Genomic DNA, 56315 nt, shown 5'->3' with positions numbered 1-56315 from the left:
CGCCTCCTTCAGTTCGCGCAGCGCCCGTGCGAGGTTCGTCACGGTGATGTACGGCACGGTGTCGGCGGCGCCGCTTGCGACCTTCGCCGCGGTGGCGTTCAGACCCACTGCGCGATCGCGCGGCGCGATCACCGCGTGCGCGCCGGCGGCATCGGCAACCCGCAGGCAGGCGCCGAGGTTGTGCGGATCGGTCACGCCGTCCAGCACCAGCAGCAGCGGCGAGCCGTTGATTCCATCGAGTAGCTCAGCGAGGTTCTGCGCGAGCGGCAGGTCGCCCGCGCGAGCCACCACGCCCTGATGACGCTCGGTGCGCGCAAGCCCCCACAGACGAGTTTCGTCGGCGGCGATCAGGCGCACGCCTGCCTCTTTCGCCGTGTGCAGAAACTCCGTCATGCGGCGGTCCTTGCGCGTGGCGTCGTAATAGACATCTTCTACGCTCGACGCATCGTGCCGAATGCGCGCGGTGACTGCATGAAAACCGTATAGAACCTTGTGACGTGCCATGACTGATACAACCTTTGATTGCGCGCGGCACCGAAAGCCGCGCTGCTGTGATGAATACCGATGCGTGTGCGTGCCGGGTTCGACGTGGCGAGCTTGCTGGTGCGAGGCGCCTGCGAGCCCCACCCCGCACGTGTGAAACGAACACCGCGCGCAACCGCCACGCTGCTGCGTGACCGTTTGCGCGCGGTTCAAGCACCCTGGCGCCTTCGCCCCGAAGGGCGCTTAGCGCTTCTTGCGTGCCGTCTGCTTCGAAGCCGCCTTGGCCGCCGCGCCGCCGTGTTTCTTCGCGGCGCCGCGCGAGGCGCGGGCTTCCTTGACCGCGGCGCTTTGCGCGGGCGCCGCCTTCTTGCGGCGTGCACCGGGCGCAGCGCTGCCGCCTTCGGCCGGCAACAACGCCCGCACGCGCGCGCCGCCGCTTTCCGCCGCTGAAGGCTTGTCGCTCGCCGCCACGCCGCGAGCCGGGTGCGGTTTGATCGGCGTATCCCGCACGAGACGGAAGTCGATCTTGCGCGCGTCCAGGTCGACGCGGCTCACCTGCACGCGCACGCGGTCCGACAAACGGTAACGGATGCCCGTGCGCTCGCCGCGCAGCTCGTTCTTGATCTCGTCGTACTGGAAGTAGTCGGAGCCTAGCTCGGTGACGTGCACGAGCCCTTCGATAAAGAGCGAATCGAGTTGCACGAAGATGCCGAACGACGTGACGCCGTTCACCATGCCGCCATACTCTTCGCCGAGCTTGTCGCGCATGAAGTAGCACTTGAGCCACGCTTCCACGTCGCGCGAGGCTTCGTCGGCGCGGCGCTCGTTGGCCGAGCAATGCAGACCGAGCTCTTCCCAGATCGCAACGTTGTTCGCCCGCGAGCGGCCGCTCTTTTCCTCGTCGGCCTGCTGCATCGCGCGGGCGCGCGGCGACAGCGCCGTGTTCAACACGACGCCCTGCGGCGGCTCCGGCTGATACTTGCGCCCCTGCAAAATCGCGTAGATCGCGCGGTGCGTGAGCAGATCAGGATAGCGGCGAATCGGGCTCGTGAAGTGCGCATACGCTTCGTACGCAAGACCGAAGTGGCCGATGTTGTCCGGGCTGTAGACCGCCTGCTGCATGGAGCGCAGCAGCATGGTCTGCAGCATCTGCGCGTCGGGCCGGTCGCGAATCTGCGCCATCAGCGCGGCGTAGTCGCTCGCATGCGGCTTGTCGTTGCCGCCGAGCGTAAGGCCCATGCCGCGCAGGAAGGTGCGCAGATTCTCGAGCTTTTCCGCAGTCGGGCCGGCATGCACGCGAAATAGGCCAGGGTGCTTGTTGCGCTTGAGGAAGTCGGCAGCGCACACGTTCGCGGCCAGCATGCACTCCTCGATCAGCTTGTGTGCGTCGTTGCGGGTGCGCGGCACGATCTGTTCGATCTTGCCCTGGGCGTTGCAGACGATGTACGTCTCGGTCGTGTCGAAGTCAATTGCACCGCGCTTCTGACGCGCGGCGAAAAGCGCCTTGTAGACGCCGTACAGATTCTGCAATTGCGGCAGCAGCGCGGCACGGCGCGCGGCCTCGGGACCCTTGGTGTTTTTCAGCACCGCGGCGACTTCCGTATACGTGAGACGCGCGGCCGAATGCATCACGCCCGGATAGAACTGATACGCCTTCACTTCGCCGCGCGCGGTGACGATCATGTCGCACACGAGCACGCAGCGGTCGACGTTCGGGTTCAGCGAACACAGACCGTTCGAGAGCTTTTCCGGCAGCATCGGAATCACGCGGCGCGGGAAATAGACAGAAGTGCTGCGCTCGATGGCGTCGGCGTCCAGCCCGCTTTTCGGATGCACGTAATGCGAAACGTCGGCAATCGCGACGATCAGGCGGAAGCCCTCGCCGCGGCCGACCTTGACCGGCTCGCAATACACCGCGTCGTCGAAATCGCGCGCGTCTTCGCCGTCGATCGTGACGAGCGGCACGTCGCGCAAATCGATGCGGTGACGCACGTCAGCAGGCCGCACCTCGTCGGGCAGCTGCGCCGCTTCGTCGAGCGCGCTCTGACTGAATTCGTGCGGCACGCCATATTTGCGCACCGCAATTTCGATTTCCATGCCGGGGTCGTCGATATCGCCCAGCACTTCCACCACCCGGCCAAGCGGCTGCGAATGGCGGCTTGGAAAATCGGTCAGCTCGACCACCACCACCTGGCCGACCTTGGCCTTCTTGGTGTTTTGCGTGATCAGAATGTCGTGGCCGATGCGCTTGTCTTCGGGCGCGACGATGAGCGCGCCGTTTTCGCTCAAGAGGCGCCCGATCACGCGCTTGTTGGCGCGGTCCGTGACCTCGACGATGTGCCCTTCCGGCCGCCCGCGCCGGTCATAGCCGACGATGCGCGCGAGCACGCGGTCATTGTGCATGACCTTCTGCATCTCGGCCGTGGGCAGGAACAGATCGTCCTGACCGTCGTCGCGAATCAGGAAGCCGTAACCGTCGCGATGACCCTGAACGCGGCCGGCGACGAAGTTCGACGGATGGGTCAACTGATAGAGATTGCGCTGATCGAGCCGGATCTGGCCGTCGCGCTCCATCGCACCCAGCCGCTTGAAAAACCCTTCGCGCTCCTGGCGCTTGATCGACAGGGCTTCGGCGATCTCGTTGGCGGCGAGCGGCGTTTCGCTCGTACGCAGGACGCCGAGGATTTCCTCGCGGCTCGGAATCGGATACGGAAATTTGCTCAAGGGCTTGTCGATGATTTTTTCTCGTTGCATGGACGTCGGTCGGCGATCTGGCTCGGCTTGGAAGCGTTTGCATGGCGCCTGCATGGCACTTGCTGCTGCACTGGAAAGACCTGCCTCGGTCCGGCTCGTTCAAGGCTGGGTCCGACGGGCTCGTGCACCGTGCCAACGAACTACTGCGAGGCATTCTAACACCCGTCTTGCGCGCCACGCGGGCCGCCGATAGTCGCGAGGAGGCGCGCGCAGCCTGGCTCGCCGCCCGTTTAAGCAAGTTTTGAGAAACGCTTGACAGCCGCCATTCTGTCGCTATAATGGCGGTCTTTGCTGTTCATCACCTGCCCAGGTGGCGAAATTGGTAGACGCACTAGGTTCAGGTCCTAGCGGTGGCAACACTGTGGAGGTTCGAGTCCTCTCTTGGGCACCAGATTCAAGACTGAAGCCGCCGGGTTGTATAGGCGGCTTCGGTTTTTTGTAGCGCGGTTGTCTGCAGTACGTTTGTGTTTCAAGGCGGCAGTTGCGGTGGGGTTGACACACTGCATTAGCCCGCTAAAATAGCGGTCTAGCTTCAAGACGTGCCCAGGTGGCGGAATTGGTAGACGCACTAGGTTCAGGTCCTAGCGGTGGCAACACCGTGGAGGTTCGAGTCCTCTCCTGGGCACCAACGGTTGTTCCGGCGTAAGCCGAAAAAGTTCGAGAAACCCCGTAAGATCAAGGTCTTACGGGGTTTTTTGTTTCCGCCGACGACTGTCAGGTACCGAGGGCATGGACGATTTTTGCGTGTACGCGAAAGTGGTCTTTATTGTCGCCAAGCCGCGCGGGCGTCCCTACTTGCTCGCGGATGGCAACCGGATCGGTTACAGCGATGCACCCGTTAAATTGTTGAAAGCTGCGGAGTGCGTCGCAGAGCTAACGCTGATGTGGGCTTACGAACGCGTGAGATTGATGGCTTGGTCCTTGAACGCATAGTCGGTTTGCACGTTCACAAAGATCCCACGCTTGACGACGCCCAATAGCGGGCCGCCCCGCTGCATCCGCCCGAGAACGCAGAACGTCGCTCACTCACTTTCCTACACGGACCCGCGCGCTTGCCGATTCCCGCTCCCGCGGACCGAAGAGAAAGTCGCAATGCCGCTCCATTGACGCGCAAAGTTGGCATCGCGGCCCACGGGACTCGCGCGTCGAAACACGCACCCTGGCAGTCTGCAAGCAGCGCGGAAGTCGCGCTCCCCCGGAAATTTATCCTCGTGCTGACGGGCAGGAACCGACCCGGAGCGGCCGGTGGCATGTGGCACGCGCCATTGGCACTTAGCAACCCCAAACGGTCATTCGTCAGATTTGCGTCTACGGGGCAAACTTGGCAATCGGCGATCTGCGCGCATCGGCCCCTATAGAACAAGCCCACAGCTCGGCCTCTTTGATCTTGGCCTCAATCGTCAAGTAAGATTCCAGACTGTTCTCGACGAGCGCGCAGACCATGTCTTTCTCCCCACAGCAGCACCAACTTTGGGTCACGAACTTCTTTTCGGGAAAAATCCGGGAGTTTTTTTATCACCTCCGATGGGTCGTGCGATGCTGCGACGAATCGATGGTCGACTTTCGTGCCCAACGTCCCACGGCGGGCCCCTCCCATGAAGAAGTGCTTTACGCCTATTCGGCCCTGACCAATACGGTCATGACGCTCAAGGATGGTGGCTCCACGTTTCTGGAGCCGAAGATCGACTGGAGCGACATCGACCAGCTCAGGCACGGTCTTTTCATGCACGAGTGCCGTAATGCCGCGACGCATGACGGTCATCCGGTCATTTCCGGCTGGGCTGACGGCAAGTTCTTCGTCCCAAGCAACATCAAGCGGTACGACAACAAAAGCCGCTTTGTCCAGATTGCTGTGCCGTCAGCCGACGTTCGTACCTTTTGCCTGGAGTTTGCCAAGGACTTCGCCGAACTTCTTGAACGGAGGTTGCGTCCTTTGCAAGGGACAGTGGGCGCCACAAATGCCTTGGCCGATCTGGACGAAATCCTTCAGTCGAACCTCATTCCGCAAGAGGTGCGGAACTCCCTTCAGGAAAACAAAAACGCGCTCGCGGCGCAATTGGCGCAGGCAAAGACCTATCCGATCGACGCAGCGATCGCACTGCTGATCGAAATCCAGCACTACTGCGACGCGCAGCTCGCTGTAACGCCCAGCTGATTCCAGGCGTTGTTGGCGGCCTGCCGCAATTGCCGCCGGCCTGGTCACATTGGCTGGAAAGGAAAGTTAGATTTTCGTAAACGAATGGCCGTTTGCTGAGTGGAGCCGACGTTCCAACGTCCAGCGACGTCGCGAGCGAATGTCGCTTGATGGCCCGAGTCCTGCCCCACGGCGAACAATGACGCGTCGACCCCGTTCGCACGGCATTGGCGACATGCTTAGCCAGCGCATGGGTAAAAATTTGAAGGCTATCGGAAAGCTAAAGGTTCTCTACAGGTCGAATCAAACGTCGATTGTCGGACGAAGCAAAGCCTGGTCTTCATACAAGAATCGGAGGTGCCGCTCGCCGGGCTACTCGTTCATTTGTGGCGTTGCCCGTAACCACCGGGCGGTTGCATCATCACCGCTCACCAACGTCATCGAGGGCGCAACATGATCAGCGGTACGACGGAACTCCTGGCCATCGTCCGCATCGCAATAAGTGGCGCTTGCCGCGGTCATTGCGATGGTCGCCACCATCTTCGGCGCAGCCTACGCAGTGCAACCATCCTACGGAATCGGCTTTCACGCGAACACGTATCTGGTGATTCCGTTCGTCGGCAACATCGTCGCGGTAATCGTGATCCCATTCGTCGGAAAGCTGTCAGACAGGATCGGGCGACGCATTCCCGTGGTCGTCGGTTCAGTAGGCGCAGGCCTGCTTTCCTACGCTTGTCTGTGCGCGATCAGAGCGCCGTGCAGACGGGCAAGCGGACAGCGGCTGTCACTCGCGCCCGTTGAACGCTCGCGATTCTTGCGCTAGACGATAGGCTCCTTATAGCGGCCATCCCGCGATTGCGCGCCCTCTAAGTTCTGGTACGGCCCTCGGATCACCAAAACTTTCAGCCGGCTCACCGAGCCGGCTCTTTTTTGAAAAGCGCAGCGGGCGCTCCAGGCCGTCACTGTTGGCTGGCTGGAACTGGAACATAGATCGACGAGTCGCATGTACCCAGCCTCATCTTCGCATTTTCGATAGCTGTTCAGACTGCGGCAATCACAAGGTGACCGCCGCAGAATCGTCTCCCGTCACACGAGTGGGATATAGATGTCGGTTTGCCACTGCTCCTGCGGCGTTTCCGGAAAGACGCTCAGGTAGTGAAAGAACAGTGGATGGTCCCGAAGTTCTTCTCCACTTGCGGGAAGCCAGTCGCGATAGATCGGATAGATTGTCTCGCCGACGTGGTCGGTGGATCCGAAATGTCGAACGACAGCACATCGACCGCCCGGAATAACAAGTTCGCGAATACCGTAGCTGTTGGACGCAATGGGCCCGTCGATTTCTCCGCAAATGTCAAAGCGGAATGCATCTGCCGGCGCGGTGTCAGGGTTATTGCGCGGGATACCAAAAGTTCTGCTCGACGCAATAGGGGATTGCCCACTTTGCTTGCGCCAGTCAACGAACTTGCGCACGCTCTCGTTGACGAGCCCAGTAGGTCCGCAGTGCTCAAGCGCGGCGACGCGCGTTTCTGAGAAATCGACAATTTGTACTTGCATGGTGAGTTTCCTCGAAAGATAGGGGATGACAAAAGCCGCACTCCAGATCTGCCAGTTCGGATGCTGTCTAAACGAACTCGGCGCCATGCCGAATGCCCGCTTGAAAGCACGACTGAACGCTTCGGGGCTGTCGAAGCCCGCGTCGAACGCGGCATCGAGCACTGAACAGAACTCACGTGAAGCCAAACGGTGTGCAGCTTTGCGCAATCGCATCAGTTGTACAAAGCGCGCGACTGGCACTCCCACATAAGCGGCAAACTGCCGATGAAAATGAAACTTCGAGAAGTTCGCGACGCGACTTAGCGCTTCCACTGACAGGTCGCCATCGAGGTTCATTTCGATGTACGCAAGTACGGCATCGAAGCGCTTCGTGTAAGCGTGAGTGGTATCAACATGAGCTTGCATGGTCTGGATATTGAATCGTGCGACTGGCGTTATGGTCGCTCATGGTGAAGACATCGCACCTAGCCGCTCTTGCTCATCTTCAGATGGTCTGTTCGTTCATGCCCCTACTCACCAGGCCCGCCTTGCAGGAGTCGAGTAGCCAGATTGGCTCGCATTTTCATGGCTGGCGCAACAGTCCAATCGATTGTCAACGATCTGGCAGGAGTGTCGAACACCTGTTTCTGGCCGCCCTCGGCCTGACTGGTCATCGGCACGCGACTGCGGATTGAACCGGTCGATGTAACGGATTGGCGAAATCGTTCGCCTGATATATCGAAGTCTGGTGTTTTTCGGCGCGTTCACTGAGCCACATTGCCACGCCATTGAGATTCGCCTGAATAACCAGAGAGATCGGTACCTTTAGGGAAGTACTGTCTCGGAAGCGCATTTGTGTTTTCGTTCCGGCCACGTTGCGAGAGTTGCTGTGTATCGCAGAAGTACACCTTGATGCCGGCCGCCACGCACCGGTACGACTGAATACGGCCGCATCACTTCAATGAAGGACTGGCGCCGGCTGCGGCGCAAGAAAAACTTAACGCCGTGTCCGGGATGGGTTGACCGCTACACTTCCACAATCAGTCAGCGGAGCTGCGCGGCAAACACACAAGGCCTCACCACGTCAAACCGACATCTGCGGGTTCATCCGGCTCGAACCAGTCCGGGTTGAGCTTCGCGACCGGCGTCAGCGACACCAGAATCTCGCGCAAATGCGCGCGCATCGCACTCTCCGCCGCGTCGGGATCGTGCGCCCTCAGCCCGTTCACGATCAGCGCATGCTGCTTTATCAGAAGATCGAGCGGCGAAACTTCATTCAGGCTCAGATAGCGCACCCGATCCATCTGCGCCTTGATGTCCTGAATCGTCTCCCATGCCGCGACGCAATCGATGGACTGTGCGATAAGAAAGTGAAACTGCTCATCGCAGGCGAGAAACGCGGCAGTGTCGTTCAGCCTGGACGCGGCCTTCTGCTCACGCAGATTCGCGGCAAGTTCAGCAAGTTGCTTATCCGTGATCACGTCGGCCGCCTTGCGTACCACTGCAGCCTCGATCGCCTCGCGAATGAAACGCCCTTCGCGCACCCTTCGCGGCGAAATCCGCTTTACGAACGTTCCGCGTTGCGGCAACACCTGCAGCACGCCCGCCTCGACAAGCTTGATGAACGCCTCCCGAACCGGCTGTCGCGAAACCTGGAACAGTTCCGATACCTCCTTTTCAGAAAGCGGAGCGCCGGGCGCAAGCAAGCCGGTGAAGATCGCCTCGCGCAACGAGCGGAAAATCTGCTTGCCGATCGGCTCGTGCGATTCGAGCGACAAGCCCGTCAGCGCGCCGCGCAGCGACGTCTTCGCGTCGCCCGGCGCCGTGCGTGCGCGGCTCGCGGCGGGCGACACCACAGTGAGCGCGGCGGTTCCTTTTTCGCGCCGCGATGCGGCCTTCGGGCTTGCTGTCTTCGTGTCCATACCGGGTCAATCAGAAATAATCGTGCGAACCTACCATACTAGCTTACGCTCTCCCGATTCTTTTTGCGACCTGGGCTCACGGATGAACGCAAACGCAACGGCGGCGCCGATCACCGCGATCGCTCCTGCGAGGATGAACGCGCTCCCGTAAGCGCCGTGCGTCGCCTGAACGATGAAGCCGGTCACGGCCGGTCCGATCACACCCGCAAGATTGGCAATCAGATGCACGAATCCCCCGACGCCGCCCACGTTTTCGCGGCGCACTGTATCCTGAATCACCGCCCAGTAGACAGAACCGGTAACGTACAGGAAGAAGATCGACACCGACATCAGTCCGACTGCGCCCTGCATGCTCTGCACGCGTCCCGCGAAGCCGACGCACACGGCAGCAACGCCGAGACAAACCGTCAGTACTATGCGCCGCGACAGCAACGGCTTGCTGGTCAACCGCAAGACGTAATCGGTGATGAAGCCGCCTGCTGCGAGGCCGATGCTGCCGAGCAACCAGGGAATCACCGTCGCGATACTCATGTCGTGCAACGACATGTGGTGCGCTTCGGTCAGGTAGGTCGGAAACCACGACAGAAAAAAGAACAGCACGTAGTTATAGGAGAAGAATGCGAGAGCGGTTGCCAGAATGACCGGCTGCTTCAGATAGAAGCCGAGTCCCGGCTGCTTGCCACCGGGCGCGCGCTCCATCGACGGCGCCTGCTGCTGGCCGGCCTGGATCAGTTCGAGTTCGGCTGGCTTCACACGCCGGTTTTGCTGCGGGTGCTCCGTTGTCGTCATCGACCAGAGCACGAGCCACGCAAGCCCGAACATCATGATCACAACAAATGCCCAGCGCCAGCCGAACTGGATGGCCATGTAGCCGACGACGGGCCCCGCGAGCGCGCCGCCGAGCGGCGTCCCCGCACTGATCACGCCAATCGCGCTCGCAACCTCGCGACGCGGGAACCAGTTGTTCACCATCTTGCTGTTCGACGAACTGAAGGGCCCCTCGCCCATGCCGAACAACAAGCGCAGCACGATCAATGAGACGATGCCACTCGCGAGCGCAGTCGCGCCGCAGAAGATCGACCAGACGCCCATTGCGCCGCCGAACACCTTTTTTGCGCCGAACCTGTCGGACGCCACGCCGCCGATGAAGTTAAACAACGCGTAGCCGATGAAAAAGCTGCTGAACACAATGCCCATTTCCGCATGCGAGAAATTCAGGTCTTTCTGGATCAGCGGCGCGGCAATTGAAAGCGCCGCGCGATCGAGATAGTTGATGACGCCCGCGAGAAACAGCAGGCCGACGACGAACCATCGCTGGCTCTTGATCATGGTGTGTGTCTCCAGTTGATCCGCCTCTTCTCTGTGCGGGCGGTTCATGCGAGAAAGTGAACGTAATGCGGTTAGTCGAAATGCAAATGCACCTTCATAGACTGCGTGCGGTCGTGCGCCACTTCGAACGCGCGGTTGGCGTCTTCTAGCGGGAAAGAGTGGGTCATTAGCGGGCGCAGATCGATCTTGTGCGCACCCAGCTCTTCAGCGCCAACGGCGTATTCGTCGGTGAAGCGAAACGAGCCTTGATAGCGCAGTTCCTTCGACATCACGAGATTCGCCGCCACCGGCGACTGTCCCGCCGGCAGATTGCCCACCTGAATGACGGTGCCGCCCGCACGCGCGGCCCGCAGTGCAGTGTCGAGGCCGGCCGTGCTGCCCGAGGCTTCAAGCACGACATCGAAAGCGCCGCGCTGCTGCGCCCACTGATCGATGCGAGCCTGATCCGTCGCCAGCACGGTTTCGTCGGCACCGAGTGTCTGCGCCATTTGCAACGCCTTTCGCGCGAGATCGAGCGCCACGATGCGATGTGCTCCCGCGCGTTTGGCCACCGCAAGCAGGATGCAGCCGATGGGTCCGCAGCCGACTAACAGCACCTTGGCGCCCACCAGCGAACCCGCGAGCCGCAGCGCATGCAGGGCCACCGCCAGTGGCTCCGCCATCGACGCCTGCGCAAAGTCGAGCGCGTCCGGGACCGGCACACACTGACGAGCATTCACCGCGATGAACTGTCGGAACATGCCCTGCATGTGCGGAAACGTCGATGCGCTGCCCATGAAGCGCATGTTCAGGCAATGGTTCTGCATGCCCTTCACGCAGTATCGGCAGACGCCGCAGTTGAGCCCGGGATTCACTGCGACGCGCTGACCGACAGTGAAACCGCTCACGCCCTCACCAAGCGCCGCGATTTCACCCGCCACTTCATGCCCAAGCACGAACGGCTCGCGTACCGCGAAATCACCGCTCTTTCCTTTGAAGTAGTACGACAGATCGGAGCCGCAAATGCCGCCGGCCCGCACGCGTATCTGCACCTCGCCAGCTTGTGGCTGCGGCGCATCGAGTTCGTCGATAAGAAGTCTTTTCGGTTCGTGGAGAACGGCTGCAAACATGGTCGTGATCCCGTATCAAGGTGCTGCGTGCGTACTTGCACGCATATTGGCGCAGTTCGCCGTGCCTACTGGCGCGCAGCGAAAGCGGTAGCGGTCAGTGCTTCGTGCGATGCCGGCTCGTGCCGCGTCGTGCCCCAGTCGTGAAGATCACCGCCGCGCCGCGCGGGGGCCGTCTCCGGGAGAAGAAACATGCACACGGCAGAAATGACGCCGAGCAAGACGACATAGATAATTAAACCGATCGAGTTTCCGTGCGTCGCCTGGATCAGCTTGACCGCGACGAGCCCCAGCACGCCGCTGCCGATCAGCGATCCGATCTGCCAGATGAGCGCTATGCCGCTGCATCGAACGCGCGCTGGGAAGAGTTCGGGAAACAGCGACGCCTGAGGTGCATAGCAGAGCCTGTGGCCCACGGAAATCGCGAGAATCATCGCCGCCTGAATTGCGATGCGGTTGCCGCTGTCGATCGCATGAAAGACCGGCACGACGAGCAGCACTTGCAGCACTGCGCCCGCGATGAAAGTCGTGCGCCGGCCAATGCGGTCCGATAACGCGCCTGCCAGCGGAATCGCGATCAACTCGAGCAGGACTGCGACGATGATCGTCTGCAAAAGCAAACTCTCGCTGATGTTATGCGCGCGGCCATAGGCGAGAACGATCATCGTGTACATCGCGAACGTGCACGCCTCGATCAACTTCGCGCCGACGCCTTTCGCGATCGTCGGGCCGAATTGCCTGACCACTTCGACCACTGGCCGCGACTCGACGGCCTTCGTCTCGCGGATGGTGGCGAAGATCGGCGATTCTTCCGTGCGAAGCCGGATATACAGGCCGACCACGACCAGTACGATGCTGCCGAGAAACGGCAAGCGCCAGCCCCAGTCAAGCAGTTGCTCATGTGTGAGAGTCGCGCTCAGCAGCGCGAAGAGGCCCGATGGAATCAGAAAACCAGCCGGCGCGCCAAGCTGCACGAGACTTGCAAAGAAGCCGCGTTCGCTAGGCGGCGCATATTCCGCCGTCAGCAACACTGCGCCCGCCTGCTCGCCGCCCACGCCAAAGCCTTGCAGCACGCGAATCAGAATGAGCGACGCAGGCGCCCAGACGCCTATCTGCGAATAGTCCGGCAACAGACCGATGGCAAACGTCCCCAGCCCAACAATAAGAATCGTAACGATCAGTGCCTTCTTGCGTCCGATACGATCGCCGAAATGCCCGAACACGATGCCGCCGAGCGGTCGCGCCACGAAGCCCACCGCATAGGTCGCGAATGCCGCGAGCGTGCCGATCAGCGGATCGCCCGACGGAAAGAATTTTGCGCCGAACACGAGCACGGCGGCCGTGCCGTACACGAAGAAGTCGTAGTACTCGGCGGCGGTGCCGATCGTCGATGCCGCGGCGACGCGCCGCAACATCGCACTGGTTTGCCTGTCTGCCATGCCTGTCTCCTCGCCGTCGTTTTATCTGTCGATGCAGCTTGCGAATTGCCTTACCAGTTCCACAGCGTGCCGTCTTCGAGCCGCGCGACGGGCAGATACGCCGGATCGTACGGATAGCGCGCGGCGGCTTCTTCGTCGATATCGACACCGTGCCCCGGCGCCTCGCCGGGGTGCATCATGCCGCGCTCGAAAGTCCACGCATGCGGGAACACGTCGAGCGCCTCCTTCGGGAAACCCATGTATTCCTGCACGCCGAAATTCGGCACCCACAGGTCGAAATGCAGCGCCGCGCCCATGCAGACCGGCGACAGATCAGAAGGTCCGTGACAACCCGTGCGCACTTGATAGAGCGAAGCGAAGTCAGCGATGCGCTTGAGGTGCGTGATGCCGCCCGCGTGCGTCAACGTCGCGCGGATGTAGTCGATCAACTGCTCTTCGATTAGCTGCTTGCAGTCCCAGATGCTGTTGAACACCTCCCCTACTGCGATTGGCGTCACCGTGTGTTCGCGAATGAGACGAAAGCCCGCCTGGTTTTCCGCAGGCGTCGGGTCCTCCATCCAGAAGAGTCGATACGGTTCGACCGATTTGCCGAGGCGTGCCGCTTCGATCGGCGTGAGGCGGTGATGCACGTCATGCAGCAGATGCGTGTCAAAGCCAAACTTGCCTCGCACTGCTTCAAATAGCTTCGGCACGAAATCCAGATACTTTTCCGTCGACCAGCTTTGTTCTTCGACAGCGCCTTTCGTGGCCGGCTCATATGTGCCGTTGCCCTTCGAAACGCCGTAGACCGATCGCATGTTCGGCACGCCGCACTGAATGCGGATCGCCTTGTAACCCTGCTCGATATGTTCTCCGTAGCGATCCAGCGCTTCGGGAATGTCGCGGCCTGTTGCGTGCCCATAGACCATCACGCTTTCTCGCGACGCGCCGCCGAGCAACCTGTATAGCGGCAGATTCGCTACCTTGCCGAGGATGTCCCACAAGGCCATGTCGACAGCCGCGATCGCCGTCATCGTGACCGGGCCGCGGCGCCAGTACGCGCCTTTGTAGAGGAATTGCCAGATGTCTTCGATGCGCCCCGGATCGCGCCCAATCAGTAGCGGACACACGTGGTCCTTCAGATACGAGGCTACCGCGAGTTCGCGGCCGTTCAGCGTGGCGTCGCCAATACCGTGAACGCCCTCGTCGGTCACCACTTTCAGCGTGACGAAGTTGCGGCCCGGACACGTGACGATCACATCGGCACGGACAATCTTCATGGGGGAATTCCTTCAGTCGCATTCGGTTGAACCGATGCTACCATACAAGTATATTCAATCGTCAACGACGGGTTTCCCGCATCCAGGACCTGAAACATGACCACGCGCCCTTTGCTCCGCCGCAGTGCCCTCGCCTCCTTGAGCAACCACCTACTGCAGCCGGCGTGGCGCGATCCGCGCATCGGCATCGTTCATCTTGGGATCGGTAATTTTCATCGCGCACATGAGGCGGTTTATACAGAAGAAGCGATGCTCAGCGCGGGCGGCGACTGGGGCATTTGCGGCGTGACGTTGCAGGGCGACGTCGCCAAGCGCGATGCGTTGATGGCGCAGGACGGCTTGTATAGCGTGGTCGAACGCGGTCCAGACGGCCTGCGTGTCACCGTCATTCGCGCGCTGAAGGAAGTGCTCGCTATGCCGCATGACCGCGCGCGCCTTTTCGAACTGTTCGCCGACGCGAATGTGCGGATCGTCTCGCTCACCGTCACAGAAAAGGGCTACTGCCGCGACATGCGAACGGGCGATGTGGATATGAATCACGCCGGTGTCGCTTACGACCTGGCAAATCCGGACGATGCGTCGACGGTACCGGGCATTCTCACCGCCGCGTTAAAACAGCGGCGCGACGCCGGCACGCCGCCGTTCACCGTCCTATCGTGCGATAACCTCTCGCACAACGGCGCGGCGTTGAAGCAGGCAGTCGTGTCGTTCGCGCGCGCGGTCGATGCTGAGCTCGCCGCGTGGATCGACACCCATGTCGCTTTCCCTTCAACGATGGTGGACCGCATCGTGCCGTCCACGACCGATGACGATCGGGAAGCGGCACACGCGGCGTTGAACGCCGACGATGCGGTGCCTGTGCCATGTGAGCCGTTCCGCCAATGGGTAATCGAGGACCGCTTCCCGACAGGACGTCCGGCATGGGAGCGAGTAGGCGCACAACTCGTCGGCGACGTCATGCCGTTCGAGCTCGCAAAGCTGCGCATGCTGAACGGAACACACTCGACCATTGCCTACCTTTCGATGCTGGCAGGATTTTCAACGATCGATGAAGCCATCGCCCATCCGCCTCTGAAAGCGTTTATTCACGCGATGATGACCGACGAAATCGCGCCGACGCTCGACATGCCGTCCTCCTTTGACGTGCTCGCTTACCGCGATGCGTTGCTCGAACGCTATGCGAACACCGCGCTCAAGCATCGCACGGCGCAGATCGCGATGGACGGCAGCCAGAAGATTCCGCCACGGTTGCTCGCAACTATCGAGGGGCGCCTGAGCGCGGGACAATCGATCAGGAGGCTGACGCTAGCCGTGGCGGCGTGGCTGGCGTTTCTGCGCGGCCACGCCGATGACGGCACGCCTTACGACATCATCGATCCGTTGGCTGCGCGGCTGACTTCCGATGTTCCTGCCGACCCGGCGCAACTTGTCCAGAGAATGCTTGCTATCGAGGAAGTGTTCCCGCCAACGCTGACGAACCATGAGTCGTTAAGGCGGCAACTCGTTGAGGCCGTCGAACTCATTCAGCAAGGCGCATTGCGAGCGATTGAACTCCAGCGCGGCTAACGGGGAACCACATGGCCGCGATTTCCGCGTGAAGTGTCGGATGAGCGACTGATGAGTCCTTCGTTCGGAAAGGTCATCGTAGCGTCGATCTTCGCCGGGGTAGACAACGCGTATCGGACGAGTCCAGACCTTCGCCCCCGTGACCTCGTCGAGCGCCACCGGATAGGGATCCAGACGACGTCACAACACCGTCGGCGAACTCGGCAGCTCGTCCCCCTGAAAGCGGGTAGCAGGAAAGTGTCGCGCCAGGAGCTCTGTCACCGTCCGCACACCTCCGACAGCACCGGCTTCGAATCGGCCTCGCCTGAACTCGCTTTCCATCTCCTGGCAGATCTTCTCCCACTCGCACGCGCTGACTCTCGCATGAATGCCCCGGTCCGCCACGATCTCCACGTCGCGGTCGGCCAGCAGTAGATAGATGAGGACGCCGTTGTTGTGCTCCGTGTCCCAGACCCGTAGGTCCGAAAATACCTCTATCGCCCGTTCTCGCGCGGACTTGCCTCGCAGCAAGGCGGCGCTGTGCAGCGCGCCCTCGACGGCGAACCGCACCTGGCCGACGTGGCTCTGATGGCTTTCACGAACCGCCTGCGCGATTGCAAGAAGTGACCGTCGCGGGAAAGCGGCATTCAGACGCCAGCGGGTCATGAAAAGGTGTCTGACGAGTCGTGCGAGGTCCATGGCTACCACCTGCCTGACGCGCCGCCGCCACCGAAACCGCCCCCGCCGCCGCGGAAGATGTCGCGATTCGAGCCGCTGCCGAATCCGCCGGACCGGCCCCCGATAAACCGCCCACCCACGTACGCGCCCATTCCGCTACCCAGCAGCGTGAAGACGAGCGCGATTGCGCCGGCAACCACGGCGACCAGAATCGCACCGGACAGCAGCCACGCCAATACACCAATCGCGCCACCCGTCACGACCGCTCCAGCAAATCTGCCAAGTATCGAGCGCAGCACACCGCCGGCTACCACGGTCAGCACGAACAGCACGGGCAGCAGTTGCCCGACGCCGCGATGTTCGTCGCGCCGCTCCCGGGCAGCCGGCAAAGGCTCGCCGTTGACAACACGCATGATGCTGTCCACGCCCGCAGTAATGCCGCCATAGAAGTCGCCCTGCCTGAACCTGGGAACAATCGTCTCGTTGATGATGCGGTTGCTCGTTGCGTCGTTGAGCGCGCCCTCGAGGCCATATCCAACCTCGATGCGAAGTGAGCGGTCGTTCTTCGCGACAATCAGCAGCACGCCATCGTCGACGCTCTTGCGCCCGAGTTTCCATTGCTCGACAACGCGCATCGAATATTGCTCGATGGTTTCGGGCTGGGTCGTGGGAACGATGAGAACCGAGATCTGACTGCCCTTTTGCGCCTCGAAGGCCTTTAGACGCTGCTCAAGATTGGCTCGTTGCTCGGCAGTGAGCGTGCCTGTTTCGTCGGTGACGCGCGCAGTCAGCTCCGGCACTGGTGCATCGGCGGCGGCGCCCGTTCCGACTAACGTGAGCGCCGCCGCTATTACTACGATCATAGCGCGAAGAATGTTCAATTGGCGGCTCCGCTCGCGGCTACCGAAGGCGCGGCAAAATCCACGCGGGGCGGCTTCGCCAGTTCGGCTTCGTTAGTGACGGAGAAGTTTGGCCTCTCCTGGTAGCCGAGGACCTTCGCGGTCAGATTGTTCGGAAACGACCTGACCAAGACGTTGTAGTCCTGCACGGCCCGGATATAGCGATTTCGGGCAACGGCAATCCGGTTCTCCGTTCCCTCAAGCTGTGCTTGCAGGTCCCTGAAGTTCGCGTCGGACTTCAGCTGAGGATAGTTTTCGGAGACCACCAGCAGCCTCGATAACGACGAGGTGAGCTGTCCCTGAGCCGCCTCGAACCGGGCAAACGCCTGCGGGTCCGCCAGCAGCTCGGGCGTTGCGCGTATGGAGCCGACCTGAGCACGGGCTTCAGTGACGCGCGTCAGGACGTCCTGTTCCTGCTTTGCGTATGCCTTCACCGTGGCCACAAGGTTGGGCACGAGATCGGCACGCCGCTGATACTGGTTCAGCACCTCCGACCAGCTTGCCTTCACCTGCTCGTCCTGTGCCTGGATGCTGTTGTAGCCACACCCGGACAGGGCGGCCACGAGGGTCATCATCATTGAAACCAGTAATGCCCGCATCTCTATTCTCCGCGTCAGGATCACAACTCGTACATCTGCGCTCGTCGCTGATCTGCAGTGGCGTGAGCGTCCGGAAAAACTGAAAGGATTCCTGATAAACAGTACGCCACGCTGAGCCCGCCCGCTTGACTCATGTCAATCGCGCGCCGCGACGCCGGAGTTCACGGCTCAGATCACCGGTTTTGACGAAGCTCAACACCTTGAGTTAAGTCAAGACTATCGGTCGTTGCGAAAATAGACTGGTATTGCATTCGTTGCACAACACACGCTCAGAGGAAACGTATGACTTTTATCAAGCGATCGGTATGGCTGGCCTTGCTGGCCATTTCAATCGCCAGATGGTCAGCGTTTTCCGAGCAATCGTCGCACCACCGACCACCGGCGCAAGGAGCACTGCAATGAACGACATCCCCCAAGGCTCACGCCCGTTCTGGAAATCGCGCCCGGCCATCGTGTTTGTCGGGTTTGGCAGTATCGCCCTCTTCCTGCTTCTGTCCGAACATCGCGCACACTTTCTCGGGGTCCTGCCGTACCTGCTGCTGCTTTCGTGCCCATGGATGCACGTGTTCATGCATCGCGGACATCACGGACATCGCGGCCACGGCAGCCACATGCACGCACAGCACGCCGAGCGGAACGAACGAGGAGACAGCCATGAACGGGACAGGTAGCGGATACGGGCTGTGGGGCCTTGTAATCGTCAACTCACTCGTCTTCATCATCTTTGCGTTCAGCTTTTTCAAGCCGGCGACAAAGCGCGACTGGCGAACCTTCGGCGGATTTTCTGCGTTCGTCGTTGCGCTGTTCGCGGAGATGTATGGCTTTCCTCTGACCATCTTTCTGCTGTCGGGATGGCTGCAAACCCGTTTTCCGCAGGCCGACCTGTTGGCACACGACTCAGGGCATCTATGGTGGATGATGACGGGCCAACGCGGAAATCCTCACTTCGGCCTCCCGCACCTGGTGAGCTTCGCCCTGTTATTCGGCGGCTTCGCTCTATTGTCGAGCGCGTGGCACGTTCTGTATGACGCGCAGCGTAAGAACCGGCTCGCGACGACGGGGCCCTACGCGAAGATCCGGCACCCGCAATACGTCGCCTTCGTCGTTATCATGTTCGGGTTTCTGCTTCAATGGCCCACTCTCATTACACTGCTCATGTTCCCGATACTTGTGTTCATGTACGTAAGACTCGCGAAGTACGAAGAGCGCGAATCGGAACAACGGTTTGGTCAAGCGTGGCTCGATTACGCGGCGCGCACGCCTCGCTTCATACCGAAGCTCCCGGGTAATCACCGGCTGCGCGCCCACTGAAAACCGGCAGGCGATGCAATGTCAGAGTCCGAGGTTCACCTTCACAATGCCGGCGGCGACGCACACCGGCACAACGCCGTCCGACACGACGCGACCGAGGTCGTGGACCCGGTATGCGGGATGACCATCACGACGGACTCCAGGCATCGGTATTCTCATCGAAACAGGACGTTCTACTTCTGTAGCAGCAAGTGTCTGGAATCTTTCCGCAGTACACCGGACAAGTACATAGGCATGGTCGCGAACGCCGCTACCGCGCCTGCTCCCACAGGAGTCGTCTACACGTGCCCGATGCATCCGCAGATACGGGCTTCCGCTCCCGGCGCCTGCCCTATCTGCGGTATGGCTCTGGAGCCTCTCGCACCGCTCGCGGAAGAAGGCCCCAACGCCGAACTGGAGTCGATGACGCGACGCTTCTGGGTCGCGCTCGTGCTGTCCGTTCCACTACTTTTCATGACCATGGGGCGCATGGTGCTGCCCTTCGACCTGGACGCGCAACTGGAGCGCCTGTTCGCTGCTTGGCCGCTGCCTCACTGGATGCGCGCGTCGTGGTCGCAATGCGTGCAGTTGGTGCTTGCATCGCCCGTCGTGCTGTGGGCGGGATGGCCGTTTCTCGAGCGCGGGTGGAAATCCTTCGTGACCTGGCAGTTGAACATGTTCAGCCTGATTGGCCTGGGTGTTGCTGCCGCTTACGGGTTCAGTGTGTTCGCGCTGTTCTTTCCCGAGGCGCTGCCCGAGGCGTTCGGCAGCGGTCATGAGCTGCCGCTATATTTCGAGGCCGCAGCTGTCATCGTGGCGCTTGTGCTGCTGGGTCAGGTGCTGGAGCTGCGCGCGCGCACGCGCACGTCCAGCGCCATTCGCGATTTGCTGCATCTTGCGCCTCACACGGCGGTACGCGTCAGACCGGACGGCACGGAAGAGACCGTGCCGCTGGAAGACGTTGTGGCCGGCGAAACCCTTCGGGTCAAACCGGGTTCGAAGGTACCGGTCGACGGCGTTGTCCTCGAGGGCACGTCGAGCGTCGACGAATCGATGATTACGGGCGAATCGATTCCAGCCGAAAAAATCGCGGGCAGCAAGGTAACTGGCGCGACGGTCAATCAGACGGGAACGTTCCTGATGCGAGCCGAGAAAATCGGCTCAGACACGCTGCTCGCGAGAATCGTACAGATGGTGGCAGAGGCCGGGCGCACGCGTGCGCCTATCCAGAAGCTCGCCGACCAGGTCGCGGGCTGGTTCGTGCTTGCCGTCATCGGTATTGCGGCTGCTTCCTTCGTCATCTGGGCAGTGGTGGGCCCGGCGCCTGCTCTCGCGAATGCATTGGTGGTCGCGATCAGCGTTCTCATCATCGCCTGTCCGTGTGCTCTTGGACTTGCTACACCGGTGTCCATCATTGTCGGCGTCGGCCGGGGCGCCAAAGAAGGCGTGCTCATCAAGGACGCGGAAGCGCTTGAACTGATGGAAAAAGTCGATACGGTGGTGGTCGACAAAACCGGTACGCTCACGGAGGGCAAGCCACGCGTGCAGACGGTGGTCGCGCTGCACGGTCAACCGGAATCCGTTGTACTCAGCCATGCGGCCAGTCTGGAGGGCGCGAGCGAACATCCTCTCGCCCAGGCCATTATCACGCGCGCCAAAGAATTGGCCGTCGCGACGAGCCCAGTCGATTCGTTCGATTCGATTCCTGGCAAAGGTGTGACGGGAAAAATCGCTGGTCACGTAGTGGCACTCGGTAATGCACGGCTGATGAACGACGCGGCTGTCGACTGCTCGTCGGTCGCGGTCGACTCGGACAAGCTGCGCGAGGCCGGGCAGACGGTCATGTATCTCGCGATAGACGGCGAACTAGCCGGCTACGTCGGTGTCGCAGACCCCGTGAAGGAAACAACGCCCGACGCGGTCCGTCAGTTGAGAGCGTCCGGCATCAAAATCATTATGCTGACCGGCGACAACGCGGTCACGGCGAACGCGGTCGCGAAGGCTTTGACGCTCGATGGCGTCAAAGCCGGCGTTCTCCCCGAGGACAAGTACCGGCACGTCCAGGAACTTCAGCAACGGGGGCACGTGGTTGCGATGGCTGGGGACGGCGTGAACGACGCACCGGCCCTCGCGCAGGCCAACGTCGGCATTGCGATGGGAACGGGAACTGACGTGGCCATGAACAGCGCGCGCGTGGTGCTGGTGAAAGGCGACTTGCGCGGCATTGCCCGGGCACAGGCATTGAGCGTCGCCACGATGAAGAATATCCGGCAGAACCTTTTCTTCGCGTTCGCCTACAACGCCGTGGGAATTCCGGTCGCGGCCGGTGTGCTCTACCCATGGCTCGGCGTTGTACTAAGCCCGATTATCGCGAGTGCGGCGATGGCATTGAGTTCGGTTTCCGTCATCGGCAATGCTCTACGGCTGAGAACGGTGCGCACGTGAGATGCAGTCGTAAACGATATTCTTTCGGGCGCATGGCGACGCTCGCGCCTCGCCAGAACACTCGACGATCCGGCATTCGTTGTCGCGCGACTGAAAAAGGCGCAGCAGATAGTCGCCTCGTGCTGACGTGAAAGTGAGCGTCAGGCCGCTGCAGTTTCCCGCTGATACCGCGAAACGGGCCGCCGCAAACCGAGATTCTCGCGCAACGTGCGCCCCTCGTATTCGGTGCGAAAAAGCCCTCTGCGTTGCAACTGCGGCAGCACCAGTCTGATAAAGTCGTCGAGGCCCTCGGGCAGCAACGCCGGCATCACGTTGTAGCCGTCCGCGCCGTAGTTGACGAAGCGCTCCTCCAGCGCATCGGCAATCTGCGCGGGCGTGCCGATCAGTTGCCAATGCCCGCGCGCGCCTGCGACCCGCAGATACAGTTCGCGGATGGTCAGCTTCTCGCGCCGCGCGAGCTCCAGCGTCAGCGACTGCCGGCTCCTGCTCGCGTTGGTCTCGGGCAACTCGGGAATCGGACCGTCCAGCGGAAAGCCGGACAGATCGAAGCCGCCCGTGAGCCCGGAGACGAGCGAAAGCCCGACTGCTGGATCGATCAGCGCCTGCAACGCGCCGAATTTGTCGTGCGCCTCCTGCTCCGTGCTGCCGACAATCGGCATGACGCCCGGCATGATTTTCAGGTCGTCGGGCTCGCGTCCGTACTGCGCGAGGCGCCCCTTCACGTCCGAGTAGAACGCGACCGCATCTTCCAGCCTCTGCTGCGCGGTAAAAACGACTTCGGCGGTACGCGCGGCGAGCGCCTTGCCCGCCTCCGACGAACCCGCCTGCACGACGACCGGTCTGCCTTGCGGCGAGCGCTCCACATTCAGCGGACCGCGCACCTTGAAAAACTCGCCGCGATGCTCGAGCACATGGCGCTTTGCCGGATCGAAGTAGCGCCCGCCTGCCTTGTCGCGCACGAAGGCGCCTTCGTCCCAGCTGTCCCACAGGCCCTCGACCACCTCCGCGAATTCGACCGCGCGCTCGTAGCGCCGCGCATGCGCAAGGTGTTCGTCGAAGCCGAAGTTTTTGGCCTCGTGGGCATTCGACGAAGTGACGAGATTCCAGCCGGCTCGCCCGCCGCTGATGTGATCAAGCGACGCGAATTTGCGTGCGATGTGATACGGCTCGTTAAACGTCGTCGACGCAGTCCCGACGAGACCGATATGTTCGGTGACGGCGGCCAGCGCCGACAGCAAGGTGAGCGGCTCGAACTGCGCCACGTAGCTGTGCGCGGTGCGGCTCAGAAAGTCCACGTTGTCGCCCCGCGTGCCCGAGCCGTCCGCGAGAAACACCAGGTCGAACTTCGCGGCCTCGGCGCTCTGCGCAAGCCTTACGTAGTGGCGAAAATCGCGGCCCGCCTCTGCGTGGGCGGCCGGATGACGCCACGCGGCGATGTGGTGCCCGGTTGGATAGAGAAACGCGCCGAGGTGAAGATGTCCTGTACGTTGGCTCATGATGGGTGCAATATGGTTGCGGTTTCAACGAATGCGCGCCGCGCTCACGCGCGCTCGCCAACGCTGCGGATTGACCGGACGCGCAAGGCCCAGGTGGTCGCGCAGAGTCGTGCCCTCGTAGTCGGTGCGGAAAATCCCGCGCTTTTGCAGTATCGGCACCACGCCTTCGACGAAATCGCGCAGGCCGTGAGGCAGTGCGTCGGGCATCAGGTTGAAACCGTCGGCCGCCTCGCCATCGAACCAGTGCTGGATATCGTCCGCAATCTGCTCCGGTGTGCCTACCACTACACGGTGCCCTGTGCCGCCCGCCAGCGCGCGTATCAGCTCGCGCACCGTATGGCCGTGACGACGCGCCTGCGCGAGCGTCGCATGGAAGAACGTATGGTTGCCGTTGCCGCCGCCGGGCAACGCGAGATCGTCGGGCAAACGCGCGTCCAGTGCTAGCCGCTCGACCTCCACGCCGAGCGTGCCGGCGAGCCGCCTCAGGCTATAGTCCCACGGGATCTGTTCGACGAGTTCGTCGCGCCGGCGCAGCGCCTCGCGCTCTGTCGCGCCGATGATGGTGGTCAGTCCCGCGAGCACCTTGACGCCCGCGCGCCCGTATGCGGCCGCGCGCTGATTCAGCTCGCGCCGGTATGCGGCCGATTCCTCGAACGATTGCGACGCCGAAAACACCGCCTCGGCGTGGCGCGCCGCAAGCTCGCGACCGTCAGGCGAGCCGCCCGCCTGCACGACCACGGGATGACCTTGCGGCGGGCGCGGCAGGTTCAATGCGCCCTGCACGTCGAAATGCCGGCCGCGATGTTCGATGGGATGCACCTTGGCGACGTCGACGAAACGGCCCTGTGCCTTGTTGCCGACGAACGCGTCGTCTGCCCAGCTGTCCCATAGCGCCTTCACGACCTCGGTGAATTCGGCGGCGCGCTCATAGCGCTCTGCGTGATCCGGCACCGCGGCGCGACCGAAGTTGCGCGCCGACGGCAGATCGGCGGTCGTCACGACGTTCCAGCCTGCGCGTCCTCTGCTCACGTGATCGAGCGTCGCAAAACGACGTGCGATGTTGTACGGCTCGTTGTAGCTCGTCGACGCGGTGCCGATCACGCCGATATGCGTGGTTGCCGCCGCGATGCTTGCGAGCACAACGGTCGGCTCGAGCGCCGTGATCGGGCGGAAATCGATCTGATCGACAATTGCGGCGTTATCGGCGAGAAAGACCGCATCGAGCTTTCCAGCCTCGGCTATGCGCGCGACGTTCACGTAGTGGTCGACGTCGACGAAGGCGAGTGGATCGGCTTCGTCGAGCCGCCATGCGGACGGCACGAACCCCGAGTGCAGAATGTTGACGTTCAGATGCAGACGGCGCGCAACAGCGCGTGAAGGCGGGCGATTCATCAGCGGCTCCTGTGGGTCGCTCAATGAACTTTTGGAAAGCCGTGCCGCTCGGCAAGCAGATCCAGAATGCGCCGCGGGTTCGTGACGAAGCGCCGCTCGCCGAGCGTTTGCGCATCGGCAGGAGCGGGCTGCGCGTCGCCGAGCACGAGCACAGGCAGGCCCTGATGCGCTTCGTCCAGCACCTCGATCACCGCCTTGCGCGGGCGCTCGAACGGCACGCGCAGCACGTCGAGTCGCGCGACGCGCGCAGGGTCGCTCGCAAGCAGGCCTTCTATCGGCGCGCCGTCCGGGCAGATGAAACGCTCGCCGGGATGTTGCGGGTCGGTGAATGCGGGTTCCAGCAGGATCAGAAGATCGCGGCTCATTTCGTCATTTCCTGTTTGATTCAGTGGCGCTCAGCGAGCGTGGGAAAGCGGCGCTCGTGCACTTCAGCGCTCGATATACAAGTCGGCGAAATTGCCGCGTATGCCCTCGCCGCCCGGCGCATAGTTCTTCACCTTCTTCGACGAGATCGTGATGTTCGGATTCGCGCCGAACTCGATGGACGGAATATCGTCGTGCACGATCTGCTGGAACTGCAGAAAGAGCTGGCGGCGTTGCTTGTCGTCGGTCGCGACAGAAGCGGCCTCGAGCAGACGGTCGACCTCGGGGTTCGAATAGTGCGCCGCGTTCGAGAACGGCAGACCGATCCTGAAGTTCTTCGACCAGAACACCCGCTGCACGCCCACGGTCGGGTCGAACGTGTTGGACAGCGCTTCGAGCGTAATGTCGAACCCGCGATCGGTGTAGGCCTTCTTCACGTAGGTGGCGAAGTCGTAACTTTCAATCTCGCCGTCGATCCCGATGCGCGCGAGCGACTGGCGCACGAAGTCTGCCGCACGCGGGTCCTGGAACGGATTGAAGAGCAGCCGCAGTCTGAAGCGTTTGCCGTCCGCGCCGCGCCTGTAACCCGCAGCGTCCAGCGCGGCGTTCGCCTGTGCGACGTCGTACGGAAAGTAATGGATGTCCGCGTTGTGATACTTCGCGTTGGCGGTGCCTATCGCGGCCGCCGACACCTGACCGTAGCCGTACCAGACAACCCGGTTCAGCGCATAGACGTCGAGCGCCTGCGAGATCGCCTTGCGCACCGTTTTGTCTTTCAGAACCGGCGTGTCGAGATTGAATATCAACTGCTGATGGTTGCTGTTGTATGCCCAGTTAGTTGTATCCACATTGAAGTTGGGCAACGCGCCGAAGCGCTTCACGTCCGACAGCGGGATAGCCTGGTCGCCCAGGTTGGCGGCGCCCGATTCAAGTGCGGCGGCACGCGCCGCACCGTCCGGCAAAAAGCGTACGACGATCTTGTCGATGTACGGTTTTGGCTTGTCCCAATAGTCCGGGTTGCGTTCGAGCACGATGTTGCTGCCGTGCGCGAAGGACCTGAACACGAACGGACCGGTACCGACAGGTGCGCTGTTGTACGGATTCGCCGCGACGTCGGTGCCTTCGTAGAGGTGTTTCGGAATGATCGGCGACTCGGTGCCTGCGAGCGCGGTGAGCAGAAACGGCGCGGGACGCGAAAGCTCGATAATCGCGGTGTACGGGTCCGGCGTCTTCACGTCGGTTACGTTGGCAAACGTGCTGCGCCCACGCGGATGCACCTGCTTCAGCGTCAGGATCGAAAACGCCACGTCGGGGGATGTGAAGGGCTTGCCGTCATGCCACTTCACCCCATGACGCAGATTGAAGCGGTATTGCAGACCGTCTGCGCTGACCACCCATGACGTTGCGAGCAAGGGCTTCGGGTTCAGGTTCGCGTCGTAGGTCAGAAGACCTTCCACTATTTTCGGGCCGATTTCGGCATTGCCGCCGGCGGTCGTGGTGAGCGGAACAATGGAAGCGGGCTCCGGCGTGACGAGCCAGGTGAGCGTTCCGCCGTGCTCCGGCGCCGCATGAACGCCCGCAGCCGCAATGGCAAGCCATGTGCTCGCCAGCAGCGCGGCAAGCCTCGCTGCGTGTGCCCCATGAGTCGATTTCATTGTTGTCCTTGATCGTTGCGCGCGGCTTCGCGTTTGGCAAGCCAGGCGGCGCGCTTCTGCACCAGATATTCGTTGAGCGTGGTCATGTGCAAGTCGTCGGATTGATCGACGGAGCGGATGAGTCCAATACGCTGCACAGCATAGCCAGCCGCCGCGCGTGAGCGAACCAAGCGATTCTGCTTTGCTTACGCCGCTGCGTCATTTCCAGAGCAGCGTTGCGGCCCGCAAATAAGGATAGAAATTATTGTTCGTTGTCCGACATGACGCTATGCCGGTAAGTTTTCCGGGCTTGCGGCGCACTCTCCTGAATGCGACGCAGGACCCTGAACTTTGTCTATCGCAACGTCGGATATGTCCGCCAGAACCGTTTTTTCGCGCCTTCGGTGCGCATTCCTGAATCGTTGCGGCAGCGCCGGCTGCGCTCACGACTGCCGATCATGGTTCGACCGTGACCCGCGCGATGTTCGCCCGACCACCACGTTAGAACATTGAGCGACCGACCAGAGGCCATCACCCGAGCCATGACCGAAGCCATGACCGAAGCCACTCCTGCTATTCACCGCGAGGCGTCAGCACAGTCGCCCGATGCAACGCCTTTCGTGCCGGTGCCCACGCCTGCCGGGTTCCCCGCCAGTCCGGTCGCGCGCGCGCTCCAGCAGCCTCTGCTGCTCGGGCTCTTCCTGCCGATTCAGGCCGGCGGTTGGAGCGCGTCCACGCTGCCGCGCACGACCGACTGGAACTTCGACTACAACCTCGCACTCGTGCAGAAAGCGGAAAGCCTCGGCTTCGACCTGGTGTTCGCGCTTTCGCAGTGGCTGCCGAAGGGCGGCTACGGTGGCGTGTTCAACGGCGAGGCGCTCGACTCCTTCATGTCGCTCGCTGCAATGACCGCGTGCACCGAAAGAATCATTCTTGTCGCGACGAGCCATGTGCTCTACGGACCGTGGCATCCGCTGCACTTCGCGAAGTTTTCGGCCACGCTCGATCACATTTCGAAAGGCCGCTGGGGCATCAATGTCGTGACAGGGCATCGCGCTATCGAACATGAGATGTTCGGCTGGCATCGCATCGAACACGACCGCCGCTATGAACTGGCGGGCGAGTTTCTCGACGCCGTCCAGCAGTTGTGGGCGCAACGGGAGAACTTCAGTTTCGCGCCGCTGCTCTCCAGCTGGAAGCTCAACAAGGCTTTCGTCACGCCGAAGCCGCAATTCGGCCGCCCGCTGCTGGTTAACGCAACCGGCTCGGACGCAGGAATCGAATTCGCTGCGCGTTATTCGGACGTGGTGTTCATCACGAGTCCCGCCGGTCCGGAAATAGAAGCCGCGCTTGCCGCGTTGCCCGCGCATACGGCGCGTGTGAAAGCGGCTGCCGCAAAGTACGGCCGCAAGATACGCACGCTCATCAACCCCATGGTGATCTGCCGCGAAACGGCGGCCGAAGCACTGGCCTATCGCGACGCGATCGTCGCGCATGGCGACGAGGGAAGCTTTCATCGCTTCGATAGCGACGCCCACGCGTGGCGAGGTAACGCCGAGCAACGCAATCAGGCGGCCGCGCGCGCGGTGGGCGGCAACATTTCGATTGTCGGCTCGCCCCAGCAGATTGCCGATTACATCGTGCGGCTTCATCGAGCCGGAGTGGACGGTGTGCAGTTGAGCTTTTTCGATTTCCAGCCGGACCTCGAGTTTTTCGGCGCACGCGTGCTGCCCTTGTTGCGCGAAGCCGGCCTGCGCGCCTAGTCGCGACCACGTTCTCGCGCCGTCCGCCTAGTCCCATCCCGATGCCGATGCCGATGCCGATGGTGAAACACATGAGCCGACTCTGGCACACCCGCAGCCCCGCAACGTAAAAATAGCTTCGTACTCCAATCTTGCTGAAACTGAACTCACATGGAATGCAGACAACTCGGCCGCAGCGGCATCAAGGCCTCGACTCTGACGCTCGGCGCGATGATGTTCGGCGGCCCGACGACCGGGCATCCGTCCACGCCGGGTTTTATCGACCTGGGGCATCCGTTCTTCAGACGCCTCGTACGCTCGACCCCAGCGCAGCACGACGAGACCCCGCTGCAACAGCGTTAGCCTCCTCCACTCTTTTGAACGCCACCGCCATGATGAAATCCATCCCTCCTACTCCCGTGCGCCTGCGGCTCGCGCGTGCAGCGCTCGTCGCGCTCGTGCTTGCCGGCTTGAGCAGCGCGCCCGCTCTCGATGCCACGGCCGCAGACAACAACGCCGCGGCGCGCGAACTGCGGGTAGGTTTCGTTCCGGGGCCCTACGCCGAAGAATTCAAGGCCGGGGTCGAGCCGCAACTGCGCAGGAAAGGCTACACCGTCCGATACGTCGAGTTCAGCACCGGTCTCGAAGCAAACCAGGCGGTCTATCGCGGGGACATCGTCGCCGACGTGATGCAGCACGAGGTCTACCTGAAGTCTTACAACGACCGCAATGGCACCGACCTCGTCGGCGTGGTGCAGGTGCCGACGCCGCCGATGGGGCTGTACTCGACGCGCCACCGCTCGCTTGCGGAAGTGAAGCCGGGCTCCCGCGTCGCGGTGCCGAACGATCCCGTCAATCTCGAACGCGCGCTCAAGATCCTGCAGCGAATCGGCTGGATCAAGATCAGGCCGAACCCCAATCCGGTCGACGTGACCGAGCACGACGTGATCGCCAATCCGGCCGGTATCAAGATCGTTCCGCTCGAATCGGCGCAGGCGCCCCGCGCACTCGAGGATGTCGATTACGCGGCGATCCAGGGCAACTTTGCGATTTTCAGCGGCCACAAGCTGACCGATGCGCTTGCGCTCGAACAGATGACGCCGCCTTACATCAACCAGGTCGTGGTCAAAGCCGCGAACCGCGATGCCAGGCAGACGCGGGACATCGTCGAGGCCTATCGGTCAGCCGAGTTTCAACGGGCGATACGCGGCAATCATTTCTACGACGGCTTCCGCTTGCCGGCGTATTTCGGCAACGAGTAAGGCCTCTGTCGAAAACGGCGCGCGAAGCGGCCGCTTCACGCCGCTTGCGCGTTCCCGAAGGTACGGCCCGGAATAGCGTCGAGCAACGTGCGCGTGTAGGGATGCTGCGGCGCGCGCCAGATATCGCGGTGATCGCCGCTTTCGACGATCCGTCCGGCCTGCATCACGTGCACGCGGTCGGCGATATAGCGCACCACAGAGAGATCGTGCGAGATGAAAAGATAAGCCAGCCCGAGGTCGCGTTTCAGGTCGACAAGAAGGTTCAGGATTTGCGCCTGAATCGATACGTCGAGCGCCGACACCGGTTCGTCGCAGATCAGCAGATCGGGCTCCAGCACGAGTGCGCGCGCAATGCCGATGCGCTGGCGCTGTCCGCCGGAGAACTCGTGCGGATAGCGGCCCAGTGCGCTGGCCGGCAAGCCCACTCGGTCGAGCATCGCGGCAATCCGCGCGCGGCGCTGTTGTGCGGTGCCGATCCGGTTGACTACCAGTACGGTATCGAGTATTTCGGCCACCGTGCGGCGCGGATTGAGCGACGCATACGGGTCCTGAAACACCATTTGCACGTGTCGCCGCAACGGCCGCAGCTCGCGTTCGCCGAGGGGGGCGAGGTCGGTGCCGCGCAGACGAATCTCGCCCGCGGCTGCGGGAACGAGTCGCACAATCGCTTTGGACAACGAAGACTTGCCGCAACCCGACTCGCCGACGAGACCCACGGTTTCGCCCCGCGCGATGGAAAACGAGACGCCGGCCACCGCCGGCAAGGCGGCGTGGCCGCGCCGCCGCGGGTATTCCACCCGGAGGTCGCGCACTTCGAGCAGCGGTGCCCCCAAGCCGCCATCGGACGGCGCCGCACGTGGCTCGGCGGGCACCGAGCGCGGCACCACCGTGAACGAGGGCTTGCCGTCCTCGCCGCGACCATGGCGGATTTCCGGCAGTTTCCAGCCGCGATAGTGCAGATCCTCCGCGAGGTTCAGCGACGCGCCGAGCAGCCCCCGCGTATAAGCATGCTGCGGTTGCGTGAAGAGCCGGGCGACCGGCGCGTCCTCGACCTTCTCGCCGGCCAGCATGACCGCAACGCGGTCCGCATGCTGCGCGACCACGCCGAGATCATGCGTGATGAGCAGCAAGGACATCGCCAGTTCGCGCCGCAAGCCGTCGAGCAGTTCGAGAATATGCGCCTGGATGGTCACGTCGAGCGCGGTAGTCGGCTCGTCGGCAATCAGCAGACGCGGACGGCAAGCCACGGCCATCGCGATCATCACGCGCTGACGCTGGCCGCCCGACAATTCGTGGGGATAGTCGAACACGCGCCGTTGCGGCTCTGGAATCTGCACGAGTTCGAGCAGTTCGACCGCGCGCCGCCATGCCGCCTGTTTCGACAGACGCTCGTGACGACGCAACGTCTCGACAATCTGCGCGCCCACTGCAAGCACCGGATTGAGCGATGTCATCGGCTCCTGAAAGATCATCGACATATGCTGCCCGCGCATTTCGCGCACTTGCCGCGGCGTCAGATCCAGCAGCTCCCGCCCGTCGAAGCGCACACTTCCGCTCACGCGTCCCGGCGCGGCGACAAGACGCATGAGCGCGAGAGCCGTCGCAGACTTACCGCAGCCCGATTCGCCGACGAGCGCGAGGGTCTCGCCTTGCGCGATATCGAAACTCAGTCCGCGCACCGCCTGGTGCGCGCCGAAACTCACGCGCAGATCGCGTACTTCGAGCAGATTGGCCACCGTGGTTTCCTCGCTTGGTTGCTTGCAGCGCAGGTTGCGCGCTCAGGTCAGGCTCGTTCGCGCAGGCGCGGGTTGAGGGCGTCGTTCAGGCCGTCGCCGAGAAGGTTCAGCGCAAGCACGGCCAGCACGATCGCCGCGCCGGGCACGGCGGTCAGATACCAGGCCGTGCGCAGAGAATCGCGCCCTGCCCCGATCATCGCGCCCCAGCTCACCACGTTGGGATCGCCCATGCCGAGGAACGACAGCGACGATTCGATCAGGATCGCGCTCGCCACCATCACCGACGCAGTGACGATAACCGGCGGCAATGCGTTCGGCAGGATCTCGCCGAAAATGATGCGCGCGTTGCCGAAGCCCAGACTGCGCGCTGCCTGCACGAAGTCGGACTGGCGCAGGCTGCGGAACTCCGCGCGCACGATGCGCGCGACCGTGGGCCACGACGCGATGCCGATGGCCAGCGCAATCGTGGTCACGCTGGGATGACCAATGGCGACGATCACGATCACGAGCAGGAAAGCCGGCACCGTCTGGAAAAGTTCGGTGATCCGCACGAGCACGTCGTCGACCACGCCGCCGAAATAGCCGCCCACTGCGCCGACCAGTGTGCCGATCACGAGACCGATGCAGGCCGCGCTCGCGCCGATCAGCAGGGACACGCGCGCACCGTGCGCGATGCCCGCCGCAACGTCGCGTCCCAACGAGTCGGTGCCGAGCCGGTATTGCGCATCGGTGCCGGGCCATTCGAACGGCGTCGCCACCATGTCGAGCGGATCTCCGGGGAACAGGTGCCCCGCGGCAAGCGCGAGCGCGATGAAGGCTGCGAGCAGCACCAGCCCGGCCACGGCAGACGGATTGCGCAGCAACGTGCGCCACGCGCCGCGTCCGGCGAGGCGCGCTGAAGCATCGGCCGCGGCACGCGCGGTGCTGTTGCGGCGTGCGCCGAACAGCGTGCTGCCCAACTGGCGCCGCCACGCGGACGTGCGCGGCTCACGGGGCGGCGAAATCAGATTCGAAGAGTCGGAAGCCATGTCATTCTCTTTGAAGAAACCTGCACGAACACTCAGCCAATGCGCGGATCGAGCCACGCCTGCAGCAGATCGACCAGCAGATTCGCAAGGATCACCAGCATCGACGACAGCAACAGTACGCCGAGCAGTACGCTGAAGTCGCGCGCCATCACCGCGTCGAGTGCGAGCCGGCCGAGCCCTGGCCAGCTGAACACCGTTTCGGTAACGGCCGCGCCGCCGAGAAGCGTGCCGAAGTGAATGCCGACGATGGTCGTGAACGGAATCAGCGCATTGCGCAGCACGTGACGCACCGTGACCTGCAACGGATGCAGGCCTTTTGCCTGCGCGGTGCGCACGAAGTCCTGGCGCTGCACCTCCAGCATCGCCGCACGCGTGAGCCGTGCGTAGATCGCCACAAAAAAGGTCGACAGTGTGGCGGCCGGCAGCAGCACATGTCTGAATGCGTCGGCGAAATACGCGAAGCCGTGCAGTTGCACGCCGAGCGTGACATTGCCGCCGCTTGGCAGCCAGCCGAGGTGCACCGAAAACAGCACGATTGCGAGCAGGCCGATCCAGAAGCCCGGCGTCGAATAGAACAGCAGCGCGAGCACGGAAAACACCCGGTCGGGCCACTTGCCGGCCCAATGCGCCATCACCGCGCCCAGCACGACACCCAGCACGATCGCGAACGACAGCGCGGTGCCCATCAGCAGCAACGTATTGGGCAGGCGCGACAAGATCAGTTGCATGACCGGCATGTCGTAACGCGGCGAATAGCCGAGGCTGAAGTGCGACAGGTGCACGAGGTAGGACCAAAGCTGGTGCAGCACCGGCTGATCGAGACCGAACTTCGCGCGCAGCACCTGCATGGTCTCCACCGTGGCGGAGCCCGCTTCGCCGGCAAGCACGTCGGCCGCATCGCCGGGCATCAGCTTGAGCAGCAGGAAGTTCAGTACCACGATGCCGAGCACCGTGGGCAGCGCCTGCCAGGCCGTGCGCCGCGCGATCGCGGCAAATCGCAAACCTCGGCTCATGGTTCTCTCCGTTACGCGCTCAGATAGACATCCGCCAGATTGCCTTCGAGGCCTTGCGCAGACACCGTGTGATTGTTCACCCGCCGGTTCGCGAGCGTGACCATGCGCGGTGCGACGAGATTGAGAATCGGCAGATCGCGATAGACGATCTGCTGGAACTGCTGATACAACGCCACGCGCCTGTTCTCGTCGGTTTCGATAGCGGCGCTCTCGAGCAGCCGGTCGACCTCTGCGTTGCTGTAATGCGGCGCGTTGGAAAACGGCACGCCGGGACGAATGTTGCGTGACCAGTAAAGGCGCTGCACGCCGACGCCCGGATCGAACAGCGTATTCACGCCGATGCTCGTGAAGTCGAACTGGCGGTCGGCGTACACGCGCTTCAGAAACGCGGGCAAGTCCTGCGAGCGGACCGTTACGTCGATGCCCACGCGTGCCAGCGCAGACTTCACATACTCGGCCTGGCGGCGGTACATGTCGCCGTAGGGCAGAAAGTCGTGCGTGAGATTCATACGCACGCCGCCCGCTTTGCGCGGATAACCCGCTGCGTCCAGCAGCTGTTCGGCCGTGGCAAGGTCGAACGCATACGGTGCGAGCTTCGCGTCGTGGTACGGCGAGGCCGGTGTGATTGGAGTCGGCGACAGCTCCGCATAGCCATACGCGACCGTGCGCAACACCACCTGAGGGTTGATCGCATGCGCGATTGCCTGACGCACCCGCAGGTCATTCAGGATCGGATGCTGGAGATTGAAATCGATCTCCGCGAGCGGCTCCAGAAAGCGGTAGCCGCGCGTTTCGACGGCCAGTTGCGGCAATTGCGTGAGGCGCGGCAGATCTGTCAGCGGTACGGGATTTTCCCCGCCCAGATCGAGTGCGCCGGTTTCGAACGCGGCCGAGCGCGCGGCGGCGTCCGGAATCACTTTCAACACCAGAGTGTCGATATACGGCTTGCCGTTATCCCAGTAGTCCGGATTGCGCTCATAGACTATATTCGCACCGCGCGTCCACGACTTGAAGCGAAACGGGCCAGTGCCGATGGGTGCATTGTTATGCGGGTTGCCAAGCGGATCGCCCGACGCGTACAGGTGCTTCGGCACGATGGGCGATTCGCCCGCTGACAGCGCCTTCGGCAGATACGGCGCCGGTTTGGACAACTCGATGATTGCGGTGTGCGCGTCGGGCGTCGACACTCGCGTGACGTTGGCGAAGGTGCTGCGCCCGCGCGGGTGAATCGACTTCAGAAGCTCGATCGAGAACGCCACGTCGGCCGATGTGAAGGGCTGCCCGTCGTGCCATCTGACGTTGCGGCGCAACGTGAAGCTGTACTTCAGGCCATCGGGACTGACCGTCCACGCGGTCGCCAGTTGCGGCTTCGGCCGCATATCGAAGTCATAGGCAAGGAGCCCTTCGAGCACTTTCGAACTGGCGACCAGTGCGGGGCCCGTGGTCTGAAAGATCGACACCAGTACCGGCGGCTCCGGGTTGATCAACATGTTCAGTGTGCCGCCGCGGCGCGCTACGGAAGCCCCGGCAGCCTGCGCAAAAGTCCGGGCCGGAAGCCCGGCAGCCGCGAGCGCGGCAGTCGAGGAAAGCAGGAAGGTGCGGCGGTTGAGCCCGGCCATTGCGTACATCCTTGTATTCGTGCATCGGCCGTTTCAGTCGGCCTGTTAAGAAGAGGTCGAGCGCGCAATGCCGCTCGCGCAGCGCCTACGATAAAGGCGCAGTCGCGCTAAATGAACCAATGGTTCGGCATATGTAAAGCACGGTGCAGATAAAGGCACTTCGCGCGAACGACACGCACCGTGCGTGCATGCGCGTGATGTTGCAGGCACACGGCAGAGCGCTTTCGGGGGCATCAAGCATCTGTTCTGATACACGTTGCCCGCTTCAGGCAAGTACGCTGCCGCCCTGCTGCGGATCGGGCTGATCCGGCGCGGCAGGCACGGCCGGCGTTGCGTTATGCGGATGCGGCGCGTTGCCCGCTCAGAACACGCGTCCTTCCGTCAGATGCGTGGTGACGCCGTTCAACTCGTAATCACCGACCACACGCGCTTTGTGCAGCAGCGGATTGTGGCTGAAGATAGTGCGCAGATTGCGCCAGTGCCTGTCGAAGTTATGCACGCGCCCAGTGGCCGATGCGCCGCCCACTTCGAATAGACGCTCGCCGGTATGCAGCGCAAGCTTGCTGACCACGAGCTGCGTCTTTGCCGTGGTCAACGCGCCTTCGAGCACGCGCTCCTCGGCATCTGCAGCGCCGCTGTGGATGGCCTGGGCGGAACGATCGAGCGTGCGTGCATTGTTGGCGATCAGCGCATCGATCGAAAGACTGTGCGCGGCCAGCTCGCCCACGACCTGCTGCACGAATGCGTCTTCCCGCGCGGAAGGCGCAGGGCTGTGCAGCACCGGCCGCCCGAACTGGGTGACGTAGCGCCGTGCATCCGCGACGATATTGCGCACGATTCCCGCGGCCACCGATACGAGATGCAACTGACGCACCGCGCTGCCGTGACGGCCGGCGAGCGTCGTGTAGCCGCGCGGGGCGATCTCGTCGGCGAAAACCTGCACGTTGTCGAGCACGAGAGTGCCGCTCGCGGTCATTCTCTGGCCCATTCCGTCCCAGTCGTCGAGCACGCTCAGACCCTCGCGCGAAACCGGAATGACGATGGACACCTTCTCGTCGTTCTCGTCCTGCACGTTGATGCGCGCATAGTCGGAAAACGCCGTGCCGGTCGAATAGTATTTTTTGCCGCTCACGCGGAAATGCTCGCCGTCGCGAACCAGCTTCGTGACGATCTCGCCTGGGCGCGAGGTTCCCAGTTCGGTCGAGGCACCGCCAAAAATCGCGCCATTGCGGATTCGTTCGATCTGCCTGTCGTTGAACGCGGAACGCGGCGACAGCAACAGTTGTTCGGTCTGGTCGAAGTGAATCCGCAACGCATGGGCGACATTCGACTCGTGTGCCGCGAGTGTCGCGACGACATGAAAGAGATCTTCGAGCGATCCGCCAAGGCCGCCCCATTCAACTGGAAATCGAAGCACACCGAGCCCCGATGCGCGAAAAAGCGCAAAGCCGTCGAACGGCAATTCGCGCCGCAGCTCCCGTTGCGCGGCATCTTCTCCTAGCGCCTCGGCGAGCGCGGGCAATGCGGCGAGCGCGCTTTCCAGCGTGGTTTGAATACGATGTTGCTGAGCTGCGTGCATATGCTGGGTCCTTGTTCTGAAGCGCGCGGTATCAAGTGGCCGGCACGACTTCGCGGCAAGACCGCACTGCGCGCCGTACCCGTGGATTCGACGCCGCAGTATAGGCACCGCATTTTCACGGTGGAACCAGCGAATCGAGCTTTGAATATGCGCGATTGTGGATTGTGGATGGTGAATCGCGGATGGCGAAGCGAATGCACGACCGCAGATTCCGACGCAACAGGCGGCGTCGCGAGAGCAGCGAACCGCCGCCCAGTGGCTAGCGCGACACGCAGCGCCGCTCCGTGCGTGTACCGACCGGCACAGGCATCATCCAGCCGCTGGAACGCGCTCGGCGCGCGCCAGCGTGTGACGATTCGCAGGTCGCCGCAAACCGAGATTCTCGCGCAGCGTGCGCCCCTCGTATTCGGTGCGAAAGAGCCCTCTGCGTTGCAACTCCGGCACCACCTGATCGGCGAATTCGACGAGCCCGCCTGGCAGCCAGGGCGACATGATGTTGAAGCCGTCCGCGGCGCCCTCCTCGAACCACTGCTGCAACTGGTCTGCAATGCTCCGCGGTGTGCCGACCACCTGCTGATGTCCGCGCGCGCCCGCTATGCGCAGATACAGATCCCGAATCGTCAGATTTTCCCGGCGCGCGAGGTCGAGCAGAAGCCGCTGACGGCTCTTGCCGCCGTTGGTCTCCGGCAGGTCCGGCACGGGACCGTCGACGGGAAACGACGAGAGATCGACGCCACCAGTCATCTTGGAGAGCAACGACACGCCCACGACCGGATGGATCAGCGACTGCAATGCCTCGAACTTCTCGTCGGCCTCTTCCTGCGTGCGACCGATCACCGGGAAAATGCCCGGCATGATTTTCAGGTCGTCGGCATGGCGGCCGTATTTGCCGAGCCGTCCCTTCACGTCGCGGTAGAACGACTGTGCTTCCTCGAGCGTCTGATGCGCGACGAAGATCACCTCCGCGGTCTGCGCGGCCAGTTCGCGCCCCGCCTCGGACGCACCCGCCTGCACCACGACCGGCCAGCCTTGCGGCGCACGCGCGACGTTCAACGGCCCCTTGACCTTGAAGTGCGTGCCGCGATGGTTCAGCGCATGAAGCTTCGCTGGATCGAAGTAGAGGCCGCTCGACTTGTCGCGCACGAACGCGTCGTCTTCCCAACTGTCCCACAGGCCCGTCACGACATCGTAGAACTCGCGTGCGCGTTCGTAGCGCAGCGCATGATCGAAATGATGATCGAGGCTGAAGTTATGGGCTTCTGCCTCGCTGCTCGACGTGACGAGGTTCCAGCCGGCGCGCCCAGCGCTCAGATGATCGAGCGACGCGAATTTGCGCGCGACGTTGTATGGCTCGTTGAAGCTCGTCGATACGGTCGCCGTCAGTCCAATGTGCTTCGTGACCGCGGCGAGCGCCGAGAGCAGCGTAATAGGTTCGAAGTGGTCGGCTCGCGCGGTGCGCGACAGCGAAGCAAGGTCGGTATCGCGCACGCCCACGCTGTCGGCGAAAAAAATGGTGTCGAACTTCGCGCGCTCCGCAATCTGCGCGAGTTCGGCGTAATGCGCGAAGTCGAGTCCGGCTGCGGCGTGCGCCTGCGGATGACGCCATGCGGCGATGTGGTGGCCCGTCTCCATCAGGAACGCGCCGAGCTTGATCTGACGTTGGCTCATGTTCTCACGGTTGAACTGTAGGTGACTGGCCGAAGCCAGCGAGAAGCTCGTCGCGCAAGGCGACGTAGCGCGGATCGGTGCGCTCGCGCGGCCGCGGAAGATTCACGTCGGCAATGCGCTCGATACGGCCGGGACGAGGCGCCATCGTGACGACGCGGTCGCCGAGGTAAATGGCTTCGTCGACGTCGTGCGTGACGAGCACCATCGTGATCCGTTCGTGTTGCCAGATGCGCTGCAGTTCGTTCTGCAAGCGCCCTCGGGTCTGCGCGTCGAGCGCGCCGAACGGCTCGTCGAGCAGCAGCACGCGCGGCCTGTTCACCAGTCCGCGCGCAATCGCCACGCGCTGCGCCATGCCGCCCGACAGCTCGTGCGGATACGCATTTTCAAAGCCTTCCAGTCCGACCAGCGCAATATGCTCGGCCACCGCACGGCGCTTCTCGGCGAGCGACAGCGGCGCGTTGCGCAATGCTGCCAGCACGTTCTGCGCGGCGGTGAGCCAGGGAAACAGCCGGTGATCCTGAAACACGATGCCGCGTTGCAGCGACGTGTCGCACACACGCTCGCCTGCCACGCGGATTTCGCCGCTGTAGTCTGTGTCGAGTCCTGCGATCAGGCGCAGCAGCGTCGACTTACCGCAGCCGCTCGCGCCCAGCACGCTCACAAATTCGCCTGCGCGAATCCGCAGCGACACGCTGTCCAGCACCGGCAGCGTTGCATAGTGCTTGCTGACGCGGTCGATCTCCACGCCTTCTGCCATCACACTGGTCATTACACGTTCTCCTTCAGTGACGCGCCGCCGCGGCGTTCGAGCACCGCACGTTCGGCTGCGCGCGCGAGCCCGCTTAGCAGCGAACCGATCACGCCCACCACCACGATGCCGAACAACACAAGGTCCATGCGGAAATTCTCGCTGCCGTCGATCAGCGTGTTGCCGATGCCGCTGCCGGCAACCAGCAGATACTCCGCGCCGAGCGTCGCCAGCCACGAATAAATGAGCGCGAGATAAAGGCCCGTAAAAATGGACGGCAACGCAGCCGGAAGAAGGACGTGCCACACCAGTTGCCAGCGCGTATAGCGGAACACGTGCGCCGCTTCGACGTAGGAACGGGGCACCGCGTGGATGCCGTCGCAGGTATGCGCCGCGACCGGCAGCAACGCGGCGAGCGACAGGAACACGACCTTGGCCGCGTCGCCGAGGCCGAACCACACGGAGATAAGCGGAATCCACGCAAACAGCGAGATCTGCTTGAACGTGTCGAAGCTCGGTCCGATCATGCGAGACGCGAGGCGCGACAGACCGAGCGAAACACCCAGTGCAAGGCCGAGCACGGCGCCTATCGCAAAGCCGCTCGCCTCGCGCGCGAGCGATGCACCGAGCGCCTTCGCGAGTGCTCCGCTCGTTATCTGTTGCCACGTTGTATGCCAGACCTGCTCCGGCGTGACGAGCAGTCCGCCCTTGCCGCCGTGTACCGCGCTCACGGCCCACCAGATTGCGAAGGCAAGCGCCGGCAAGACGAAGCCACGCAGGTCGGGCAGCCGGCGCTTTTTCGCTGACTTGCCGTTGACTTTGCCATTGACTTTGCCATTGACCTCGCGATTGACCTCGCAATCGCATTGCGGCGGCGCATTGCGCGACGAGAACGTTTGAGTGAATCTGGCCATCGTCTTCGATCTCCAGTCGGTTAGCGGAACGCCGAAGGCAAGCCGCGGCGCAGCCGTCGTTCGAGCGCGTCGAGTGCGCGGTTGATCGCAAAGCCAATTGCCCCGACGATAACGACCGCCGCCATCACGAGGTCCAGCTGGAACAACTGGCGGCCATACACGATCAAGTAGCCAAGCCCTTCGGACGACGCAACCAGTTCGACGACCACCAGCGCAAGCCACGCCTTGGTAAACGCGAGCCGCACGCCGGTTGCAAGCGTAGGCACGGCGCACCGCAACACCACATGCACGATGCGCTGCCAGCGCGTATAACCGAACACGCGCGACGCTTCGATCAGCGTGACGGGCACATTGCGAAAACCCTGCAACGTACTGAGCGTCGCCGGCACGAGCGCCGCGTGCGCGATCAGGATGTACTTCAACGGCTCGCCCACGCCCACGAGCAGCAGCAGAAACGGCAGCCAGCCGAGCACGGGAATCTGCACGATCGCGTTGAAAGACGGCAGCACATAGGCCTCGAACGTACGCGACAAACCGAGCGCCGCTCCAAGCAGCAGACCGCCCAGCGTTCCGGCGACGAACCCGCACAACACGCGCTGCAGGCTGACCAGCGTGTTGTGCAGCAGATCGCCGCTTTGCGCCAGATCGACGAAGGTCGCGTACACGCGTGCAGGCGGCGGCAAGATCTGCGGTGCAATCCAGCCGCGCTCGCAGCCGAGCCACCACAGCGCAATGAGTGCCGCCGGCAGCGCCCACGGCGCGAGTGCCCAGCCGAGCGATCGCCAACGCCGCGTCAGCGTCGGGGGATGTGTCGGAATCTGGCTGCTGGCTGTTTGCAGATGTAGGGTGACGGTGTCGCTCATCGGCGCTCTCCGGTTAGCCGAGCGGCTTGCCTGCCGCGTCGTACGGGGTCCATTCGTGCTCCAGCTTCAGCGTGCGAAGCGCGTTGTCGAGGTAGCGCGTCTCGAACCAGCCGTCGACCTGCACCGGCTGACGTATCAGTTTGAGTTTCAGCGCGTCCTGTGCAACCGCTTTGTAGCGCGCGACAATGAATGGATCCACAAGCGGTGAATTGCGCGACTTGAGCGAGCCGGGCGGAAACTCCGCATTCCACGACGATTCGCTCACGCCGCTGCGCGCCCACGACTTGAAGAGTGCCTGCCGGTTCGCTTCGTCCGACGACCATTGCGCGCCCTTGACGAAGCGGGTCACCACGCGTTGCACGATGTCCGGATGCGCATGCTCGAATTCCTCGGTCACGAGCAGATGAGCCTGACGGGTGAACTGCGGACCATCGTTCTGCGATTCGTAGATGATCCTCGCGAGCCCTTGATCACGCAGCTTGTAGAGATGGTAGTCGTTGACGCTCGCGTCGATGCCTTTCGATGCGAGCGCAGCAAGTGCGCTTGCGGTATCCAGATTGATCACGCGTAGCTCACGCTCGTCGAGGCCGTTTTTCGCGAGTGCGTTGTCGGCGACGGTCTGCAGGTTCGTACCGCGAAAGAGCCCGACACGTTTGCCTTTCAGATCCTTGATCGAGTGCACATCCGAGTCCGGCGGCACGCCGATCTTCACGCCCACCCGCACGCCGGATTCGAGCAGGATGCGTGTTTTCAGGCCGTTTGCGCGGCCGAGAACCGACGGCAAATCGCCCTGAAACGCGAAGTCTATCGACTTGTCCGCGAGTGCCTCGTTGACCGCCGGGCCCGCCCCTTTGAAGAATAGCCACTCGACCTTGATGCCGTCAGCGGCAAATTCTTTTTCGAGCAATTGTTGCTGCTGCACCGTTGCCGCCGACGATCCGCCGAAAGTAGGCGGATCGCCGTTGCCCTGCTGTGCGACGCCGATGCGAATGGTGGCCGGTTTGTCGGCCAAAGCGGCCGTCGCTACGAGACCGCACGCGCACGCGATCGCGACGCTTCTGAGAAGACGCAAAAAGCTCATCGGACGAAAATCCAGGTAGGTGAAGAAGCGGCGCGGGCGCCGCTCGTGGTCCTTATGCCGGCGTCTTGAGCGCCACGCTGCGCTTACCGTCGATACCGACCGGCACGTCGCCTTTCACCGTGGCACGACGTACGACGCGGCGCGAATCGCCGTAGTCGTTGATCGCATAGTGCTGCGTTGCGCGGTTGTCCCAGATCGCGACGTCGCCTTCGGCCCACTGCCAGCGCACGGTATTCTCAAGACGCGTGATGTGTTCGTGCAGCACCTGCAGCAGGCTCGCGGAATCCTGAGCCGACAGCCCCGCAAAACGCTGTGCAAAATGGCCGAGCACGAGCGTGCGCTCGCCGGTGACCGGATGCACGCTGACCACCGGATGCTCGGTCTCATAGACCTTCGAGATGAATACCTCGCGGTAACGCTTGAGTTGCGTATCGTCTGCTTCGGCGTGCGACGACGCGTAATCGTAAGCGTTGGTATGGATAGCGCGGGCGTGGTCGGCGAACGCGCGCAGCGGCTCAGGCAGACGTTCGTAAGCAGCGGCCGTGTTGGCCCAGACCGTGTCGCCGCCGACAGGTGGAATGGTGATCGCGCGCAGAATCGACAGTTTTGGATAGGCGTCGACGAAAGTAATGTCGGTATGCCACGAATTGGCGCGTGCGCCATGTGCCGAGTCGAGATCGAGCAGATCTGCACTGCCTGCATGTGACGGCACCGTGGGATGCGCGACCGTTTCGCCGAAACGACGCGCGAAGCCTTCCTGGCTCGCATCGTCCAGATGCCCCTGGCCGCGAAAGAACAGCACCTTGTGCGTGTAGAGCGCCTTTTCGATGGCTTCGAAGGTCGGCTGATCGAGCGTGGGCGACAGCGTGACACCTTCAACCTGCGCACCGATTCGACCAGCGAGGCGCCGAATGTTCAACGACGCTCTAGCTGCGGATTCGACGCTGACTGACGCGTCGGAACGTGTGGACTGGACTTCTGACATCGACTCTCTCCCAGACATGGTTGAGGTCTTATTCAAGCAGCGCCGACCGAAAAGCTGAACTGACTATTTGTGCGTCGTTAAGTGCGAGGCGCGTAATAAGCTAAGAAGCTTGTACGTTTGACTGCGGCGGGCACTAAGTAAAGCGGGGCCTGCGCTGTGCTGGATTAGTACGCCTGATGCCCAGCACGCGAGGCTCCCCGCCGGGAAATCCTCTCCCCCACCCGTTCACGGCGCAAAGCGCGTGAAGACATAATCGCGATCCTTCACACGTGCCGCATGACAGGCGAAACATGTCTCATGTTGCGCGGCGTCCACCGGCTGGCCGTTGATGAAGCGCCCGAAACCCCAACCGCCGGTGGATGCATAGCGCCGCGAATCTTTCACCATCACCTGTACCGTCGTGGGTGCGCCCGGCACCGTAGCCGATGGGAATTCGGGCGACTGCATGCGTTTGTACGCGAGTTTCACCAGGATCGTCCCGTCAGGATAAGGAAGGGTCGAGTTCTCGATTGCCTTTATTGCTGCGGGATTGCCGAGCACGACGCGCAATTCGTCGAGCGGCGCCGCTTCTTCCGCCGGGGCGATCATTTGCCACTGGCGGTACCCCTCCGGAATCGCCACCCCGTAGATCGGCGAGACAGGTCCTTTGCCCGGCTCGGCAAGCGCGTGCCCCGATGCGCCCAGCAACAGCGCCACGTTCAACACAACATTCGCAATCCGAACTGATCGCTTACGTCTGTCTACCCGTTGCGCGACGGGCGTGCGAGGTAGACGGCGGGGCAGCGTGTTGCTCTGTTCTGTCATGGCTCATTTTCCTTATCTAGAGAGCTTGGAAAGAAAAACGCGCAGTCGAAGGCCCGCATCATTCGTGTCACACAAGGGCAGGACTTGCGCTCTTCGCGGCAACGCCGGTTCGACTCGCGGAAAAGTTATTAAACGTCCCGCACGTATCTGCTTTATGTCGGCAGCGCCGCCCCGCGCAACGTTATGTATCGGCTCCCCCTCCAGATACGTTTCGATACAAAGCGACGCCAGGCGCCATGTCTATATGGCTCCTGCATGCAGCGCTGTGGGCATCCCCTATCGCGTTGGGCTACGGATTCACCGCCTTCACGGCCGATTTGTTTCTCATTGTGTATGCCGCTTTAGCCGATACAGAGCGTTGCAATAAGCCACGCCCACGACACAAGCCAGATACGTCGTCCCGCTCTAATGCATCCAACGACGCGATTCAATCCACGCATTCACGCAGACAACGACGCTCTGCGCACCGCACGGACCGCCGCGCTCGGATGCATCCAACCCGACCCGCTTCTGGAGAACGACATGAAAGTATCGACCATCGCCCTGACCTTTGCTGCATGCGCTTTGACTGCTTCCGCTTACGCGGCCACTCCGGCCAATGCGGCTGATCAGCGCACACAGTCTTACGACGCAACACACACCGTGCAATGGACGCCCGCAGCCAATGCGCCGCACGCGAAGACCCGCGCCGAGGTTCGCCAGGAACTGGTGCGCGCAGAGAAAGACGGCCAGCTCGCCGCAATCAACAAGTTCTACCAAGGCAGCTAAGCCACGAGTGCACCTGGCATTCAGGCTCGCGCGACCTGGTCCACGAGCCGACTAAACCATGCAATAGCAAACAGCTTTTGCCAAACCAACATCTGGAGGTTGTCATGATCAAGCATCTCTTTGTTGCTGCAGTGGTGGCCGCCGGCGCCGCCTTCGTTTCGCCCGTCTTCGCGAGCAGCGGCTACGGTCCCGCGCCTCATTACGACCCGCTCGTCGGTGCGCCCGCATCGCAACGCGGCCAGAGCGCCCTGACCGTTCAGGCCGAATCAGCGATCACCATGGCGAGTGCGGACGACGTGACGCAAGCGTATGGCGGCATGCCCGACTCGACCTCGCAAGCCGGTGCTCGCATCACGCGCGCGGCTTCGCTGACGCCCTACTCGCACCACTGACCAGTGCACTTTTCGCACACGCGCCGGCGCGTTGATATCGCGCGCCGGTCTTTTCCAGTGCAAGGACAATAAACATGCCTTCAACACCGTTTTCGCCTCGCCGGCGTCATCTTCTTGCGGCTTCCGCTGCAGTCGCTGCTGCCGGCCTGATTCCCGGATCCGTCTTCGCCGCGTCCGGCGACAACCGGATCCGCCCGTTCAAAGCGAATGTATCGGAGGCCGCGCTAGTCGATTTGCGTCGGCGTCTTGCGGCCACGCGTTGGCCCGGCAAGGAAACCGTCAACGATGATTCACAAGGCGTGCAACTCGCGCGAATGCAGTCGCTCATCCAGTACTGGGCGACGGACTACGACTGGCGCAAAGGCGAGGCAAAGCTCAACGCGCTGCCGATGTTCATGACCGAAATCGACGGACTCGACATTCAGTTCATTCATGTGCGCTCGCGGCACAAGAATGCTTTGCCGTTGATCATGACGCACGGCTGGCCGGGCTCGATTTTCGAACTGATCAAGGTGATTGCACCGCTGACCGATCCCACCGCGCATGGCGGCAGTGCGGACGACGCGTTTCACATCGTCATTCCGTCGCTGCCGGGATTCGGTTTCTCCGGGCAGCCCAAAGCCACCGGCTGGGGCTCCGACCACATCGCACGCGCGTGGGGCGAACTGATGGCGCGGCTCGGCTATACGCGCTTCGTTTCGCAGGGCGGCGATTGCGGATCGGTGATCTCGCACCGCATGGCAATGCAGAAAGTGAAGGGGCTAATCGGCATTCATGTGAACATGCCCGCGACTGTTCCGCCCGACATCGCGAAACTGCTGTTGCTGGGCGAGCCCGCACCCGCGAGTCTGTCTGCGTCGGAAAAGGCGGCCTACGACGCGCTCAACGCGTTCTATCGCGACAATTCCGGCTATTCGGCAATGATGGTGACGCGACCGCAAACCGTCGGCTACGCGCTTGCGGACTCACCGGTAGGACAGGCCGCCTGGATGTACGACAAAATCTCGCAATGGACGTATAGCGGCGGCGTGCCGGAACGCTCGTTGACGCGCGATGAAATGCTCGACGACATCTCGCTCTACTGGCTGACCGATAGCGCGACCTCGGCTGCGCAGATCTATTGGGAGGACCACTCGAACAACTTCAACGCCGTGGACATTTCCCTGCCCGCCGCCGTGACCGTCTTTCCCGGCGAAATCTATCGCGCTCCGCGAAGCTGGACGGAGCGCGCGTATCACAACCTTATTTACTTCAACGAGGTGGACAAGGGGGGACACTTCGCGGCGTGGGAAGAACCGCAGCTCTTTTCGAGCGAGGTGCGTGCCGCGTTCCGGACACTGCGCTGACCTGCCGTGGTGAGTGGCTGAGCCGGACCGTCGTGCCCGCTCGCGCGGCTTGCCCTGACGTCCCGCCCGCACGTTCCCGCGTGCCGGGCGGGACTCGCATTTCGGCGCTGCGCTTGCGATGCGATGTGTACCGGCCTCCGACACACATAGCCCAGTTGCGCGCCGACTTCTCGCATTCGAGGCGCGAAGCCTTTTCTCACACGCCTTCGACGAGAACGGCGCGATAACGCGCGCCCTTGAAGCGGTGCTGCGCGACTTCCTGATATGCCGGACCGTCGTACCACGCACGCGCCGCTTCAGTCGACGGAAACTCCACGATCACGACGCCCTCCGGCCCTTCGCCCTCGAGCACCTGTTGCGGTCCGTATGCAGCGAGAATCTTCACAGGATGACCCTTGAAGGTCTCGCCTACCTTGCTCTGGTAGATGTCCAGTTCACCCTGATCCTGCGTGCTTTCCTTCGTGAAGACAATGTAAGTCGCCATGGCATACGCTCCTGCAGTGGTGGGAAGGTCACGTGATGATGCCATGAAATCCGGCCCGGCCTGGTGCGCGCACTCGTGGTGCACTGCGAATGACAGCAGAACCCACTATCATCGGGTCATGGATCTTCTCAAAGCGATGACCGTGTTCGTGCGCGTGGTCGAAACCGGCAGCCTCACCGCGGCCGCGGTAGCCTGCGACCTGTCGCCGACGATGGTCGGTAATCACTTGCAGGCGCTTGAAACGCGGCTCGGCACACGCCTCATTCATCGCACCACGCGCAAGCAGCAGTTGAGCGCATTCGGTCGGACTTACTACGAACGGTGCGTCGACATACTTGGGCTGATCGACGAGTCCGAGCGGCTCGCGCTCGATCATCTCGCGACGCCGCGCGGCCGCCTGCGCGTCACCGCGCCGGTGGTATTCAGCAACGAATGTCTGATCCCGGCAATCGGGGACTACTGCGAGCGCTATCCCGAGGTGAAACTCGACATCGTTGCAACGGACGCACTGTCCGATCTGGTCGACGATGGCTTTGAAGCCGCGATTCGCATCGGTGCGTTGGGCAACCAGGACCTGGTCGCGCGGCAGCTTACGCCGTATCGGCTCGTGCTGTGCGCTTCGCGCGCGTATCTGAAAGCGCATGGCACGCCCTCGACGCCCGAGGCACTCTCGACCCATCAGTGCCTGACCTATGCGTATCCGCCGCGTTCGGAATGGCACACCGCACAGCCCGAATGGGTGCTGCACGGGCCGGATGGTCGAGTGAGCGTACCCGTGAACGGACGCCTGAAAATCGACAACGCCGAGGCACTGCGCCGGGCGGCGCTGCGCGGCCTGGGTATTGCGATGCTGCCCGCAATACTGGTCGACGACGATCTGCGCGCGCAGCGCTTGACCGAAGTACTGCCCGGCTATGTGGCACCGGAGCGGCAGTTGAGTCTGCTCTATCTGCGCGAGCGGCAAATGTCGAGCAAGCTGCGCAGCTTCATCGACTTCGTGGTTGATCGCTTTGGCATGGACGCAAAATCGCAGCAAGTTGATCAAGCGGAAAGCCGCGCGTAGACATGTCCTGATCGAGCCGCATCAAACGCGTGCCTGGTCGCGACGGCGACCGGCACTCCTGCGAGCGGACCGCGTCCGGTTTGCTTCCCCCTCTTCCGCTTCCGATCCGATGAAGCCAGCCAGTTCTTCCGGTTTTCCCAACGGGAACGCTTCCTTGATGTGATCGAGAAACGCAGAAACGCGAGCGCTCAGCAAGCGCCGCGACGGATAAAGCGCCCATAGTGCGATGTCGGGGCCCTCCACATCGCCCCAATGCGCAAGCCGGCCCGCTGCAATGTCGTGGCTCACCAGCGACAGCGGCAGGCGCGCGGCGCCCACGCCAAGGCGCACCGTGTCACGCACCATGATCAACGACGACAGGCAAGCAACGGGCGTGACGGCAATGCGCGCCTGGCCCCTCGGTCCAGTGACCTGCCACGAGGCCACCCGCTCATGCTCCGCACGAACGACAACAGGAACACTCGACTTGCCCTTCGGCCTCGCCATGTCGGGCCTCGCGACCACCACGAGCCTGTCGCGCATGAACACGCGGCCAATCAGGTTCTCGTCCGGATCGGGGTTCACGCGAATCACGAGGTCATAACCTTCCTCGACCATGTCGACGGGACGATCTTCCGTCGTGACTTCCAGCCGCACGTCCGGATACTTCAGCGCGAACGTGGCGACCAGCTTGCCCATCGCAATCTGTGAGAAAAGCGCCGGCGCGCTGATGCGCAGCCGGCCGCGCGGTTGTTCGCCGCCCGACGCAATCGCAGCGGCGCTCTCGGTCAGTTCGCTCAGAAGCGCCCCGGTCCGCTCATAAAGGGCCCGCCCTTCCTGGGTGAGTTTCAACCCGCGCGGCCCACGTTCGAAGAGCCGCAAACCCAGGCTGTTTTCGAGTTCCGTGACCCGGCGCGACAGCGTGGCCTTGGGACGCCCGGTTGCACGCGCAGCCTCGCCCAGGCTTTCGTAGCGGGCGACCAGGTTGAAATCGGCAAGCGCAAGAAGATCCATGTGTTCCACCAGTGAGATACCCCGTCTCTTTATAGCATCTTCCGGACCGTCAGTGGATCACTTACCTTAGAGACACCCCAACCGAACTTTCAGGAGTGAACATCATGACTATCCTCGTTACCGGCGCGACTGGCCGAGTCGGCCATCAGGTCGTCAAGCAGCTCGTCCAGCGCGGCGCCGATGTGCGCGTGCTCGTGCGCGATCCGTCCAAGGCCGACTTCCCCGCGAGCGTGACGCTCATGCAGGGCGACATGCTCGACATCGACTCGCTTCGCAAGGCGTTCGCCGGAGTCCGCACGCTGTTCCTGCTCAATGCCGTGGCTGGCGACGAATTCACCCAGGCGCTCATCTGCCTGAACGTGGCTCGCGAGTCCGGCGTCGAGCGAGTGGTCTACCTGTCGGTCATGCACGCCGAGCGCTTCGTGAACGTGCCGCACTTTGCGGTGAAGTCCGGCGCGGAACGAATGATCAAAGAGATGGGCTTGAGCGCGACGATCCTGCGCCCTGCCTACTTCATGGACAACGAGAGCATGATTCGCGATGTAATCGTCGATCACGGCGTCTACCCGATGCCCATTGGCAGCAAGGGACTCGCGATGGTCCACACTGGCGATATCGCGGAAGTCGCGGCCATCGAACTGCTGCGTCGCGACGCGGCTCCCGGCAAACTGCCTGTCGAGGTCATCAACCTGGTCGGCCCCGACACGTTGACGGGGCCCGGACTCGCCGCGACCTGGTCGGAGGTGCTTGGCCGCCCGGTCGCCTACGGCGGCGACGATCCCAGCGGCTTCGAGCAGAACCTCGCGACCTTCATGCCAAAGTGGATGGCGTACGAAATGCGCCTGATGGCCGAGCGCTACGTCAGCGACGGCATGGTGCCGCAAGCCGGCGATGCCGCGCGACTCGTCAGCATACTCGGCCGCCCGCTGCACTCGTACCGTGAGTTTGCGCAGCAACTGGCAGGCTAGGCGCGGGTGCCTGTCGTCCCTCGCACACAGCCTGCCCCGTACCCAGCCCGCTCTAAAAAGCGCTCTTCACCACGCCACCGTCGGCCCGCAACGCAGCGCCCGTGGTTGCCGACGAAAGCGGGCTGGCGATATACGCGACGAGGGACGCAATCTCCTGCGGCGTAGCGAACCGCTTGATGAGCGAGGTGGGACGAACCTTCTCGAAGAACTCCTTTTCGAAGGCTTCAAACGATTTGCCGTCGGCCTGCGCAAGCGTCTCCACGAACTCGCCCACTCCGCGCGATTTCGTCGGTCCGGGCAGGATGCTGTTGACCGTAATGCCCGTGCCGGCAACGGCTTCGGCAAGCCCCCGCGAAACCGCGAGCTGCGCGGTTTTGGTCATTCCGTAGTGGATCATCTCGGCGGGAATCTGCACTCCGCTTTCGCTCGAAATGAAAATGATGCGCCCCCAGTCGGCACGCCTCATTGCAGGCAGAAAGAGGCGAGCAAGGCGTACGCCGCTCAATACGTTGACGTCGAAGAAGCGCTGCCAGTCCGCGTCAGGGATCTCTTCGAACGGCTTGGGCTCGAAAATGCCCAGGTTGTTGACCAGAATCTCCACATTGGGGTAACGCCGCGCGAGTTCTTCAGCCGAGGCGGCCGCGCTCAGATCGCCTGCAAATCCAAGCACTTCGTTGCCGGTCTGCTCTTTCAGGCGCGCCACCACCTCGTCCACCGACGACTGCGAGCGGCCGTTTACGATCACGCGCGCGCCTTCCTCGGCCAATGTACTGGCAATGGCAAAGCCAATGCCGGCTGTGCTGCCGCTCACCAGTGCCAGCTTGCCTGTCAGGTTCAGGTCCATGAATGCCCTCCTTGTGTGAAATGAAAAAATGGCGGCATCGCGTGTTCAATGTCAGATGCCGCCGGCACATTTACGTACGGGTGATGGAGATGCCGCCATCGACGAGAGATGCCGTGCCTGTCACGAAGGACGAATCGTCCGACGCGAGATACAGCACCGAACGCGCCAGCTCTTCCGGTTTCGCTACGCGCTTGAGCGCATGCAGGCCGGTCACGAACGCCTGCGATTCGTTCGAGTCGTTCATGTCGCGATACATCTCCGTGTCGACGGCGCCCGGCAATACCGCGTTCGCGCGCACGCCTTGCGCGCCGTACTCGGCGGCGAGTGCCTGGGTGAGTCCGATCAGCCCGGCCTTGCTCGCGGCGTAGGCCGCCGTGCCCGGAAAGGCGAACGAGTAGCCGACGAACGTGGACGTGAAGATGATAGACCCACCGCCCTGCTTCAGCATTTCCGGAATCTGGTGTTTCGCCCCGAGAAAAGCACTTGTCAGATTGGTGGCAAGCGCGGTGTTCCAGCCCGCTTCGGAAATGCCCGTAGTCGGGCCCATTTCGCCGAGAATGCCGGCGTTGTTAAAGGCAATGTCCAGACGGCCGAAACGGCTCACCGCGAGCGCGACCAGCGCCTTCGCGAAGTCTTCCGATTGCACGTCGCCCGCCAGATAGGCGGCCTCGCCGCCTTCGCCGGCGATCTCCGCGACGAGCGTTTCGAGTTCCGCCGCGCGGCGGGCCGCCACGACCACCTTGGCTCCCTCCTTCGCGAACAGCTTGGCGGTGGCGCGGCCAATTCCTGCACTGGCGCCCGTGACGATAGCGACTTTGTCGGTCAAACGTTGCATGTTGCTCTCCTGATGCATTCGGCCAGTGCCCGATGCCTTGGCCCGTGCAAGCACTATAGGCTTCAGTCCCAATGGCAGAAAGGCCAAAAACATGGTCCAATCGGTCAGTTTTTGTGAATGATGGAGAGCGACATGGATCGCCTGCGCGCCTTCGAGGTCTTCGTGACGGTGGTCGCCCGCGGCGGCTTTGCGCGCGCGGCGGACGTGCTCGGCACGTCGCCGGCAAACGTGACCCGCTATGTGAACGAACTGGAAGCGCACCTGGGCACGCGGCTGCTTAACCGCACCTCGCGCACGCTGTCCCTCACCGAAGGCGGCGAAACGCTTTACGCCCGCTGCAAGTCGATTCTCGACGACGTCGCGGAGACTGAAGGGCTGGTGTCCTCCGCTTCGGTGGAACCGCGCGGACGACTGCGCATCAATGTGCCGGTGAGCTTTGGCATTCTGCATCTGGCGCCGCTATGGCCCGCGTTCATGCAAAAGTATCCCGGCATCGAACTCGACGTTGGGCTGATCGACCGGGTTGTCGATATCGTGGACGAGGGCTATGACATCGCCATTCGCATCTCCCGCGCCGGCTCGACTAACCACGCGGCCCGCAAACTGGCGACGTCGCAGAACGTGCTCTGTGCATCACCGGCTTATCTGGCTCGCTACGGAGCGCCCGCAACGCCCGCCGACCTGCTTGCGCATCGCTGCATCGGGTACACGTATGCAGCGACAGGCGATGAGTGGCAAATTACCGACCGCCGTGGAAAGGTCCACCCCGTGAAGGTCGATTGTCGGATGCACACGAATAACGGCGACACCGCACGCGCAGCGGCGCTCGCCGGGCAAGGCGTGATCTGGCAGCCGACCTTTCTGATCGGCGGCGATCTGCGTGCCGGCACACTCGTTCGCGTGTTGCCGGACTACCGCCTGCCGGAGATCGACATACTCGCGCTGTACCCGAGCCGCCGGCACGTGAGCGCGAGAGTCCGCGTGATGATCGATTTCCTGGTCGACGCTTTTGCCGGCGTGCCGCCGTGGGATCGCGACGGAGACCGGTGAGCCGGCTGCGCCAAACCAGATTGCAGCTGCGTTGCGGCACCAGCGTTGCAAAGGTTCGGATGGTCGGCTCCTCGGGCGTGGCCTTCTCACGCGACCCGCAGCTCCAGCCCATCCCATCTTCAACAAAATTGGCTCTTGACTCAGATCAATCGCGAATTCGCGGACACCCTTATCCTGAATTGACGGAAGCACCAGGCCCTTACATTGCGACATTCGCGTGACAGTGGTCGCTTTTCCTTCCCATCCGACGGCCCTCACGCCTTGCGCAACCGGACCCGCCTATCTCATGGTGACCAATCGACACGCCGAGCGCGAACTTGCCCACATCGTCTCGATGATCGGACAACTGGAACGATTGCTGGAACAGGAAGCACGGCTGCCCCCTCTTGCCGTGTTCGAGCTGGCTTACTGGCGAGCCCGCATCCAGTGCGTGACCGGCTCTACCGGCTCTACCGGCTCTACCGGCTCTACCGGCTCTACCGGCTCTACCGGCTCCACCGGCTCCACCGACACGACCGACGGGACAGCGCGCGTCACCGCTCGCGCCTCTGCGCTGCTCGCGCGGCTCGACGCGCTCGACGATGCAGCCGCGTCCGGGGCGCTCAATTCACCCCGCAACAGCGGCTGACCCCGCAGCGCGATGACCGAACGCGCCTTTACGACACCGTCAGGTCGTCGACGACCGCATGCACGCCCGGCGCCGACCATGCCGCGCCGCGCACCGCCCAGCGCTCGGCCGCGGAGCCGACCTTGCCCGTCAGCGTGACCGTTCCCTCGTGCACCTTGACCTCGATGTGCTTGGCCTCGCGCTCGGCGTGACGCTGCAATGCCTTGCCGATCTGCTCGCCAATATCCTGCGCGGCAGCTTCGCCGCCGATGCGTATCAGGTTCGATACGCCCGTCACGCCGCGCATGTGCGAAATGGTGCGGGTCGCGACATGGCTTTGATAGGCGCAGTCGACCTCGCCGCTCAACGTCACCCAGCCTTTCTCGACCTGCACCTTGACGGCTTCTTCATTCAAGCCGACGGTCCAGCGCATCATGGTGCGAACCGCGTTGGCGATTTCTTCGTCGGTGCGTACGTCCGCGTGCGGCAAGCGAATGCTCATCTCGACCACCACCGCCTTTACACCGGCTACGCGTTGCGCCGCCTTTTCCGCCGCGAGCTTTTCCGCGTAGCTGGATGGATGGCCCGACAGCGTCACGATGCGATCGCGCACTTCGACGCCGATGTCCGTGCTTTCTACGGCCGGGTCCCAGGCCAATTCTTCCTCGACCTGACGTTTCAATTCGAAGTCCGACTTCATTGCGTGCTCCTTGTTGGCGTAACGGCGTGCCCCGCGGCGCACGCGAGCTTGCCGCGTGCGCCGCATCCGCGGGCTTAGTTGATCTGCAGGCGCTTGCGCTCGGACGACGCCTTTTTCGGCAACGTCAGCGAGAGCACGCCGTCTTTGTACTCTGCTGCGGCGGAGCTTTCGTCGACTTCGTTCGCCAGCGAGAATGCACGGCTGACCGCGCCTGCATAGCGCTCGCGGCGAATCACCCGTTCGCCGTCCTTCATTTCCTGGTTCCGTTCTACTTTCGCGCTGATCGAAACCAGGTTGCCGTCGATCTTCACATCAATGTCCTTTTTCTCGACTCCCGGCAATTCCGCCTTCACGCTGTAGGCGGTGTCGCTCTCCGTCACGTCGAGTTTGATATCGGCAAGCGGCTCGCCGCCCGCGCCGCGCATCGGGCGAAACAGTCCCTGGAACAGTTCGGACATGGGTTCCAGCGCAAAGGGATCGAATCGTGTCATGTTGCTCATCATCGTGCTCCTGGCCTCGTCATGGACGTTACAAAAGAGAATTGCGTTGCACGCGTAACCCCTCGCGCAAACGCGAACAGAAAACGGCGCGCCGCTGCGTGCCGCGATGCATCGCATATGCTCGCGTCTGGCGACAGCACCGGCTCGCTGTATCAATGACTGTAGGCGTGGCTGCCGGGCGTCGATTGATATGTGTCAACCATGCCCGCATGGTGAGCGAGCGTGCAATGCCACAGCTCGTCCGCTGCGACACATCGAACAATGGACCGGGCATTGCGACGCGCCGATCGGGCTTTAGCTTCGCGTTGCAGCGATGCCGCGAACGGCCCACGTCTGCCGCCAATTCTCCCGTTGCACGCTGGCTGATCCAGATCAATCCGCGCGCGGCTCAGCCTGACACAGTGACAAGAGGGAATCGTGCAGGAGACCACGACATGAGCCAACTGCAGCAGTCGGCTGCCTGGGCCGTCGACGAACAGGAACTCGCCAGCACCGCGAGCACCCAGGACAAGCTGCGCTTCGCGCTGCGCTATGCGGTGCTGGCGCCGTCCAATCACAACACGCAGCCGTGGCATTTCATCGTGGACGGCGACAGCGCGACGCTATGCGCCGACCGGCTGCGCGCGCTGCCGGTGGTCGATCCGTTCGATCGCGAGCTGATGATCAGTTGCGGCGCGGCGCTTCTCAATCTGCGCGTGGCGCTCAGCCACTTCGGGCTCGCCTACGCGATCACGCTGCTTCCTTCGCGCGTCGATCCGGACGTGCTGGCGCAACTGCGGATCGTTCCCGACGGTCATTGCGACACCGCACTGGCCACGCTCTTTCCTGCGATTTGTGAGCGTGTCACGACGCGCGAAATCTTCAGGGACGAGCCGCTGCCGATGGGCGTGCTGCAACAACTCGTCGACGCAGCCGAGGCCGAGGGCGCGGACGCCGTGTGCATCTCGAGCGCCACGATGCGGGAAAAAGTAGCGGAGCTGGTCGCCGAGGCGGACCGCATGCAGTTCGACGATCCGCGCTTTCGCCGCGAGCTGGCGAGCTGGATTCACCCGCGCCGCCGCGATGACGGCATGCCCGCACTGTCGCCGCGCATGACCGCGCTGCTGGATCTCGCGGCGCCGCTGCTTGCCTCGGTGGTACGCACGTTCGATCTGGGCGGCGGGCTTGCGGCCGCGCATCATGCGCTCGCGGAAGGCTCGCCGCTGCTCGTCTGCCTCGCGACGCCGACCGACGATGCACCCGCATGGCTCGCCGCCGGTCAGGCGCTCGAGCGGCTGCTGCTGGTCGCGGCCAATGCCGGCGTCACGGCCTCGTATCTGAACCAGCCGATCGAAGTCACCTCGCTGCGCGAGCGGCTACGCACGCTGCTCGTGATGGACGCGATTCCGCAACTCATGTTGCGCGTCGGCCGCGGCGAGCGGACAGCGGCTCATTCGCCGCGCCGGCCGCTCGCCGCGGTCGTGTCGTGAAGGACCCACGTTTGTCCGGTGAAACTGCTATGAAGCACTATTTCAGACTTGGCACGACAACGCCCGCCGCGACGCATGCGCGGCCTGCTCATGGCGAGGCCGCGCCGCGCATCGTATTGCCGCCGCCGGTGTCGAGCGGCGGCATGCCGATCCTCGACGCCTTCGCAAAACGGCGCACTACGCGCCGCTTCGCGTCGACCGAACTCGACGACGCCACGCTCGGGCAACTGTTATGGGCTGCCAACGGTGTGAACCGCACGGATCACGAAGGCAACGACAGACGCACGGCTCCGTCCGTGCTCGCCTTGCATGAAATCGACGTGTATGCGGCGCTCGCGCGCGGCATGTATCGCTACGATGCGCGGCAGCATTGCCTCGATCTGGTGATCGCAGCCGATCTGCGCGCGCTGACCGGCTATCAGGAGTTTGTCGGCGAAGCGCCGCTCGAACTGGTGTACGTGGCCGACCTCGCGCGGATGCAGGACATCGCGCCGTCCCAACGCGAGCCGTTCGCGTATGCGAGCGCAGGCGCCATCGTGCAGAACGTCTATCTGTTCTGTGCCGCGGCCGGCCTGGCCGTGACCGCGCGCAGCTGGCTGAACCGCAGCACGCTCGGCGCCGAGATGCGTCTGTCGCGCGACAGCGTGCCGGTGCTTGCGCAAACCGTCGGTCATTTCGAGGACGGTGAGACGGCGGCGGGGTGAATTGCGGTTGAGGGTTGGGATCGGACGTTGCGCTTGACGGTTGCGCTTGAACGTTGCGCTTGAAAGTTGCGATTGAACCTTACGCTCGAACGTTGCGCTTCTTGAAGGTTGCGCTTGAACGTTACGCTTGCACCTTGCGCTTTAAGGTTGCGCTCGAACGGCAAAGGCAAACGCGCTGATCCGGCCAAGCGAGGCGGCTGCCGCCCGAGCGCCCCACGCGTGCTCCACCTGCGGCGTCCCACCCCCGGGC

General features: G+C 62.8%; 52 protein-coding genes, 2 tRNA genes and 2 pseudogenes (1 of these 56 running past the window's edge). 20 read left to right on the top strand and 36 right to left on the bottom strand.

The genetic code is table 11. From position 1 onward, the window contains the following. Together rlmB and rnr are read right to left on the bottom strand one after the other, a co-directional pair. On the bottom strand, positions 1-504 hold the 5' portion of the coding sequence (gene rlmB, locus JNB89_RS25415) for a 23S rRNA (guanosine(2251)-2'-O)-methyltransferase RlmB (RefSeq protein ID WP_013339007.1). It extends 240 nt beyond the left edge of the window; only the first 504 of its 744 coding nucleotides appear in the window; it begins with the start codon at positions 502-504; its stop codon lies beyond the left edge, outside the window. 222 nt (positions 505-726) lie between these two features. After that, on the bottom strand, positions 727-3237 hold the full coding sequence (gene rnr, locus JNB89_RS25410) for a ribonuclease R (protein ID WP_167507880.1): 2511 nt from the start codon (positions 3235-3237) through the stop codon (positions 727-729). A gap of 304 nt (positions 3238-3541) precedes the next feature. Here rnr and JNB89_RS25405 point away from each other — a divergent pair. The 4 genes and pseudogenes from JNB89_RS25405 to JNB89_RS31165 form a co-directional block, all read left to right on the top strand. Continuing rightward, a tRNA-Leu gene (locus tag JNB89_RS25405) sits at positions 3542-3628 on the top strand. A 150-nt stretch (positions 3629-3778) separates the two neighbouring features. Continuing rightward, positions 3779-3865 (top strand) — tRNA-Leu (locus tag JNB89_RS25400). 813 nt (positions 3866-4678) lie between these two features. Then, positions 4679-5392 carry a hypothetical protein gene (locus JNB89_RS25395; protein WP_220364043.1) on the top strand — a complete coding sequence of 238 codons (714 nt, stop codon included), beginning with the start codon at positions 4679-4681 and terminating at the stop codon, positions 5390-5392. A 462-nt stretch (positions 5393-5854) separates the two neighbouring features. Further along, positions 5855-6119, top strand: a pseudogene (locus JNB89_RS31165) (MFS transporter); the annotation flags it as partial. 338 nt (positions 6120-6457) lie between these two features. Here JNB89_RS31165 and JNB89_RS25390 read toward each other — a convergent pair. From JNB89_RS25390 to manD, 7 genes and pseudogenes are all read right to left on the bottom strand, one after another. Beyond that, positions 6458-7330, bottom strand: coding sequence for an AraC family transcriptional regulator (locus tag JNB89_RS25390; protein WP_220364042.1), 873 nt, complete (start codon positions 7328-7330; stop codon positions 6458-6460). Positions 7331-7704: 374 nt separating this feature from the next. After that, positions 7705-7821: pseudogene (locus JNB89_RS31160) on the bottom strand (IS30 family transposase); the annotation flags it as partial. A gap of 159 nt (positions 7822-7980) precedes the next feature. Further along, complete coding sequence (locus tag JNB89_RS25385) at positions 7981-8826, bottom strand: GntR family transcriptional regulator (protein ID WP_220364041.1); 846 nt, start codon at positions 8824-8826, stop codon at positions 7981-7983. Positions 8827-8856: 30 nt separating this feature from the next. Further along, positions 8857-10155 (bottom strand): MFS transporter, encoded by a 1299-nt coding sequence (locus tag JNB89_RS25380; protein WP_220364040.1) that lies wholly within the window; start codon positions 10153-10155, stop codon positions 8857-8859. A 71-nt stretch (positions 10156-10226) separates the two neighbouring features. After that, the gene (locus JNB89_RS25375) at positions 10227-11264 is read right to left on the bottom strand and encodes an L-idonate 5-dehydrogenase (RefSeq protein ID WP_220364039.1); all 1038 of its coding nucleotides are present in this window, start codon (positions 11262-11264) and stop codon (positions 10227-10229) included. A 65-nt stretch (positions 11265-11329) separates the two neighbouring features. Further along, a complete protein-coding gene (locus JNB89_RS25370) occupies positions 11330-12700 on the bottom strand; it encodes an MFS transporter (RefSeq protein ID WP_220364038.1) in 1371 nt (456 codons plus the stop codon). Positions 12701-12750: 50 nt separating this feature from the next. Next, positions 12751-13959 (bottom strand): D-mannonate dehydratase ManD, encoded by a 1209-nt coding sequence (gene manD / locus JNB89_RS25365; RefSeq protein ID WP_220364037.1) that lies wholly within the window; start codon positions 13957-13959, stop codon positions 12751-12753. Positions 13960-14055: 96 nt separating this feature from the next. Between manD and JNB89_RS25360 the strand changes: the two genes are divergently transcribed. Further along, positions 14056-15525 (top strand): mannitol dehydrogenase family protein, encoded by a 1470-nt coding sequence (locus JNB89_RS25360; protein ID WP_220364036.1) that lies wholly within the window; start codon positions 14056-14058, stop codon positions 15523-15525. Between the two features lie 180 nt (positions 15526-15705). Here the strand turns inward: JNB89_RS25360 and JNB89_RS25355 are convergent, their stop codons facing one another. The 3 genes from JNB89_RS25355 to JNB89_RS25345 are packed head-to-tail and all read right to left on the bottom strand — an operon-like array spanning position 15706 to position 17680. Continuing rightward, positions 15706-16203, bottom strand: coding sequence for a TPM domain-containing protein (locus JNB89_RS25355; RefSeq protein WP_220364035.1), 498 nt, complete (start codon positions 16201-16203; stop codon positions 15706-15708). Positions 16204-16205: 2 nt separating this feature from the next. Beyond that, complete coding sequence (locus JNB89_RS25350) at positions 16206-17045, bottom strand: TPM domain-containing protein (RefSeq protein ID WP_220364066.1); 840 nt, start codon at positions 17043-17045, stop codon at positions 16206-16208. Positions 17046-17059: 14 nt separating this feature from the next. After that, positions 17060-17680: a LemA family protein gene (locus JNB89_RS25345; RefSeq protein WP_220364034.1), complete on the bottom strand. Its 621-nt coding sequence runs from the start codon at positions 17678-17680 to the stop codon at positions 17060-17062. A gap of 398 nt (positions 17681-18078) precedes the next feature. On the opposite strand from JNB89_RS25345, the gene JNB89_RS25340 reads away from it, so the two are divergent. Both JNB89_RS25340 and JNB89_RS25335 read left to right on the top strand, forming a co-directional pair. Continuing rightward, complete coding sequence (locus tag JNB89_RS25340; protein ID WP_220364033.1) at positions 18079-18351, top strand: DUF2933 domain-containing protein; 273 nt, start codon at positions 18079-18081, stop codon at positions 18349-18351. Beyond that, positions 18335-18991 carry a methyltransferase family protein gene (locus JNB89_RS25335; protein ID WP_220364032.1) on the top strand — a complete coding sequence of 219 codons (657 nt, stop codon included), beginning with the start codon at positions 18335-18337 and terminating at the stop codon, positions 18989-18991. The genes JNB89_RS25340 and JNB89_RS25335 overlap by 17 nt, the downstream gene beginning before the upstream one ends. Before the next feature lie 21 nt (positions 18992-19012). Here JNB89_RS25335 and JNB89_RS31260 read toward each other — a convergent pair whose 3' ends face one another. Next, positions 19013-19138, bottom strand: a complete 126-nt coding sequence (locus tag JNB89_RS31260) for a hypothetical protein (protein ID WP_262928138.1) — start codon at positions 19136-19138, stop codon at positions 19013-19015. Between JNB89_RS31260 and JNB89_RS25330 the strand changes: the two genes are divergently transcribed. Further along, entirely contained in the window at positions 19094-21415 is a 2322-nt protein-coding gene (locus JNB89_RS25330; RefSeq protein WP_431026604.1) for a heavy metal translocating P-type ATPase, read from the top strand. The genes JNB89_RS31260 and JNB89_RS25330 overlap by 45 nt on opposite strands. Positions 21416-21555: 140 nt before the next feature. On the opposite strand, the gene JNB89_RS25325 is transcribed toward JNB89_RS25330, so the two are convergent. From JNB89_RS25325 to JNB89_RS25305, 5 genes are all read right to left on the bottom strand, one after another. Further along, positions 21556-22911: an LLM class flavin-dependent oxidoreductase gene (locus tag JNB89_RS25325; RefSeq protein WP_220364030.1), complete on the bottom strand. Its 1356-nt coding sequence runs from the start codon at positions 22909-22911 to the stop codon at positions 21556-21558. Positions 22912-22935: 24 nt separating this feature from the next. Then, entirely contained in the window at positions 22936-24303 is a 1368-nt protein-coding gene (locus JNB89_RS25320; RefSeq protein WP_220364029.1) for an LLM class flavin-dependent oxidoreductase, read from the bottom strand. Positions 24304-24323: 20 nt separating this feature from the next. Further along, entirely contained in the window at positions 24324-24668 is a 345-nt protein-coding gene (locus JNB89_RS25315) for a DUF3088 domain-containing protein (protein ID WP_135893467.1), read from the bottom strand. Positions 24669-24731: 63 nt separating this feature from the next. Further along, positions 24732-26321 carry an ABC transporter substrate-binding protein gene (locus JNB89_RS25310; protein ID WP_220364028.1) on the bottom strand — a complete coding sequence of 530 codons (1590 nt, stop codon included), beginning with the start codon at positions 26319-26321 and terminating at the stop codon, positions 24732-24734. Beyond that, positions 26318-26491, bottom strand: a complete 174-nt coding sequence (locus JNB89_RS25305) for a hypothetical protein (protein WP_220364069.1) — start codon at positions 26489-26491, stop codon at positions 26318-26320. Before JNB89_RS25305 ends, JNB89_RS25310 begins: the two co-directional genes overlap by 4 nt. A gap of 363 nt (positions 26492-26854) precedes the next feature. On the opposite strand from JNB89_RS25305, the gene JNB89_RS25300 reads away from it, so the two are divergent. The 3 genes from JNB89_RS25300 to JNB89_RS25290 all read left to right on the top strand — a co-directional run bounded on the left by JNB89_RS25300 (position 26855) and on the right by JNB89_RS25290 (position 29304). Next, complete coding sequence (locus JNB89_RS25300) at positions 26855-28063, top strand: LLM class flavin-dependent oxidoreductase (protein WP_431026602.1); 1209 nt, start codon at positions 26855-26857, stop codon at positions 28061-28063. Positions 28064-28213: 150 nt separating this feature from the next. Then, the gene (locus tag JNB89_RS25295; RefSeq protein ID WP_220364068.1) at positions 28214-28405 is read left to right on the top strand and encodes a hypothetical protein; all 192 of its coding nucleotides are present in this window, start codon (positions 28214-28216) and stop codon (positions 28403-28405) included. Positions 28406-28434: 29 nt separating this feature from the next. Further along, complete coding sequence (locus JNB89_RS25290; RefSeq protein ID WP_220364026.1) at positions 28435-29304, top strand: MetQ/NlpA family ABC transporter substrate-binding protein; 870 nt, start codon at positions 28435-28437, stop codon at positions 29302-29304. A 35-nt stretch (positions 29305-29339) separates the two neighbouring features. Here JNB89_RS25290 and JNB89_RS25285 read toward each other — a convergent pair whose 3' ends face one another. The 12 genes from JNB89_RS25285 to JNB89_RS25230 all read right to left on the bottom strand — a co-directional run bounded on the left by JNB89_RS25285 (position 29340) and on the right by JNB89_RS25230 (position 43342). Next, positions 29340-31040 (bottom strand): ABC transporter ATP-binding protein, encoded by a 1701-nt coding sequence (locus tag JNB89_RS25285; protein WP_220364025.1) that lies wholly within the window; start codon positions 31038-31040, stop codon positions 29340-29342. Positions 31041-31087: 47 nt separating this feature from the next. After that, positions 31088-32068 (bottom strand): ABC transporter permease, encoded by a 981-nt coding sequence (locus JNB89_RS25280; RefSeq protein ID WP_220364024.1) that lies wholly within the window; start codon positions 32066-32068, stop codon positions 31088-31090. Between the two features lie 32 nt (positions 32069-32100). After that, positions 32101-33081: an ABC transporter permease gene (locus tag JNB89_RS25275; protein ID WP_220364023.1), complete on the bottom strand. Its 981-nt coding sequence runs from the start codon at positions 33079-33081 to the stop codon at positions 32101-32103. Positions 33082-33092: 11 nt separating this feature from the next. After that, positions 33093-34700 carry an ABC transporter substrate-binding protein gene (locus JNB89_RS25270; RefSeq protein ID WP_220364022.1) on the bottom strand — a complete coding sequence of 536 codons (1608 nt, stop codon included), beginning with the start codon at positions 34698-34700 and terminating at the stop codon, positions 33093-33095. Between the two features lie 361 nt (positions 34701-35061). Beyond that, positions 35062-36279, bottom strand: a complete 1218-nt coding sequence (locus JNB89_RS25265; RefSeq protein WP_220364021.1) for an acyl-CoA dehydrogenase family protein — start codon at positions 36277-36279, stop codon at positions 35062-35064. Positions 36280-36588: 309 nt separating this feature from the next. Further along, a complete protein-coding gene (locus JNB89_RS25260; RefSeq protein ID WP_220364020.1) occupies positions 36589-37947 on the bottom strand; it encodes an LLM class flavin-dependent oxidoreductase in 1359 nt (452 codons plus the stop codon). A 4-nt stretch (positions 37948-37951) separates the two neighbouring features. Continuing rightward, positions 37952-38716 carry an ABC transporter ATP-binding protein gene (locus JNB89_RS25255; protein ID WP_220364019.1) on the bottom strand — a complete coding sequence of 255 codons (765 nt, stop codon included), beginning with the start codon at positions 38714-38716 and terminating at the stop codon, positions 37952-37954. Next, a complete protein-coding gene (locus JNB89_RS25250; protein WP_220364018.1) occupies positions 38716-39609 on the bottom strand; it encodes an ABC transporter permease in 894 nt (297 codons plus the stop codon). Before JNB89_RS25250 ends, JNB89_RS25255 begins: the two co-directional genes overlap by 1 nt. 20 nt (positions 39610-39629) lie before the next feature. After that, entirely contained in the window at positions 39630-40472 is an 843-nt protein-coding gene (locus tag JNB89_RS25245; RefSeq protein ID WP_220364017.1) for an ABC transporter permease, read from the bottom strand. Between the two features lie 13 nt (positions 40473-40485). Next, positions 40486-41553 carry an ABC transporter substrate-binding protein gene (locus tag JNB89_RS25240; protein WP_220364016.1) on the bottom strand — a complete coding sequence of 356 codons (1068 nt, stop codon included), beginning with the start codon at positions 41551-41553 and terminating at the stop codon, positions 40486-40488. A gap of 52 nt (positions 41554-41605) precedes the next feature. Next, complete coding sequence (locus JNB89_RS25235) at positions 41606-42538, bottom strand: TauD/TfdA dioxygenase family protein (RefSeq protein ID WP_220364015.1); 933 nt, start codon at positions 42536-42538, stop codon at positions 41606-41608. Positions 42539-42763: 225 nt separating this feature from the next. Beyond that, positions 42764-43342, bottom strand: a complete 579-nt coding sequence (locus tag JNB89_RS25230) for a cytochrome P460 family protein (protein WP_223216856.1) — start codon at positions 43340-43342, stop codon at positions 42764-42766. 522 nt (positions 43343-43864) lie between these two features. Between JNB89_RS25230 and JNB89_RS25225 the strand changes: the two genes are divergently transcribed. From JNB89_RS25225 to JNB89_RS25215, 3 genes are all read left to right on the top strand, one after another. Further along, positions 43865-44110 carry a DUF4148 domain-containing protein gene (locus tag JNB89_RS25225; RefSeq protein ID WP_220364014.1) on the top strand — a complete coding sequence of 82 codons (246 nt, stop codon included), beginning with the start codon at positions 43865-43867 and terminating at the stop codon, positions 44108-44110. Positions 44111-44214: 104 nt separating this feature from the next. Continuing rightward, on the top strand, positions 44215-44502 hold the full coding sequence (locus JNB89_RS25220) for a hypothetical protein (RefSeq protein WP_135893451.1): 288 nt from the start codon (positions 44215-44217) through the stop codon (positions 44500-44502). A 74-nt stretch (positions 44503-44576) separates the two neighbouring features. Further along, entirely contained in the window at positions 44577-45848 is a 1272-nt protein-coding gene (locus JNB89_RS25215; RefSeq protein WP_220364013.1) for an epoxide hydrolase family protein, read from the top strand. 196 nt (positions 45849-46044) lie between these two features. Here JNB89_RS25215 and JNB89_RS25210 read toward each other — a convergent pair whose 3' ends face one another. After that, positions 46045-46332, bottom strand: coding sequence for a DUF1330 domain-containing protein (locus JNB89_RS25210; protein ID WP_013338978.1), 288 nt, complete (start codon positions 46330-46332; stop codon positions 46045-46047). Between the two features lie 118 nt (positions 46333-46450). On the opposite strand from JNB89_RS25210, the gene JNB89_RS25205 reads away from it, so the two are divergent. Beyond that, positions 46451-47395, top strand: coding sequence for a LysR family transcriptional regulator (locus JNB89_RS25205; RefSeq protein ID WP_220364012.1), 945 nt, complete (start codon positions 46451-46453; stop codon positions 47393-47395). 21 nt (positions 47396-47416) lie between these two features. Here JNB89_RS25205 and JNB89_RS25200 read toward each other — a convergent pair whose 3' ends face one another. Then, a complete protein-coding gene (locus tag JNB89_RS25200) occupies positions 47417-48388 on the bottom strand; it encodes a LysR family transcriptional regulator (RefSeq protein ID WP_135893448.1) in 972 nt (323 codons plus the stop codon). A 104-nt stretch (positions 48389-48492) separates the two neighbouring features. On the opposite strand from JNB89_RS25200, the gene JNB89_RS25195 reads away from it, so the two are divergent. Further along, positions 48493-49356 (top strand): SDR family oxidoreductase, encoded by an 864-nt coding sequence (locus JNB89_RS25195; RefSeq protein ID WP_220364011.1) that lies wholly within the window; start codon positions 48493-48495, stop codon positions 49354-49356. A gap of 52 nt (positions 49357-49408) precedes the next feature. Here the strand turns inward: JNB89_RS25195 and JNB89_RS25190 are convergent, their stop codons facing one another. Both JNB89_RS25190 and JNB89_RS25185 read right to left on the bottom strand, forming a co-directional pair. Beyond that, entirely contained in the window at positions 49409-50200 is a 792-nt protein-coding gene (locus tag JNB89_RS25190) for an SDR family NAD(P)-dependent oxidoreductase (RefSeq protein WP_135893446.1), read from the bottom strand. A gap of 70 nt (positions 50201-50270) precedes the next feature. Then, entirely contained in the window at positions 50271-51035 is a 765-nt protein-coding gene (locus tag JNB89_RS25185; protein ID WP_220364010.1) for an SDR family oxidoreductase, read from the bottom strand. A gap of 132 nt (positions 51036-51167) precedes the next feature. On the opposite strand from JNB89_RS25185, the gene JNB89_RS25180 reads away from it, so the two are divergent. Continuing rightward, a complete protein-coding gene (locus JNB89_RS25180) occupies positions 51168-52085 on the top strand; it encodes a LysR family transcriptional regulator (protein ID WP_220364009.1) in 918 nt (305 codons plus the stop codon). Positions 52086-52371: 286 nt separating this feature from the next. After that, on the top strand, positions 52372-52713 hold the full coding sequence (locus JNB89_RS25175) for a hypothetical protein (protein WP_220364008.1): 342 nt from the start codon (positions 52372-52374) through the stop codon (positions 52711-52713). Between the two features lie 28 nt (positions 52714-52741). Here JNB89_RS25175 and JNB89_RS25170 read toward each other — a convergent pair whose 3' ends face one another. After that, positions 52742-53392, bottom strand: coding sequence for a BON domain-containing protein (locus tag JNB89_RS25170; RefSeq protein WP_013338970.1), 651 nt, complete (start codon positions 53390-53392; stop codon positions 52742-52744). 74 nt (positions 53393-53466) lie between these two features. Next, entirely contained in the window at positions 53467-53892 is a 426-nt protein-coding gene (locus JNB89_RS25165) for an Hsp20/alpha crystallin family protein (protein ID WP_220364007.1), read from the bottom strand. A gap of 434 nt (positions 53893-54326) precedes the next feature. On the opposite strand from JNB89_RS25165, the gene JNB89_RS25160 reads away from it, so the two are divergent. Continuing rightward, positions 54327-55361 carry an Acg family FMN-binding oxidoreductase gene (locus tag JNB89_RS25160; RefSeq protein WP_220364006.1) on the top strand — a complete coding sequence of 345 codons (1035 nt, stop codon included), beginning with the start codon at positions 54327-54329 and terminating at the stop codon, positions 55359-55361. Positions 55362-55390: 29 nt separating this feature from the next. Next, on the top strand, positions 55391-56065 hold the full coding sequence (locus JNB89_RS25155; RefSeq protein ID WP_220364005.1) for a nitroreductase family protein: 675 nt from the start codon (positions 55391-55393) through the stop codon (positions 56063-56065). Positions 56066-56315 lie beyond the last annotated feature (250 nt).

The organism is Paraburkholderia phenoliruptrix (genome assembly GCF_019511605.1).
In the GTDB taxonomy this organism is placed as follows: domain Bacteria; phylum Pseudomonadota; class Gammaproteobacteria; order Burkholderiales; family Burkholderiaceae; genus Paraburkholderia; species Paraburkholderia phenoliruptrix_A.
Note: the sequence above shows the minus strand (reverse complement) of the source record. Positions and strands in the feature narration are given on the sequence as shown.

Coding starts and splice junctions, on each gene's coding strand:
- rnr (WP_167507880.1), bottom strand. CDS start 3,237: ATGCAACGAGAAAAAATCATCGACAAGCCCTTGAGCAAATTTCCGTAT.
- JNB89_RS25395 (WP_220364043.1), top strand. CDS start 4,679: ATGTCTTTCTCCCCACAGCAGCACCAACTTTGGGTCACGAACTTCTTT.
- JNB89_RS25390 (WP_220364042.1), bottom strand. CDS start 7,330: ATGCAAGCTCATGTTGATACCACTCACGCTTACACGAAGCGCTTCGAT.
- JNB89_RS25385 (WP_220364041.1), bottom strand. CDS start 8,826: ATGGACACGAAGACAGCAAGCCCGAAGGCCGCATCGCGGCGCGAAAAA.
- JNB89_RS25380 (WP_220364040.1), bottom strand. CDS start 10,155: ATGATCAAGAGCCAGCGATGGTTCGTCGTCGGCCTGCTGTTTCTCGCG.
- JNB89_RS25375 (WP_220364039.1), bottom strand. CDS start 11,264: ATGTTTGCAGCCGTTCTCCACGAACCGAAAAGACTTCTTATCGACGAA.
- JNB89_RS25370 (WP_220364038.1), bottom strand. CDS start 12,700: ATGGCAGACAGGCAAACCAGTGCGATGTTGCGGCGCGTCGCCGCGGCA.
- manD (WP_220364037.1), bottom strand. CDS start 13,959: ATGAAGATTGTCCGTGCCGATGTGATCGTCACGTGTCCGGGCCGCAAC.
- JNB89_RS25360 (WP_220364036.1), top strand. CDS start 14,056: ATGACCACGCGCCCTTTGCTCCGCCGCAGTGCCCTCGCCTCCTTGAGC.
- JNB89_RS25355 (WP_220364035.1), bottom strand. CDS start 16,203: ATGGACCTCGCACGACTCGTCAGACACCTTTTCATGACCCGCTGGCGT.
- JNB89_RS25350 (WP_220364066.1), bottom strand. CDS start 17,045: ATGATCGTAGTAATAGCGGCGGCGCTCACGTTAGTCGGAACGGGCGCC.
- JNB89_RS25345 (WP_220364034.1), bottom strand. CDS start 17,680: ATGCGGGCATTACTGGTTTCAATGATGATGACCCTCGTGGCCGCCCTG.
- JNB89_RS25340 (WP_220364033.1), top strand. CDS start 18,079: ATGAACGACATCCCCCAAGGCTCACGCCCGTTCTGGAAATCGCGCCCG.
- JNB89_RS25335 (WP_220364032.1), top strand. CDS start 18,335: ATGAACGGGACAGGTAGCGGATACGGGCTGTGGGGCCTTGTAATCGTC.
- JNB89_RS31260 (WP_262928138.1), bottom strand. CDS start 19,138: ATGCCTGGAGTCCGTCGTGATGGTCATCCCGCATACCGGGTCCACGAC.
- JNB89_RS25325 (WP_220364030.1), bottom strand. CDS start 22,911: ATGAGCCAACGTACAGGACATCTTCACCTCGGCGCGTTTCTCTATCCA.
- JNB89_RS25320 (WP_220364029.1), bottom strand. CDS start 24,303: ATGAATCGCCCGCCTTCACGCGCTGTTGCGCGCCGTCTGCATCTGAAC.
- JNB89_RS25315 (WP_135893467.1), bottom strand. CDS start 24,668: ATGAGCCGCGATCTTCTGATCCTGCTGGAACCCGCATTCACCGACCCG.
- JNB89_RS25310 (WP_220364028.1), bottom strand. CDS start 26,321: ATGAAATCGACTCATGGGGCACACGCAGCGAGGCTTGCCGCGCTGCTG.
- JNB89_RS25300 (WP_431026602.1), top strand. CDS start 26,855: ATGACCGAAGCCACTCCTGCTATTCACCGCGAGGCGTCAGCACAGTCG.
- JNB89_RS25295 (WP_220364068.1), top strand. CDS start 28,214: ATGGAATGCAGACAACTCGGCCGCAGCGGCATCAAGGCCTCGACTCTG.
- JNB89_RS25290 (WP_220364026.1), top strand. CDS start 28,435: ATGATGAAATCCATCCCTCCTACTCCCGTGCGCCTGCGGCTCGCGCGT.
- JNB89_RS25280 (WP_220364024.1), bottom strand. CDS start 32,068: ATGGCTTCCGACTCTTCGAATCTGATTTCGCCGCCCCGTGAGCCGCGC.
- JNB89_RS25275 (WP_220364023.1), bottom strand. CDS start 33,081: ATGAGCCGAGGTTTGCGATTTGCCGCGATCGCGCGGCGCACGGCCTGG.
- JNB89_RS25270 (WP_220364022.1), bottom strand. CDS start 34,700: ATGGCCGGGCTCAACCGCCGCACCTTCCTGCTTTCCTCGACTGCCGCG.
- JNB89_RS25265 (WP_220364021.1), bottom strand. CDS start 36,279: ATGCACGCAGCTCAGCAACATCGTATTCAAACCACGCTGGAAAGCGCG.
- JNB89_RS25260 (WP_220364020.1), bottom strand. CDS start 37,947: ATGAGCCAACGTCAGATCAAGCTCGGCGCGTTCCTGATGGAGACGGGC.
- JNB89_RS25255 (WP_220364019.1), bottom strand. CDS start 38,716: ATGACCAGTGTGATGGCAGAAGGCGTGGAGATCGACCGCGTCAGCAAG.
- JNB89_RS25250 (WP_220364018.1), bottom strand. CDS start 39,609: ATGGCCAGATTCACTCAAACGTTCTCGTCGCGCAATGCGCCGCCGCAA.
- JNB89_RS25245 (WP_220364017.1), bottom strand. CDS start 40,472: ATGAGCGACACCGTCACCCTACATCTGCAAACAGCCAGCAGCCAGATT.
- JNB89_RS25240 (WP_220364016.1), bottom strand. CDS start 41,553: ATGAGCTTTTTGCGTCTTCTCAGAAGCGTCGCGATCGCGTGCGCGTGC.
- JNB89_RS25235 (WP_220364015.1), bottom strand. CDS start 42,538: ATGTCAGAAGTCCAGTCCACACGTTCCGACGCGTCAGTCAGCGTCGAA.
- JNB89_RS25230 (WP_223216856.1), bottom strand. CDS start 43,342: ATGACAGAACAGAGCAACACGCTGCCCCGCCGTCTACCTCGCACGCCC.
- JNB89_RS25225 (WP_220364014.1), top strand. CDS start 43,865: ATGAAAGTATCGACCATCGCCCTGACCTTTGCTGCATGCGCTTTGACT.
- JNB89_RS25220 (WP_135893451.1), top strand. CDS start 44,215: ATGATCAAGCATCTCTTTGTTGCTGCAGTGGTGGCCGCCGGCGCCGCC.
- JNB89_RS25215 (WP_220364013.1), top strand. CDS start 44,577: ATGCCTTCAACACCGTTTTCGCCTCGCCGGCGTCATCTTCTTGCGGCT.
- JNB89_RS25210 (WP_013338978.1), bottom strand. CDS start 46,332: ATGGCGACTTACATTGTCTTCACGAAGGAAAGCACGCAGGATCAGGGT.
- JNB89_RS25205 (WP_220364012.1), top strand. CDS start 46,451: ATGGATCTTCTCAAAGCGATGACCGTGTTCGTGCGCGTGGTCGAAACC.
- JNB89_RS25200 (WP_135893448.1), bottom strand. CDS start 48,388: ATGGATCTTCTTGCGCTTGCCGATTTCAACCTGGTCGCCCGCTACGAA.
- JNB89_RS25195 (WP_220364011.1), top strand. CDS start 48,493: ATGACTATCCTCGTTACCGGCGCGACTGGCCGAGTCGGCCATCAGGTC.
- JNB89_RS25190 (WP_135893446.1), bottom strand. CDS start 50,200: ATGGACCTGAACCTGACAGGCAAGCTGGCACTGGTGAGCGGCAGCACA.
- JNB89_RS25185 (WP_220364010.1), bottom strand. CDS start 51,035: ATGCAACGTTTGACCGACAAAGTCGCTATCGTCACGGGCGCCAGTGCA.
- JNB89_RS25180 (WP_220364009.1), top strand. CDS start 51,168: ATGGATCGCCTGCGCGCCTTCGAGGTCTTCGTGACGGTGGTCGCCCGC.
- JNB89_RS25175 (WP_220364008.1), top strand. CDS start 52,372: ATGGTGACCAATCGACACGCCGAGCGCGAACTTGCCCACATCGTCTCG.
- JNB89_RS25170 (WP_013338970.1), bottom strand. CDS start 53,392: ATGAAGTCGGACTTCGAATTGAAACGTCAGGTCGAGGAAGAATTGGCC.
- JNB89_RS25165 (WP_220364007.1), bottom strand. CDS start 53,892: ATGAGCAACATGACACGATTCGATCCCTTTGCGCTGGAACCCATGTCC.
- JNB89_RS25160 (WP_220364006.1), top strand. CDS start 54,327: ATGAGCCAACTGCAGCAGTCGGCTGCCTGGGCCGTCGACGAACAGGAA.
- JNB89_RS25155 (WP_220364005.1), top strand. CDS start 55,391: ATGAAGCACTATTTCAGACTTGGCACGACAACGCCCGCCGCGACGCAT.